The 57671-nt window shown below is 56.4% G+C and carries 50 protein-coding genes and 1 riboswitch (2 of these 51 only partly in view); of the genes, 21 read left to right on the top strand and 29 right to left on the bottom strand.

The features are described from left to right. Window positions 1–585, bottom strand: the 5' portion of a protein-coding gene (locus tag EDC52_RS06635; protein ID WP_131864531.1) for a GMP reductase. Its footprint begins 459 nt before the window's first position; only the first 585 of its 1044 coding nucleotides appear in the window; the start codon lies at window positions 583–585; its stop codon lies off the left edge, out of view. 298 nt (window positions 586–883) lie between these two features. On the opposite strand from EDC52_RS06635, the gene coaE reads away from it, so the two are divergent. The 3 genes from coaE to yacG are packed head-to-tail and all read left to right on the top strand — an operon-like array spanning window position 884 to window position 2473. Continuing rightward, on the top strand, window positions 884–1498 hold the full coding sequence (coaE, locus tag EDC52_RS06630; RefSeq protein WP_131864530.1) for a dephospho-CoA kinase: 615 nt from the start codon (window positions 884–886) through the stop codon (window positions 1496–1498). Window positions 1499–1502: 4 nt separating this feature from the next. Then, complete coding sequence (gene zapD / locus EDC52_RS06625) at window positions 1503–2264, top strand: cell division protein ZapD (RefSeq protein ID WP_131864529.1); 762 nt, start codon at window positions 1503–1505, stop codon at window positions 2262–2264. Between the two features lie 11 nt (window positions 2265–2275). Then, the gene (gene yacG, locus EDC52_RS06620; protein ID WP_131864528.1) at window positions 2276–2473 is read left to right on the top strand and encodes a DNA gyrase inhibitor YacG; all 198 of its coding nucleotides are present in this window, start codon (window positions 2276–2278) and stop codon (window positions 2471–2473) included. A 170-nt stretch (window positions 2474–2643) separates the two neighbouring features. Here the strand turns inward: yacG and mutT are convergent, their stop codons facing one another. The 3 genes from mutT to secM form a co-directional block, all read right to left on the bottom strand. Then, window positions 2644–3036: an 8-oxo-dGTP diphosphatase MutT gene (gene mutT, locus EDC52_RS06615; protein ID WP_131864527.1), complete on the bottom strand. Its 393-nt coding sequence runs from the start codon at window positions 3034–3036 to the stop codon at window positions 2644–2646. 149 nt (window positions 3037–3185) lie between these two features. Beyond that, window positions 3186–5894, bottom strand: coding sequence for a preprotein translocase subunit SecA (secA, locus tag EDC52_RS06610; protein ID WP_131864526.1), 2709 nt, complete (start codon window positions 5892–5894; stop codon window positions 3186–3188). A 78-nt stretch (window positions 5895–5972) separates the two neighbouring features. Continuing rightward, on the bottom strand, window positions 5973–6506 hold the full coding sequence (secM, locus tag EDC52_RS06605; protein ID WP_230467967.1) for a secA translation cis-regulator SecM: 534 nt from the start codon (window positions 6504–6506) through the stop codon (window positions 5973–5975). A 28-nt stretch (window positions 6507–6534) separates the two neighbouring features. On the opposite strand from secM, the gene EDC52_RS06600 reads away from it, so the two are divergent. Further along, window positions 6535–7056, top strand: coding sequence for a DUF721 domain-containing protein (locus EDC52_RS06600; RefSeq protein ID WP_131864524.1), 522 nt, complete (start codon window positions 6535–6537; stop codon window positions 7054–7056). A 37-nt stretch (window positions 7057–7093) separates the two neighbouring features. Here the strand turns inward: EDC52_RS06600 and lpxC are convergent, their stop codons facing one another. From lpxC to mraZ, 16 genes are all read right to left on the bottom strand, one after another. After that, on the bottom strand, window positions 7094–8011 hold the full coding sequence (gene lpxC / locus EDC52_RS06595; protein ID WP_131864691.1) for a UDP-3-O-acyl-N-acetylglucosamine deacetylase: 918 nt from the start codon (window positions 8009–8011) through the stop codon (window positions 7094–7096). Between the two features lie 102 nt (window positions 8012–8113). After that, entirely contained in the window at window positions 8114–9274 is a 1161-nt protein-coding gene (gene ftsZ / locus EDC52_RS06590; protein ID WP_131864523.1) for a cell division protein FtsZ, read from the bottom strand. A 71-nt stretch (window positions 9275–9345) separates the two neighbouring features. Beyond that, window positions 9346–10602 carry a cell division protein FtsA gene (ftsA, locus tag EDC52_RS06585; RefSeq protein ID WP_131864522.1) on the bottom strand — a complete coding sequence of 419 codons (1257 nt, stop codon included), beginning with the start codon at window positions 10600–10602 and terminating at the stop codon, window positions 9346–9348. Continuing rightward, complete coding sequence (gene ftsQ, locus EDC52_RS06580; protein WP_131864521.1) at window positions 10599–11435, bottom strand: cell division protein FtsQ; 837 nt, start codon at window positions 11433–11435, stop codon at window positions 10599–10601. The genes ftsA and ftsQ overlap by 4 nt, the downstream gene beginning before the upstream one ends. 1 nt (window position 11436) lies before the next feature. Further along, window positions 11437–12354, bottom strand: coding sequence for a D-alanine--D-alanine ligase (locus tag EDC52_RS06575; RefSeq protein ID WP_131864520.1), 918 nt, complete (start codon window positions 12352–12354; stop codon window positions 11437–11439). After that, window positions 12347–13822 (bottom strand): UDP-N-acetylmuramate--L-alanine ligase, encoded by a 1476-nt coding sequence (murC, locus tag EDC52_RS06570; RefSeq protein WP_131864519.1) that lies wholly within the window; start codon window positions 13820–13822, stop codon window positions 12347–12349. Before murC ends, EDC52_RS06575 begins: the two co-directional genes overlap by 8 nt. 85 nt (window positions 13823–13907) lie before the next feature. After that, window positions 13908–14978, bottom strand: a complete 1071-nt coding sequence (gene murG / locus EDC52_RS06565; RefSeq protein WP_131864518.1) for an undecaprenyldiphospho-muramoylpentapeptide beta-N-acetylglucosaminyltransferase — start codon at window positions 14976–14978, stop codon at window positions 13908–13910. After that, complete coding sequence (ftsW, locus tag EDC52_RS06560; protein WP_131864517.1) at window positions 14975–16183, bottom strand: cell division protein FtsW; 1209 nt, start codon at window positions 16181–16183, stop codon at window positions 14975–14977. Before ftsW ends, murG begins: the two co-directional genes overlap by 4 nt. Before the next feature lies 1 nt (window position 16184). Continuing rightward, on the bottom strand, window positions 16185–17501 hold the full coding sequence (gene murD / locus EDC52_RS06555) for a UDP-N-acetylmuramoyl-L-alanine--D-glutamate ligase (RefSeq protein ID WP_131864516.1): 1317 nt from the start codon (window positions 17499–17501) through the stop codon (window positions 16185–16187). A gap of 2 nt (window positions 17502–17503) precedes the next feature. Continuing rightward, window positions 17504–18586, bottom strand: coding sequence for a phospho-N-acetylmuramoyl-pentapeptide-transferase (gene mraY, locus EDC52_RS06550; protein ID WP_131864515.1), 1083 nt, complete (start codon window positions 18584–18586; stop codon window positions 17504–17506). Further along, window positions 18580–19944, bottom strand: a complete 1365-nt coding sequence (gene murF / locus EDC52_RS06545) for a UDP-N-acetylmuramoyl-tripeptide--D-alanyl-D-alanine ligase (RefSeq protein WP_131864514.1) — start codon at window positions 19942–19944, stop codon at window positions 18580–18582. Before murF ends, mraY begins: the two co-directional genes overlap by 7 nt. Further along, window positions 19941–21428, bottom strand: coding sequence for a UDP-N-acetylmuramoyl-L-alanyl-D-glutamate--2,6-diaminopimelate ligase (gene murE / locus EDC52_RS06540; protein ID WP_131864513.1), 1488 nt, complete (start codon window positions 21426–21428; stop codon window positions 19941–19943). Before murE ends, murF begins: the two co-directional genes overlap by 4 nt. Beyond that, entirely contained in the window at window positions 21415–23178 is a 1764-nt protein-coding gene (locus EDC52_RS06535) for a peptidoglycan glycosyltransferase FtsI (RefSeq protein WP_131864512.1), read from the bottom strand. The genes murE and EDC52_RS06535 overlap by 14 nt, the downstream gene beginning before the upstream one ends. Before the next feature lie 25 nt (window positions 23179–23203). Continuing rightward, window positions 23204–23524, bottom strand: a complete 321-nt coding sequence (gene ftsL / locus EDC52_RS06530) for a cell division protein FtsL (protein ID WP_131864511.1) — start codon at window positions 23522–23524, stop codon at window positions 23204–23206. Then, window positions 23521–24465, bottom strand: coding sequence for a 16S rRNA (cytosine(1402)-N(4))-methyltransferase RsmH (gene rsmH, locus EDC52_RS06525; protein WP_131864510.1), 945 nt, complete (start codon window positions 24463–24465; stop codon window positions 23521–23523). The genes ftsL and rsmH overlap by 4 nt, the downstream gene beginning before the upstream one ends. A gap of 2 nt (window positions 24466–24467) precedes the next feature. Beyond that, window positions 24468–24926 (bottom strand): division/cell wall cluster transcriptional repressor MraZ, encoded by a 459-nt coding sequence (mraZ, locus tag EDC52_RS06520; protein WP_131864509.1) that lies wholly within the window; start codon window positions 24924–24926, stop codon window positions 24468–24470. Between the two features lie 842 nt (window positions 24927–25768). Between mraZ and EDC52_RS06515 the strand changes: the two genes are divergently transcribed. After that, a complete protein-coding gene (locus EDC52_RS06515; protein WP_131864508.1) occupies window positions 25769–26215 on the top strand; it encodes an L-alanine exporter AlaE in 447 nt (148 codons plus the stop codon). Between the two features lie 90 nt (window positions 26216–26305). Here EDC52_RS06515 and cra read toward each other — a convergent pair whose 3' ends face one another. The 3 genes from cra to ilvI all read right to left on the bottom strand — a co-directional run bounded on the left by cra (window position 26306) and on the right by ilvI (window position 29705). After that, window positions 26306–27310, bottom strand: a complete 1005-nt coding sequence (gene cra, locus EDC52_RS06510) for a catabolite repressor/activator (RefSeq protein ID WP_131864507.1) — start codon at window positions 27308–27310, stop codon at window positions 26306–26308. Between the two features lie 176 nt (window positions 27311–27486). Then, window positions 27487–27984 (bottom strand): acetolactate synthase small subunit, encoded by a 498-nt coding sequence (ilvN, locus tag EDC52_RS06505; RefSeq protein ID WP_131864506.1) that lies wholly within the window; start codon window positions 27982–27984, stop codon window positions 27487–27489. Between the two features lie 2 nt (window positions 27985–27986). Further along, complete coding sequence (ilvI, locus tag EDC52_RS06500; RefSeq protein ID WP_131864505.1) at window positions 27987–29705, bottom strand: acetolactate synthase 3 large subunit; 1719 nt, start codon at window positions 29703–29705, stop codon at window positions 27987–27989. Window positions 29706–30277: 572 nt separating this feature from the next. Here ilvI and leuA point away from each other — a divergent pair. The 7 genes from leuA to thiQ all read left to right on the top strand — a co-directional run bounded on the left by leuA (window position 30278) and on the right by thiQ (window position 38662). Beyond that, window positions 30278–31852, top strand: a complete 1575-nt coding sequence (leuA, locus tag EDC52_RS06495; RefSeq protein WP_131864504.1) for a 2-isopropylmalate synthase — start codon at window positions 30278–30280, stop codon at window positions 31850–31852. Between the two features lie 2 nt (window positions 31853–31854). Continuing rightward, window positions 31855–32946, top strand: coding sequence for a 3-isopropylmalate dehydrogenase (gene leuB / locus EDC52_RS06490; RefSeq protein WP_131864503.1), 1092 nt, complete (start codon window positions 31855–31857; stop codon window positions 32944–32946). Between the two features lie 5 nt (window positions 32947–32951). Next, a complete protein-coding gene (leuC, locus tag EDC52_RS06485; protein WP_131864502.1) occupies window positions 32952–34352 on the top strand; it encodes a 3-isopropylmalate dehydratase large subunit in 1401 nt (466 codons plus the stop codon). Window positions 34353–34361: 9 nt separating this feature from the next. Next, entirely contained in the window at window positions 34362–34967 is a 606-nt protein-coding gene (gene leuD, locus EDC52_RS06480; RefSeq protein WP_131864501.1) for a 3-isopropylmalate dehydratase small subunit, read from the top strand. A gap of 277 nt (window positions 34968–35244) precedes the next feature. Continuing rightward, a riboswitch (TPP riboswitch) is annotated at window positions 35245–35363 on the top strand. 41 nt (window positions 35364–35404) lie between these two features. Continuing rightward, on the top strand, window positions 35405–36385 hold the full coding sequence (thiB, locus tag EDC52_RS06475) for a thiamine ABC transporter substrate binding subunit (protein WP_131864500.1): 981 nt from the start codon (window positions 35405–35407) through the stop codon (window positions 36383–36385). Further along, complete coding sequence (gene thiP / locus EDC52_RS06470) at window positions 36361–37971, top strand: thiamine/thiamine pyrophosphate ABC transporter permease ThiP (protein WP_131864499.1); 1611 nt, start codon at window positions 36361–36363, stop codon at window positions 37969–37971. The genes thiB and thiP overlap by 25 nt, the downstream gene beginning before the upstream one ends. After that, the gene (thiQ, locus tag EDC52_RS06465; protein ID WP_131864498.1) at window positions 37955–38662 is read left to right on the top strand and encodes a thiamine ABC transporter ATP-binding protein ThiQ; all 708 of its coding nucleotides are present in this window, start codon (window positions 37955–37957) and stop codon (window positions 38660–38662) included. Before thiP ends, thiQ begins: the two co-directional genes overlap by 17 nt. Here thiQ and EDC52_RS06460 read toward each other — a convergent pair. Then, window positions 38643–39413, bottom strand: a complete 771-nt coding sequence (locus tag EDC52_RS06460) for a DedA family protein (protein ID WP_131864497.1) — start codon at window positions 39411–39413, stop codon at window positions 38643–38645. The genes thiQ and EDC52_RS06460 overlap by 20 nt on opposite strands. Before the next feature lie 242 nt (window positions 39414–39655). Between EDC52_RS06460 and EDC52_RS06455 the strand changes: the two genes are divergently transcribed. The 3 genes from EDC52_RS06455 to rluA all read left to right on the top strand — a co-directional run bounded on the left by EDC52_RS06455 (window position 39656) and on the right by rluA (window position 45842). Further along, entirely contained in the window at window positions 39656–42052 is a 2397-nt protein-coding gene (locus tag EDC52_RS06455; RefSeq protein ID WP_131864496.1) for a DNA polymerase II, read from the top strand. Between the two features lie 181 nt (window positions 42053–42233). After that, the gene (rapA, locus tag EDC52_RS06450; protein WP_131864495.1) at window positions 42234–45140 is read left to right on the top strand and encodes an RNA polymerase-associated protein RapA; all 2907 of its coding nucleotides are present in this window, start codon (window positions 42234–42236) and stop codon (window positions 45138–45140) included. A gap of 48 nt (window positions 45141–45188) precedes the next feature. Further along, window positions 45189–45842, top strand: a complete 654-nt coding sequence (rluA, locus tag EDC52_RS06445) for a bifunctional tRNA pseudouridine(32) synthase/23S rRNA pseudouridine(746) synthase RluA (protein WP_131864494.1) — start codon at window positions 45189–45191, stop codon at window positions 45840–45842. An 89-nt stretch (window positions 45843–45931) separates the two neighbouring features. Here the strand turns inward: rluA and djlA are convergent, their stop codons facing one another. Then, window positions 45932–46777 carry a co-chaperone DjlA gene (gene djlA / locus EDC52_RS06440; protein ID WP_131864493.1) on the bottom strand — a complete coding sequence of 282 codons (846 nt, stop codon included), beginning with the start codon at window positions 46775–46777 and terminating at the stop codon, window positions 45932–45934. Window positions 46778–46960: 183 nt separating this feature from the next. On the opposite strand from djlA, the gene lptD reads away from it, so the two are divergent. The 6 genes from lptD to apaH all read left to right on the top strand — a co-directional run bounded on the left by lptD (window position 46961) and on the right by apaH (window position 53733). After that, window positions 46961–49306 (top strand): LPS assembly protein LptD, encoded by a 2346-nt coding sequence (gene lptD, locus EDC52_RS06435; RefSeq protein ID WP_131864690.1) that lies wholly within the window; start codon window positions 46961–46963, stop codon window positions 49304–49306. Window positions 49307–49371: 65 nt separating this feature from the next. After that, window positions 49372–50667, top strand: coding sequence for a peptidylprolyl isomerase SurA (gene surA, locus EDC52_RS06430; RefSeq protein WP_131864492.1), 1296 nt, complete (start codon window positions 49372–49374; stop codon window positions 50665–50667). Beyond that, complete coding sequence (pdxA, locus tag EDC52_RS06425; RefSeq protein ID WP_131864491.1) at window positions 50657–51649, top strand: 4-hydroxythreonine-4-phosphate dehydrogenase PdxA; 993 nt, start codon at window positions 50657–50659, stop codon at window positions 51647–51649. The genes surA and pdxA overlap by 11 nt, the downstream gene beginning before the upstream one ends. Then, entirely contained in the window at window positions 51642–52460 is an 819-nt protein-coding gene (rsmA, locus tag EDC52_RS06420) for a 16S rRNA (adenine(1518)-N(6)/adenine(1519)-N(6))-dimethyltransferase RsmA (RefSeq protein WP_131864490.1), read from the top strand. Before pdxA ends, rsmA begins: the two co-directional genes overlap by 8 nt. 14 nt (window positions 52461–52474) lie before the next feature. After that, window positions 52475–52852 carry a Co2+/Mg2+ efflux protein ApaG gene (apaG, locus tag EDC52_RS06415; protein ID WP_131864489.1) on the top strand — a complete coding sequence of 126 codons (378 nt, stop codon included), beginning with the start codon at window positions 52475–52477 and terminating at the stop codon, window positions 52850–52852. A gap of 2 nt (window positions 52853–52854) precedes the next feature. Next, window positions 52855–53733 (top strand): bis(5'-nucleosyl)-tetraphosphatase (symmetrical) ApaH, encoded by an 879-nt coding sequence (gene apaH / locus EDC52_RS06410; RefSeq protein ID WP_131864488.1) that lies wholly within the window; start codon window positions 52855–52857, stop codon window positions 53731–53733. Window positions 53734–53909: 176 nt separating this feature from the next. On the opposite strand, the gene EDC52_RS06405 is transcribed toward apaH, so the two are convergent. The 4 genes from EDC52_RS06405 to EDC52_RS06390 form a co-directional block, all read right to left on the bottom strand. Next, the gene (locus EDC52_RS06405) at window positions 53910–55808 is read right to left on the bottom strand and encodes a PhoX family protein (RefSeq protein ID WP_131864487.1); all 1899 of its coding nucleotides are present in this window, start codon (window positions 55806–55808) and stop codon (window positions 53910–53912) included. A gap of 152 nt (window positions 55809–55960) precedes the next feature. Continuing rightward, entirely contained in the window at window positions 55961–56443 is a 483-nt protein-coding gene (gene folA / locus EDC52_RS06400; RefSeq protein WP_131864486.1) for a type 3 dihydrofolate reductase, read from the bottom strand. Between the two features lie 114 nt (window positions 56444–56557). Then, window positions 56558–57028: a threonine/serine exporter gene (locus EDC52_RS06395; RefSeq protein WP_131864485.1), complete on the bottom strand. Its 471-nt coding sequence runs from the start codon at window positions 57026–57028 to the stop codon at window positions 56558–56560. Then, window positions 57019–57671: the 3' portion of a threonine/serine exporter family protein gene (locus EDC52_RS06390; protein WP_407924196.1), read on the bottom strand. Its footprint extends 130 nt past the window's final position; the window shows 653 of its 783 coding nt (coding positions 131–783); its start codon lies beyond the right edge, outside the window; its stop codon occupies window positions 57019–57021. Before EDC52_RS06390 ends, EDC52_RS06395 begins: the two co-directional genes overlap by 10 nt.

Here is a 57671-nt window from a genome sequence, read left to right as displayed (position 1 = left end):
ACCAACGCCGGTTTTAACCCGAGTGGTACAGACCGAGCCCGGGCCGATGCCGACCTTGACGATGTCCGCACCAGAAAGAATAAGCTCTTCCACCATCTCACCGGTAACGACGTTACCCGCACAGATGACGTTATTAGGGAAGGCTTCACGGGCCTTCTGCACAAACGTCACGAAATGTTCGGAATAGCCGTTGGCCACGTCGATACAGATGAATTTAAGCTTAGAAGATAACGCCAGGATAAGCTTGAGCTTGTCGAAATCGGCATCCGAGGTGCCGCTGGAGACCATGACATGGCGAAGTACCGATTCTGGACTCTCGGCAATAAAGCTGCGCCACTGCTCGACAGTATAATGTTTGTGAACCGCGGTAAGAACCTCAAAGGAGGCCAGCACCCGGGCCATCTGAAAAGTGCCTACGGTATCCATATTGGCGGCGATGATCGGCACGCCAGACCATGAGCAACCTGAGTGATGGAAAGTATAATCGCGCTGGAGTTCAACATCAGAGCGGCTCTTGAGGGTAGAGCGCTTGGGGCGAATCAGTACATCTTTGAAGCCTAATTTGAGATCTTCTTCAATACGCATCTGCAGTATTCCTGGTGTATGGCGATAAATCGCATGTAGGGGGCTAAGGTAAATAATTGCCAATTCCAGTGACGGTATCATACACCGGATTATTCTTATCGCAAGACTGCGAAAGCCGACTGTTTTACGCTACAATCGTACAAATTTACCGACGAACTTCCGGTGCACCGCAGTCCCGTGAGCTGCCGCAGGCATCATCGCCCGTAAGGCCTGTGCCAGGCCCGACAATAGCAAGCCGGAACCGACAGTGAATATCACGCCTGGAAATGTCGCTGTATCAGGGTGGAGTGTGGACCATATGCATTTTATTGTTGCATTGACCGGCGGTATCGGCAGCGGCAAGAGCACCGTTGCCGATGCTTTCGCCCGGTTAGGCGTCACCATAGTGGATGCCGATGTCATTGCCCGTCGGGTAGTCGAGCCGGGCACCCCGGCGCTGAAGGCTATTATTGCGCGCTTTGGCGCAGAGGTACGACAGGCGGATGGCGCACTTGATCGCAGAGCGCTGCGCCAGCGTATATTCAGCTCCGAAGACGATAAAATCTGGCTTAACGGGCTGCTCCATCCCCTGATTCAGCAACATACTGCGCAACAATTTGCTGAAGCCACCGGCGACTATGTGCTCTGGGTGGTGCCGCTGCTGGTGGAAAATCAGCTGCAGCATCGAGCCAACCGTGTATTGGTGGTTGATGTGGACGTGGAAACCCAGATAAATCGCACCCTCAAGCGTGATGGCGTAGACCGCCGGCAAATTACCCGCATTCTTGCCGCCCAGGCGACCCGAGAACAGCGATTAGCCATTGCAGACGATATTATTGATAATAATGGAAACCCGGACGATATCGTCGAGCGCGTGGCTGCCCTGCATCGTTGTTATCAGGCATGTGCGGCATCAGCAACCCGACAGGATTGATAAAATGAGTAACGTCGACGCTACCCCGACCACGGTGCTTTTCGAGCATCCCCTTAATGAAAAAATGCGGACCTGGCTCCGTTTGGAATTTCTATTACAACACATATTCGACAGCCCGCCGCTGGCGACTATTTCAAATACGCTGCCTTTCTTTCGCACCCTTTCTGATCTGCTGGATGTGCTTGAGCGCGGGGAAATCCGCACTGATATGCTCAAAGAACTGGAGCGACAACAGCAAAAAATGCGCCAATGGGAAGGCGTGCCCGGCGTGGATACCGAACGCGTCCTGACAGTCAGGGACGAGCTCAAGCAATGCGCCAGCATACTGATGTCGGCTCCACGTCTTGGGCAGGCGCTGCGGGAAGACCGGCTGATTGCGGCAGTACGCCAGCGGCTTTCGATACCCGGAGGATGCTGCAGCTTTGACTTGCCCTCATTGCATATCTGGTTGCATCTGCCCCAATCTTCTCGGGACAGTCAGAAAAACGAGTGGCTGGTGACTTTGCTGCCGCTGCACAACACCCTTATTTTATTGCTGGGCATGGTGCGTAACTCTGGCCAGTTCAAGCAGCAAATCAGTCTGAATGGCTTTTTCCAGGACAATGCCGACGAGGGCGAACTGCTGCGGATGCGCATCCCGCTGGAGCATCAGCTTTATCCCCAGGTTTCAGGACATAAAACCCGTTATGCCATTCGTTTCCTGTCTCTGGACAGTGAAAAAGGCGTTCCACCGAATCGCCTGTCATTCGAACTGGCCTGCTGTTAGGAAATGAAAATATGAATGATGAAGTAATTGAAGTTGAATGCCCTACCTGTGGCAACACCGTCGTCTGGGGACAGCAGAGCCCCTATCGGCCGTTCTGCAGCAAACGCTGCCAGCTGATTGATCTGGGTGAATGGGCCGACGAGGAAAAACGCATTCCCAGCGATAAACAGGTGACCGACAGTGACGATTGGAGTGAAATCCAGCATTGAGTACTACGGCGGCATTGCCATGAAAGCCAGCACCGGCAATGCACGCTGGCATTTAACCGGGAAGCCAGGCCGTAAAAAAGGCCTGGCTTGGCTGTCTCCACTGTGAACCTTCTCAGGTTTAACCCAATTCCGTTACGTTGCATCATGCTAACGGATAACAGTAGCGGCCTTTAGGTCGAGGCTTTCAACTGACGAATAATGGCGGCATTCACCGGCGGGAAATCTTCAGGATCCAGCTCCTGCTGCGGGCACCAGCGTACCGGCTGTCCTTCATTGCCACAGGGTTCGCCTTTCCACTGCTCGACCAGATAAAAATAGAATGCCATCTGGCGATCGCCAAAGTTGTGCTGGCCGGTAGATAAAAGCGTGGCCTGCCCGACGTCAATGCCCGCCTCTTCATGCAGCTCACGGGTTAGCGCCTGTAGTGGCGTTTCACCGTCTTCCACTTTACCGCCGGGAAACTCCCAGAAGCCGCCCATATGCGCCTTTTCAGGACGCTGTGCGATGAAGATTTCATGCTGGGGGTTACGTATGATCCCTACCGCAACGGTACGTGATGTCATTGCCTCCCCCTCTCCCTGTCAGGTTATCGTGTTGGTAAATACTGGCGTCTGCCGATCAGGATGATCGGCAAACCGGACCGTGCTGCAGCTGGCCGTGGCTTAATGCCGCAGCTAGTGCTCAGCTTGCCAATGCTGCAGCTGGCCGCGTTTTAGTGTTGCAGCTTGCCGTGACACTGTTTGTATTTCTTGCCGGATCCGCACGGGCAGGGATCGTTACGTCCTACCTTGCGGCCTTCCGGGGCCAGTTGCTGCGGTGCGGCTGGTTCGGCAGGCAGTTCCTGATGGCTGAGCTGCTGTTGTTGCGCCAAGCGCTCTGCCTCTTCACGACGTTCGCGTTCCATGGCCTCCACTTCTTCCGGCATGCGCACCTGTACTTTACTCAGGGTGCTTATCACTTCGTATTTCAGTGATTCCAGCATAGCGGCGAACATGGCGAATGACTCACGCTTGTACTCCTGCTTCGGATCTTTCTGCGCGTAACCGCGCAGATGGATACCCTGACGCAGATAATCCATTGCCGCCAGATGCTCTTTCCACAAAGAATCCAGCGTTTGCAGCATGACGCCTTTTTCGAAATTGCGCATCATGTCGCTGCCGACCACTTCCTCCTTGCGCTGATACTCCTCCAGGGCGACGGTCAGTACGCGCTCGCGCAGCGTTTCTTCATGCAGTCCAGGCTCTTGGTCCAACCATTCGGCTATCGGCATCGTCAGGTCGAAATCGTCCTTCAAGCGCTGCTCCAGCCCGGGGACGTCCCACATTTCTTCCAGCGACTGCGGCGGAATATGGTTGTCCAGGATGGTTTTTAGCACGTCTTCACGGATACTTTTGACGGTGTCACTGATGTCAGCCACATCGAGTAATTCATTACGCTGAGTATATATGGCGCGGCGCTGATCGTTGGCGACATCATCATATTCCAGCAATTGCTTACGGATATCGAAGTTGCGGCTTTCCACTTTGCGCTGGGCATTGGCAATAGCCTTGGTCACCCATGGGTGCTCAATGGCTTCGCCTGGTTTCATACCCAATTTACGCATCATGCCGGATACCCGATCAGAGGCGAAAATACGCATCAGCGCATCTTCCATCGACAGATAGAAACGCGATGAACCGGCATCGCCCTGGCGACCAGAACGGCCACGCAACTGATTATCGATACGGCGTGATTCATGTCGCTCGGTGCCGATGATATGCAGGCCGCCGGAGGCCAGCACCGCATCGTGGCGAATCTGCCAGGCGGCTTTCAGATCGGCTATCTGTTGTTCGGTCGGCTCTTCCAGGGCAGCAATCTCCGCCTGCCAACTGCCGCCCAGTACGATATCGGTACCGCGACCCGCCATGTTGGTGGCAATGGTAACGGCTTTAGGCTGGCCAGCCTGGGAGACAATATCTGCTTCCATGGCATGGAACTTGGCGTTCAGCACTTTATGGTCGATACCGGCTTTTTGCAGCTCATTGGACACCACTTCTGATTTCTCGATCGAGATAGTCCCGACCAGTACCGGCTGTCCCCGCTCGGTGCACGCCTTGATGTCCTCGATGATCGCATCGATCTTCTCTTTTTCAGTCATATAGACCAGATCCGGCATATCTTTACGGATCATCGGACGGTTGGTCGGCACAACGATGGTATCGAGCTTGTAAATGCTGCTGAACTCAAAGGCTTCGGTATCGGCGGTCCCGGTCATCCCGGCCAGCTTGTCATACAGACGGAAATAGTTCTGGAAGGTAATCGATGCCAGAGTCTGGTTTTCATTCTGGATAGCGACATTTTCCTTGGCTTCGACCGCCTGATGCAGGCCATCAGACCAGCGACGACCCGGCATGGTGCGGCCGGTATGTTCGTCGACAATAATCACTTCGCCGTCTTTAACGATGTAATCTACGTCGCGGGCAAACAGCACATGGGCGCGCAGGGCGGCTGTCACGTGGTGCATCAGCATGATGTTGGCCGGCGAATAGAGCGACTCGCCCTCATCCATGATCTCCGCCTGGACCAGCAGCTCTTCGATCAGCACCAGACCGCGTTCGGTCAGGTTGACCTGACGTGATTTTTCATCCACCGAGAAGTGACCTTCTCCCTGGAAGGAGTCGGAATCCTCTTTGTCCTGACGGATAAGATGGGGAATAAGTTTATCAACCCGCATATACATTTCGGAGCTGTCTTCCGCCGGGCCGGAAATAATCAGCGGTGTACGGGCTTCATCGATAAGGATGGAGTCAACCTCATCCACTAAGGCGTAATGGAGTTTCCGCTGCACGCGTTCTTCAGGGCTGAAGGCCATGTTGTCGCGCAGGTAATCGAAGCCGTATTCATTGTTGGTGCCATAGGTAATATCGGCGGCATAGGCGGCGCGCTTGGCCGGAGCCGGCAGACCGGGCAGGTTGATACCGACCGACAGTCCGAGGAATTCAAACAGCGGGCGGTTGTTTTCGGCATCGCGCTGGGCCAGATAATCATTGACGGTTACCACATGCACGCCTTTGCCGCTCAGGGCGTTCAGGTAAGCAGGCAGGGTGGCGGTCAGGGTTTTACCTTCACCGGTACGCATTTCTGCGATACAGCGATCGTTCAGCACCATGCCGCCCAGCAGCTGCACGTCAAAGTGACGCATATTGAATACGCGCTTACTGGCTTCGCGTACCACGGCAAAAGCCTCTGGCAGCAGGCTGTCTACCGTCTCGCCTTTCTCCAGGCGGTCACGAAACTCGACGGTTTTGGCGCGCAGCTGGTCATCAGACAGCTTTTGCACCTCAGGCTCCATCCGATTGATGGCATCAACGTGTTTACTCATGCGTCGCAGCGTTCTGTCGTTACGACTACCGAAAATCTTGGTCAGAATTGAAGATATCATGTCAGTTATAATCTCATCACGGCCGCGCACGGGCGCAGTCGGCAAATATATAAAATAATAAAATAAGGGGCTACTGCGTTACGATAGGCTTATGTGGCGAGGTCCGGCACGGATTTCATGTACCTGGGCAAGGCGAATTACGCTACGATGATCGATAAGGGCGGCAGGTCTGGCGACAGGTGTGCGATAAGGTCTCGCCAGCGGCACGGCATCATGGGTCAACAGGGCGTTAAGCGTGCTGATTAATACCTGATGCTGGGCGTTGAGTGGTTCGGCGCTTTCGGCAAGCGTGGTATGAAATGTGGAACCACCGGGCGCCGGTACCCAGGTTACGGTGAGATGGCGTATAACGGTACGGATGGCGTGCTGATGCCAGTAATCAACGCCATAGCCGGTGCGGCGGGGCGTTTCCCTCAGCCGCGACAGGTCACCAAAGCTGGCGGCAATGACATTATGCCGGCTGAGGTTGGCGAAAGTGTTCGACTGCGGGGTCGGTTCCTGAGCGCCGCTGGGTAAATAAGGCACGCCAAAACTCGCCGCAACCATCCCCAACAGGAGATGTGGCCAGAAATAACGTCTGCTAAATTGTCGCCAACGATTTAGAATACCCATTATACCTTAATCATTCCGCCGGAGTTTTATGCGCGACAGTCGTCCACACGCCATTGAAAGTTTGTTTGACCAAGCCGCGAAACCCGGACACGCTTCCCTGCAGCTGATTCAACAACGCGCGTTGGCGCTGCTCAAACTCAATAACGCTTTGGCAGGTCTATTACCGGCACCGATGAAACCCTGGTGCCGCGTGGCTAATTTCCGCCAGGGCGTATTGGTTATTGAAACCGCCAACGCCAGTTGGATGATGCGGTTACGCTATGAGCAATCAGGGTTATTATCCGCATTACGTGCCCAGATTCTACCATCATTGTCATCAATCGACATCAGGATTAACCCGGCCTTGGCGACAAAAGGCCATTCAAGCGGACAAAATAGCGGCGGTTCTCACCAGACGGTCAAGGTGGAGAAGATTGAAGGTCGTAAATTAGGGGTCCAGAGCGCGGTAGCGATTCGTCAGTTGGCGGCAAGAAGCCCGGAAAAACTGAGAAAAATACTGGAACGACTGGCGGAGCAGGCCGGAGAGAGTGCCGACCCCACCCGTCGTTAAGAGTTAAAGCAGTTCTTTGTGCAGATTTCCGCGCCTGTCAGGCCAGAACCAGCGAAGGCGCCTTGAAGGCCAGCGGCATTTCTGCCTCGTCTTCGAAGGTCACCAGCTCCCAGGCTTCCTGACGTGCCAGCACTGCCTGTAACAATTTATTGTTCAGAGCATGGCCGGATTTATACGCCGTAAATGCGCCAATGACGTTATGGCCACACATAAACAAGTCGCCGATGGCGTCCAGCAGTTTATGGCGAACAAATTCATCTTCGAAACGCAGACCGTCTTCATTCAGTACCCGGTAATCATCGACAACGATGGCGCAATCGAAACTGCCGCCCAGGCACAGGCCGCGAGATTGAAGATACTCAATATCGCGCATGAAGCCAAAGGTTCGGGCACGGCTGATTTGCCTAACGAACGATTCGGCGGAAAAATTCAGGAAATAACGTTGCGAGCTTCCATCAATCGCAGGATGTTTGAAGTCAATGGTAAAATCGAGCGTAAAACCGTTATAAGGTTTGAACTCGGCCCATTTGTCGCCATCCTCTACCCGGACCGTTTCCTTAAGGCGCAGAAATTTCTTGGCGCTATTAAGTTCTTCGATACCGGCATCCATCAGCAGATAGATAAAGGGGCTGGCGCTGCCGTCCATAATAGGAATTTCAGGCGCATTGACTTCAACGACGATGTTATCGATGCCCAAACCCGCCAGAGCAGCGTTGAGATGCTCAACGGTAGAGATACGGACATCATGCTCATTGACCAGGCAGGTCGCCAGCATGGTGTCCCGTACCGATTTGGCGTCCGCCGGAAAATCCACCGGGGGAGTCAAATCCGTACGGCGATAGATGACCCCGGTGTTTGCCGGTGCAGGGCGCAGTGTCAGTGTGACCTTTTTGCCGGTGTGTAAACCCACGCCGGTGGCCTGCACAATACGTTTTAATGTCCGCTGTTTGATCATCAGTTTATCTCGCAATGTTATCCATACCGCCTACCCAGCATTATACAGCAGGGCTAGCGGCATAGTTTAGCACAAAGAGCGGCGATACTAAATAACCAGGCATCAGTCAGCCTGTTTACGCAGAAACGCCGGGATATCCAGGTAATCAGGTTCTTTGCCTGGCTGTCCATTCTGCTCATTTACCGCTTTGGCAGCCGTTTTCTGCTCTTGAGCAGAAAGAGGCGACATGCCGTGGGCGTGCTGCTGGTAGCGATTGTCGATCGGCTGGCTGGTCTGTTTGTTGGTCACCAGCGTTATCTCAGGACGCTTGTCCATACCGATACCGGTCGCCACCACGGTCACGCGCAGCTCGTCGTTCATTTCCGGATCAAGTGAAGTCCCGATCACCACAGTGGCGTTATCGGATGCAAACGCGCGGATGGTATTACCCACGGTTTCGAATTCATCCAGACGCAGGTCGAAGCCAGCGGTAATGTTGACCAGCACGCCGCGAGCGCCGGACAGGTCGATGTCTTCCAGCAACGGGCTGGAAATCGCCATTTCAGCCGCTTCTTCCGCACGATCTTCGCCACAGGCAACGCCGGAACCCATCATGGCATAGCCCATTTCGGACATCACGGTGCGTACGTCGGCAAAGTCGACGTTCATCAGGCCGGGACGGGTAATCAGTTCGGCAATACCCTGGACTGCGCCTTTCAGCACATCGTTAGCCGCACCGAAGGCATCCAGCAGCGAGATTCCGCGGCCGAGCACTTTAAGCAACTTGTCGTTGGGAATGGTAATAAGCGAGTCGACATGCTTGGACAGTTCAGCGATGCCCTGCTCGGCAAAGGCCATACGCTTCTTGCCTTCGAAATTGAAGGGCTTGGTCACCACGGCAACCGTCAAAATGCCCAGCTCCTTCGCCACTTCAGCCACTACGGGTGCCGCACCCGTACCGGTGCCGCCACCCATACCGGCGGCGATGAACACCATATCGGCGCCTTCCAGCGCGGCACGCAGCGCTTCACGGTCTTCTTCGGCGGAGTTACGGCCTACTTCAGGGTTGGCACCGGCTCCCAGCCCCTTGGTGATGCCGCCGCCAATCTGGATAGTCTGGCCGACCGCTGTTTTGCGCAATGCTTGGGCATCGGTGTTGACGGCGAAAAAGTCTACGCCTTCAATGCGTTCGCGCACCATGTGCTCGACGGCATTACCACCGCCGCCGCCGACGCCGATGACTTTGATCACCGCGTCGTTGGTTAATTCCATAGGTTCAAACATAGTTTCTCTCCGTTTTGTGCCTGTCGCTACAGACTCGGCCGCCTGCACAGCATGAGTCCGTCAGTAAACAATTAAAACTCTTTCCTCAACCAACTGCTGATCCGCTTAAACCAGGTTCCGACTGAGGTACGTTTTTCTACTTCTATCTCACCACTCAGGTGAGACTCTTTTCCGTAATGCAGTAGCCCGACGGCGGTTGAATAATATGGAGCCTGCGCATAATCGGTCAGGCCGGTAATATTCAGCGGCTCGCCGATACGTACCTGAGTATGGAAAACTCGCTGGGCACAGGCCGCCAGGCCGTCAATTTGCGCCGCGCCACCGGTTAAGACGATGCCTGCGGCCAAATGGTGTTTCGCTCCCTGCTGGCGAAGCTGTTCCTGCAATTGCAGAATTTCATCGTTCACCAGGTTCAGCAATTCGGTATAACGTGGTTCTATCACCTCAGCCAGCGTCTGGCGCTGAAGGCTGCGTGGCGGACGACCGCCGACACTTGGCACTTCAACGCTCTCGTCTTTGCTGACCACCGAGCCCAGTGCGCAGCCGTGACGGACTTTAATCGCTTCAGCATCGGTCGGTGGCGTGCCGAACGCATAAGCGATATCGCTAGTGACGACATTGCCGGCATAAGGAATGACTTTGGTATGCCGTAGCGCGCCAGCGGTATACACCGCCATATCCATAGTACCACCGCCGATATCCACTACGCAGACGCCCAACTCACGTTCATCTTCAGTCAGCACCGCATAACTTGACGCCAGACCGGCAAAGATAAGTTGGTCCACTTTCAGACCACAACGTTCCACGGCTTTTACAATATTCTTTGCCATATCATTATGGCAGGTAATCAGATGAACCTTGGCCTGCATTCGCACACCTGACAATCCGACCGGGTTTTTGATCCCTTCCTGATAATCAATGGCGTAATCCTGTGGGATCACATGCAAAATCCGGTGTTCATCGCGCACTCGCACCGATTTCGCGGTGTGAACCACATTTTCTACATCTTCCTGTGTAACTTCTTCTTCTGAAATAGGAACCATCCCTATTTCGTTCTGGCAGCTGATATGCTTACCGGATAACGCCAGATAGACCGAAGATATCTGGCAGTCCGCCATCAGTTCCGCCTGATCGATGGCGCGCTGTACGCATTTCACCACTGACTCCAGGTCGTTGACGCCGCCTTTATCCATGCCCCGGGACGGGCAACTGCCCACACCAATGATATTTACCATGCCATCGGGCAGAACTTCCCCTACCAGCGCGGCGACCTTCGCCGTACCGATCTCCAGTCCAACTACCAGTTTTCTGTCCGTCGACTTAATCATTGTTGTTTAGCCTGTGCCTGATTCTGTTGCTGATTACTATTCTGCTCGTCGATAAACGCCGGAGCCCAGCCGACTGCAAGGCCGGTTTCATAACGCAGATCCACATAACTTAACCGCTTATTATCGGTCCGGGCCTGCTGGAGTAGAACCGGATAAATCCCGATAAACCGCTGAATACGCCGTGTTCTGTCATCCCGGCCCAGTTCAAGCCGGATATCGTCCTGCAGCGTCACCTGCCAGGAGTGACGAGCGCTCATACTGACCGTCTTCAGCGTAAATTTGTTTTCTGCCATCAGCGGGTTCATGGCGCGGTAACCGGCCAAAACATCCTGTTCACTGCCCTCAGGACCATAGAGCATTGGCATGGACTGTTTCCCCACCCGCTCGGCAGGAACGCTGAAGGATTTACCGGTCGCATCAAGCATGTGCAAATCGTTCCAGCGCGCCACCGGGACATATTCGACCAGATGGATTTTCAGTTCATTGGGCCATTGTTTACGCACACTGGCCTGCTTTATCCACGGCAGCCGTTCAATCTGCTGCTGAATAACATTCACATCCTGGGTCATAAAGGTGCCTGGCGCGCCAAGCGCCAATATCGCCTGGCGAATATCATCATTGGTGGTGAAATGACGCTCACCGGTCAGCACCAGCCTTGACAGCGGCAGACGATGCGCGTCCTTCATCCAACCCACCACCATCCAGCCGCCCCAGACCATGGTTCCCAACACCGCCAGCAGGAACAGCAATCCCAGCAGTTGACCGCCGTTGCTGCGCCCGGTGGTGGTATTTTCCGCCTCGCGGTTGCGTACATTGATGGCTGCCTGGGACATATTAATTCGCCAATGCCAGAATACGGGTAACCAGACCGGCGAAGTCTATGCCGCTCTGTCGTGCCGCCATCGGCACCAGACTGTGGTTGGTCATGCCCGGAGAGGTGTTGGCCTCCAGGATATAAAGCCCGCCGTCGCTGTCCATCATGATATCCACCCGGCCCCAGCCGCTGCACCCCAGCGCCTGCCAGGCATCCATAGCCAGGCGGGCCAGTTGCTGTTCCTGATGTTCATCCTCGCCGCCCGGGCAAAAATAGGCGGTCTGGTCAGAAAGGTATTTGGCCTGGTAATCATAAAATATCGCGCTCGGCTTGATGCGCACCGAGGGCAGCGTCTCCGAACCGAGGATCGACACGGTAAATTCAGGTCCGCTCAGCCATTTTTCCACCAGCACTTCGTCGTCATAGCGGAAGGCATCTTCCAGGGCAATCGCTAACTCCGTCCGGCTTTCAGCCCGGCTCATGCCAACGCTGGAGCCTTCCCGGCTTGGTTTTACGATAACCGGCAGGCCCAAAGCCGCCAGCGCCGCATCATACTGCTCGCTGCCTGCCGCGTAATCAGCACGATTAAGCGCCACATAGGGCGGTACCGGCAATTTTTTGCCTTCCAGCAGCCATTTGGTGCGGGTTTTGTCCATGCACAGCGAGCTGGCCATCACACCGCTGCCGGTATAGGGCAATCCGAGGAAATCCAACACCCCCTGCAGGGTGCCGTCTTCACCTCCGCGCCCGTGCAGAGCGATAAACACCTTGTCGAAACCCAGCGCCTTGAGTTCCAGCGGCGATACATCACGGGTATCGATACCCGTGGCATCGATACCGGCTTCAATCAGGCCGGCCAGTACCGCCGCGCCCGACTGGAGGGAAACCTCGCGCTCGCTGGAATCGCCGCCCAACAGCACCGCTATTTTTTCAGCCATGGGCACCCCCGGTTAGCGCAGCGGGCTGGAGCTGGGTATCGGCCAGCCGGCGGGCTATCTTGCCGACGGTTCCCGCACCCTGCATCAGCACCAGATCGTTATCGGCCAGCGCCAGCGCCAGCGCCTCAGGCAGCGCATCCATATCCGATACCAGGATAGGATCCACTTTACCGCGCCCGCGAATGGTCCGGCACAGCGATCGGCTGTCGGCCCCGGGGATCGGCGTTTCACCGGCCGGATACACATCCAGCATCAGCAGAACGTCGACCCCGGAAAGCACATTGGCAAAATCATCAAATAAATCCCGCGTACGGGTGTAACGGTGCGGCTGGAATACCATCACCAGCCGTTTATCCGGCCAGCCGGCGCGCGCCGCTTTAATCGTGGCGTCCACCTCTGTCGGATGATGGCCGTAGTCATCGACCAGCATGACGTCACCTGACTTGCCGTTTACCTTGTCCAGCGGGTAGCTACCGAGGAAATCAAAACGGCGGCCGGTTCCCTGGAACTGCATCAGGGCCCGCAGGATATTGTCATCTTCAATGCCTTCTTCCGTAGCGACGGCAATGGCTGCAGCAGCATTCAGCGCGTTGTGCCGGCCGGGTGCGTTCAATACCACCTCGACAACCGGTTTATCCTGGCGTTGAACGGTGAAGAAGCCCTGAGCGCCCTCCTGGCGGTAAGACAGGATGCGTACATCGGCATCTTCACTGAAACCATAGGTGGTGATATGGCGGCCGACCCGCGGCAGCAATTCCCGGATCACCGGATCGTCAATACACATTACCGCACGGCCGTAGAACGGCAGGTTATGCAGGAAAGTGATAAACGTCTGCTTCAATACTTCAAAGTCGCCCTGGTAAGTATCCATATGGTCGGCTTCGATGTTGGTGATAATCGCTACCATCGGCTGCAGATGCAGGAAAGAAGCATCGCTTTCATCAGCCTCGGCGATCAGGTAGCGACTGCAGCCCAACCGGGCATGGACGCCAGCGGCCTTGACCAGCCCTCCGTTAACAAAGGTCGGGTCCAATCCGCCTTCGGCGTAAATACTGGCCACCATGGCGGTGGTGGTGGTTTTGCCATGGGTGCCGGCGATCGCGATACCGTTACGAAAACGCATCAGTTCAGCCAGCATTTCAGCACGCTGAATGACCGGAATGCGGGCCTCTTTAGCGGCGACGATTTCCGGGTTATCCGCAGAAATCGCGCTGGAGACCACCACAACACTTGCCTGACTGATATTTTCCGGGCGGTGGTTGAAAAACACCTGAGCGCCCAGCGCAATCAGTTGCTGGGTGACTGCGTTCGGCGCCAGATCGGAGCCGCTGATTTGATAACCTTCATTGGCCAGCACTTCGGCAATACCGCCCATGCCGGCACCGCCGATGCCGACAAAGTGGATCTGCCGCACGCGCCGCATTTCAGGTACCAGTGTTCGCAGTTTCGCCAGTTGTTGTGTATTCACGTAGTTATCACTTATTTGTCTGTTTTCTTATCGGGCAGGACCATCAAGTCCGCCCGGCAACATATCGTCGTTTGAACCATTGGGGTCAGCCTTTATTGGCCGCCGCGATCACTTCTCGCGCTACCCGTTCAGTGGCATCGGGTATGGCGGCATGACGTGCACGCTGGGCCATATCGAGCAGCGCAGGACGATCCCAGCTCATCAGCAGTTCGCTGACGTTGTGGACCGTGAATTGCGGCTGCTCGAGGATCCGCGCTGCGCCAGCTTCTTCCAGCGGGCGCGCATTCCAGTACTGCTGGCGGTCTTTATGCTGGAACGGCACAAAGATCGCCGGCAGTCCGGCGGCAGCGATTTCACTCACCGTCAACGCCCCGGATCGGCAGACCACCACGTCAGCCCAGCCATAGGCCGCCGCCATATCATCAATGAATTCGGTCACGCGATGACCGCCCTGCCCTGCTTCGGCGTAATCCTGATTGACCTTGTCGAGCGCTCCCTGGCCCACCTGGTGCCACAGGGTGATGCGGTCGCCGAGCGTTGCCGCGACGCGGGGCATGGTCTGGTTCAGTATCCTGGCGCCCTGACTGCCGCCGATCACCAGCACTCTTACCGGCCCTTGCCGGTGTAGCAGCCGTTCAGCCGGCAGCGGCAGCGCCAATACATCGGTTCGCACCGGATTGCCGACCACCGCCGCCTTGGGAAATGCGCCGGGAAACGCCTGCAACACCGTGCGAGCAAGCTTCGCCAGCCAGCGGTTAGTCAGTCCGGCAATGCCATTCTGCTCATGGAGCACTACCGGGATACCGAGCATCCAGGCCGCCAGGCCGCCCGGACCGGAGACATAGCCGCCCATACCCAATACCACATCCGGTTTCCAGGCCGTCATGATAGCCCGCGCCTGCCTGACAGCGCGCCAGATACGCATCGGCGCCGCCAGTTGGGCCTTTAGCCCTTTGCCGCGCAGCCCGGAAATGCGGATAAAATCAATGTCGATGCCGTTTTTCGGCACCAGTATGGCTTCCATTCGATCGGCGGTTCCCAGCCAGCGAACCTCCCAGCCCTGCGCCATCAGGTGATGGGCAACCGCCAGTCCCGGGAACACATGTCCTCCGGTACCGCCGGCCATCACCATTAAACGCCTGGTATTCCCTTTCATCGGGCACTCCTTACAAACGCCTGGGCTTTAGTCAGGCGCGTTTCATAATCGATACGCAGCAACAGCACGATAGCGGTGGACATAATCAGCAGACTGGAACCACCGTAGCTTATCAGCGGCAGCGTCAGGCCTTTGGTCGGCAGCATGCCGGCGGCGGCACCGACATTGACCAGCGCCTGGAAGCTGAACCAGATGCCGATGGCGCAGGCCAGGAAACCGGAAAAACGCTGATCGATCTCTAACGCCTTACGACCAATCGACATAGCGCGAAAAGCGACGAAGAATACCATTAACAGCGCTAAAACAACGCCGAAATATCCAAGTTCTTCGCCCAGAATGGCAAAAATAAAGTCGGTGTGGGCTTCCGGCAGATATTCAAGTTTTTGTACCGAATTGCCCAGACCCTGTCCCCAAAATTCCCCGCGGCCAAAGGCCATCAGCGACTGGGTCAGCTGATAGCCGCTGCCGAACGGATCCTCCCAGGGATTCCAGAACGAGGTCACCCGTCGCATACGGTAGGGTTCTGCGATAATCAGCAGCACCACCGCGAAAATCCCCGAACCGATAATCGACAGGAACTGCCACAGTTTAGCCCCTGCCAGAAACAGCATTGCCAGGGTAGTGACGAACAGCACCACTACCGTACCCAGATCGGGCTGCGCCAGCAGCAATACAGCCAGCACCACCATCACGCCCATGGGTTTGCAGAAGCCCCAGAAATTGCTGCGCACTTCCTCGACCTTGCGCACCAGATAGCTGGCCAGATAGCAGAACAGCGCCAGCTTGGACAATTCCGCCGGCTGGATACGCAGCGGCCCCAGGGCTATCCAGCGGGAAGCCCCGTTGACCGAGCTGCCGACCACCAGCACCACCAGCAGCAGGACAATGGTCATCAGCAGCATGATGGAACTGTAGCGCTGCCAGATTTCCATCGGCACCCGCAGGGTAATCAGCGACAGGCCGAACGCCAGCACCAGATAAAAACCATCCCGCTTGGCGAAGAAAAACGGATCATCCGACAAACGCTGTCCAATCGGCATTGATGCCGACGTCACCATGATAAAACCGATGCAGGCCAGGCCAAACGTCAGCCACAGCAGCGTGCGATCATACAGCAGCTGAGTCGGCGCCTCGGCTTCACGCACGCCCATGATCCAGTCTTTCATCCCCTGTGAACTGAACATTACCGGCATTTTTATCCGCATATCAGCCAAGCTCCTTTGCCAGTCGGACAAAATCATCGCCGCGTTGTTCAAAGCTCTTGAACTGATCCAGACTGGCGCAGGCGGGAGACAACAGCACCATGTCGCCTTTGCCGGTTCGTGCGGCAATCAGGCGCATCGCCTGTTCCATGGTTTCAGTCAGTTCGGACACCTCGGGACGTAACGACGCCAGCGCTGCACCGTCACGGCCAAAACAGTAAAGCCGGATGCCTTCACCCTGCAGATGCGGCAGCAGCGGCGTAAAGTCGGCCGATTTGCCATCGCCGCCCAGCAGCAGATGCAGCGTTCCAGCAACATGTAAGCCGTTCAGCGCCGCTTCGGTGCTGCCGACATTGGTGGCCTTGGAATCATTTATCCAGCGCACGCCGCGGTTTTCCCATGCCAGCTGAAAACGGTGCGTCAGCCCGGTGAAGGTTTTCAACGCCGCCAGGGAGGCCACGCGCGGGATGCCGGCGGCATCAGCCAGCGCCAACGCCGCCAGGGCATTGGTATAGTTGTGGCGACCGGTAAGCTTCATTTCCGTTACCGCCAGCAGCCGTTCACCTTTGACCTCAAGCCACTGATCGTCTGCCGGGCCGGTTAACCGATAGTCGCCTGAGGCTGCGCCGAAACTCAGACACTGCAGGTTGCCGGCCCGCACAGGACGGGTCAGCGGGTCTTCTGCATTTATCACACCGGTTGCGGCCTGGTCATAAATCCGTAATTTAGCCGCGCGATACTGCTGCATACCCAGTGGGTAGCGGTTCATATGATCTTCAGTCACATTGAGTATGGTCGCCGCCGCCGCCCGAAGGCTGGAGGTGGTCTCCAGCTGGAAGCTCGACAGCTCCAGCACATACAACCGGGCCGGCTGGTCAAGCAGCATCAGCGCCGGCAGGCCGATATTGCCGCCCACACCAACCTGCCAGCCGGCCTGGCGGGCCATTTCGCCCACCAGTACCGTCACGGTGCTTTTACCGTTGGAGCCGGTAATAGCAATAATCGGCGCCCTGACTTCGCGGCAGAACAGTTCGATATCACCGACGATGTCCACTCCGGCATCGGCAGCGGCGCTGAGTTCTGGCGTGAACAGCGCCACACCCGGACTGGCCACGATGAGGTCGGCCTCAAGCAGCCAGTTTTCGTTGAGGCTGCCCAGATGGCGCTCGATGTCGGCGTCGAGCTTATCCAGCCCAGGCGGACTGAAGCGGGTATCCATCACCCGCGGCGTTACGCCACGGGCGACAAAGAAATCAACACAGGAGAGCCCGGTCAGGCCCAGCCCGATAATGACCACTTTTTTACCCTGATAGTCCGCCATGGTTAACGCACCTTGAGCGTAGCCAGTCCAATCAGGACCAGCATCAGTGAAATAATCCAAAAACGCACGATGACCCGAGGTTCCGGCCAGCCTTTCAATTCGTAATGATGATGAATCGGCGCCATGCGGAAAATCCGCTGACCGCGCAGTTTGAACGAACCGACCTGCAGGATGACCGACAGGGTCTCGACCACAAACACGCCGCCCATGATCACCAGCAGGAATTCCTGACGCAGCAGCACGGCAATAGTGCCAAGCGCGCCGCCCAGCGCCAGCGAGCCGACATCGCCCATAAACACCTGGGCCGGGTAGGTGTTAAACCACAGGAAACCCAGCCCGGCGCCGACGATGGCGGTACAAACGATAACCAGCTCCCCGGCGAAACGGATATAGGGAATATGCAGGTAACCGGCAAAATTCATGTTGCCGGTGGCCCATGCCACCAGCGCCAGCCCGGCGGCGACAAATACCGTCGGCATAATGGCCAGCCCATCGAGTCCGTCGGTCAGGTTGACGGCGTTACTGGTACCGACAATCACGAAATACGCCAGCACCATGTACCACAGGCCTAGCTGAGGCATGATGTCCTTGAAGAACGGCACGACCAGCTGGGTAGCCGGCGTGTCTTTGCCGATAGTGAACATCACAAAAGCCACCACAATGGCAATCACCGACTGCCAGAAATACTTCCAGCGAGCAATCAGCCCCTTGGTATCCTTGCGCACCACCTTGCGGTAGTCATCGATAAAGCCCACTACGCCGAAACCCAGCAGTACAAACAGCACGCACCAGACATAAGGATTGGAGGGATAAGCCCACATCATCACTGAAACGGTGATCGATGCCAGGATCATCAGCCCGCCCATGGTCGGCGTTCCGCGTTTGCTGAAATGGGACTCAGGACCGTCGTTACGCACTACCTGGCCAATCTGCAGTTTCTGCAGCCAGGCGATCATGCGCGGGCCCAGCCACAATGAGATAAACAACGCCGTCAGCAAGCTGACGATGGCGCGGAACGTCAAATATGAAAAGACGTTGAAGCCGGAATAAAACGGGACCAGATGCTCGGCCAGCCAGACTAACATGATGCTTTCTCCTGTAACGCACGTACTACCTGCTCCATTGCGGCACTCCGTGAACCCTTGACTAACACGGTAATGACCGCATGCTCAGACAGTAACTGCGTCAGACGGGAAGTCAGCGACGCTTTATCGGGAAAATGTTCGCCGCAGCCGCTGGCCTCGCTGAGCAAATGGCTCAACGCGCCGACGCTCAGCACTTTATCAATACCGGCAATCTGCAGGGCCTCGCCGACCTGGCGATGGCACTCCTGCTGTTCGTCGCCCAACTCAGCCATATCGCCGGTGACCATCACCCGGTAGCCCGGCATCTCAGCCAGCACTTGGCCGGCGGCGGTCATCGAGCCGACATTGGCGTTATAGCTGTCATCCAGCAGCAATTTTCCTGGCCCCAGTGCAATCGGGAACAGGCGGCCGGGCACAGCCTCTAATTCGCTCAGCCCGGTCTTGACGGCACTGAGCGGAGCTCCAACCGACAGCGCCAGGGCGGCGGCAGCCAGTGCATTGGCCACATTGTGTCGACCGGGCAGCGGCAGATTGACGACCACACTCCCCGCAGGAGAGTGCAGGGTAAAGCTGACGCCCGGATTGCCGGACTGAATATCGGTGGCGTAAAAATCGACATCATCCTGATGATCCTGGGCAGAAAAGCGCCACACCTGTTTGCGATGCAACGTTTCCTGCCAGTGCGGCCAGTCGTGGCTGTCGGCATTGATGATAGCGATGCCATCGGCCGGCAGGCTGCCGAAAATTTCACCTTTGGCCTGGGCCACGCCGGTCAGAGAACCGAAGCCGGCCAGATGAGCGGCCGACAGGTTATTGACCAGCGCACTCTGCGGGCGGACCAGATCGGTGGTATAAGCAATTTCACCCTTGTGATTGGCGCCCAGCTCGATGACGGCAAAATCATCTTCAGCCGTCAGACGCAACAGCGTCAGCGGCACGCCGATGTCATTATTGAAGTTTCCGGCGGTATACCGCACCTGCCCGCACTGACGCAGGATCGCTGCGGTCATTTCTTTCACCGACGTTTTCCCGGAAGAACCGGTCAGGGCGACCACTTTGGCGGGGACCTGCTGGCGAACCCAGGCGCCCAATTGACCCAGCGCCAGCCGCGTATCGGTTACCAGCAGTTGCGAAACATCAATTGGTAAGCGTTTACTGACCAGCAACGCTTTAGCACCGGCGGCTATCGCCTGTTCGGCAAAATCATGGGCATCAAAATTATCGCCTTTCAGGGCCACAAACAGGCCATCGGCGTCAATTTTACGCGAATCGGTGGTGACGCTGGCTACGTTGGCATCGGCGCCGATAAGTTCAGCAGCAAGTATCGAGGCCAGGGCTTTCAAGGTGACGTTAATCATGCAATCACCCCGAGTAACCGTGACACCGTAGTGCGGTCAGAGTAGTCCAGGCGCCGCTGGCCGATAATCTGGTAATCTTCATGGCCTTTACCGGCCACCAACACCAGATCCTGCTCGCCGGCCTGCATGATGGCGCTGGTCACGGCTTCGGCTCTGCCGGGAATGGTAATGGCTTTAGCCGCATCCAGCAGGCCAGACAGAATATCCTGGATAATAGCTTCCGGGGCTTCACTGCGCGGATTATCATCGGTAATTACCACGCGATCCGCATACTGCTCGGCAATACCGCCCATAAGTGGGCGCTTACCTTTATCACGATCACCGCCACAGCCGAACACACACCAAAGCTTGCCATTACAGTGCAGCCTTGCCGCCGCCAGGGCTTTTTCCAATGCATCCGGTGTGTGGGCATAATCGACCACCACCGTCGGCTTGCCGGCAGAGTGGAATACCTCCATACGGCCGCAGACCGACTGCAGCCGGGCGGCGCTCGATTGCAATTCATCAAGGGGGTAGCCCAGTGAAAGCAGCGTACCCAGCGCCAGCAACAGATTACTGACATTAAACTCGCCAATCAGGCGGCTGTGGATAACGCCGTTGCCCCAACTGGATTTGAAGCTTATCTCGGCGCCGGCATAATGGTAGCGGATGGTTTCTGCCGCCAGCCATTGCCCGGTCCAGCTTTCAGGTAGGCGATTATTCACTGACACAGCGACCGCCTCAGGCAGTGATGACAACCAGCGTCGGCCTACTTCATCATCGGCATTAATAATGCGACCGCCGACCTTCAAGCGGGAAAACAGCTGCCATTTGGCCGCTTCATAGGCGGCCATATCGCCATGGTAATCCAGATGGTCGCGGCTCAGGTTGGTAAATACCGCCGCCGCAAAGTGCAGATCCTCAACCCGATGCTGCACCAGCCCATGAGAAGAGACTTCCATGGCGGTGAAGGTTGCGCCCTGACTCGCGAGCTGACTTAGGGAATGCTGGATATCGACTGCCGAACCGGTGGTGTTCTCTGCCGGGGTAATCTGACCAAACAGGCCATTGCCGACCGTGCCCATGACTGCGCTGGTTTCGCCCAGCAATTTCGCCCACTGCGCCAGTAAATGGGCGGTGGTGGTTTTTCCGTTGGTGCCGGTCACGCCGACCAGCTGTAATGCGGCTGACGGTTGGTGATAAAAGCGCCCTGCCAGTTCAGACAGACGCTGGTTCAGGCCATTCAGATAAATCACCGGCACGCCATGTATCTCACGCATCTCGCCATCGGCTGCCTCTTGGTCCGCTTCAGCGATAACGGCGGCAACCCCTTGCGCAATAGCCTGGGAAATAAAGCGGCGACCATCCAGGCTGTGGCCGGCGACAGCCACGAACAGGTCCCCGCACGCCGCGGTGCGGCTGTCCAGTGCCATTTCTCTTAACTGCCGCTCGGGTGCCTCAGGCACCCAGGGAGCAAGCAGTTCGCGCAAATTACGATCGACCACCTGATGCCTCTTCTCGATTAGTTAGCATGTCATTTTTTTCCCCGGTGTTCAGCGCATCGGGTTCAATATTCATGGTACGCAATACACCGCCCATGATGGCGCCGAACACCGGTGCGGATACCGCACCACCATAGTATTTGCCGGCCTGCGGGTCATTTATCACCACTACCAGGGCAAAGCGGGGATTGCTGGCAGGCGCAACGCCTGCAGTGTAGGCGATGTATTTATTGATGTATTTCCCATCCGGGCCGACTTTTTTCGCCGTACCGGTTTTAATCGCGATACGGTAGCCCTTGATGGCCGCCTTGGTCCCGCCGCCGCCAGGCAGGGCGACGCTTTCCATCATGTGAACCACGGTGCGTACCAGGGACTCAGGGAAAATACGCTCGCCGGCAACCGGCGGGTCGACTTTAGTTATCGACAATGGACGCAGAACGCCCAGGCTGCCGATGGAGGCATAGACTCGCGCTAACTGTAACGGCGTTACCATCAGCCCGTAGCCAAAAGAGAAGGTGGCCCTCTCTATGTCAGACCACCGTTGTTTATGGGGATATAAGCCACTGCTTTCTCCGACCAGCCCCAAATTGGTCGCCTTACCCAATCCGAAACGCGAGTAAGTTTCTACCAGCGCTGCGGAAGGCATCGCTAACGCCAGCTTGGAAACGCCGACGTTACTCGATTTCTGTAATACCCCGGTCAGGGTCAATTCACTGTAGCGCGCCACATCTTTGATTTCATGGCCGTTAACATAATAGGGCAAGGTGTTGAGCACGCTGTTTTCACGAATAACCCCGCGCTGCAGAGCGGTCATCACCACCATCGGCTTCACGGTGGAGCCGGGTTCGAAAATATCGGTGATGGCGCGGTTGCGCATGACATCTTTGGGCGTGCCGGTCAGGTTGTTGGGATTGTAGGAAGGACTGTTGGCCATCGCCAGCACTTCGCCGGTATTAACGTCAACCAGCACTGCGGTACCGGACTCGGCTTTATTGAAGGCCACCGCATTATTCAACTCACGGTAGACCAGCGCTTGCAACCGTTCGTCGATGCTCAGCGCCAGATTGTGTGCCGCCTGGCTGTCTACCGAAGAAATGTCTTCAATCACTCGGCCGAAGCGGTCCTTGCGCACGGTGCGCTCGCCCGGCTGGCCGGTCAGCCAGCGATCGAAGCTTTTTTCAACCCCTTCAATACCCTGGCTATCGATATTGGTAAAACCAATCAGATGGGCGGTCACCTGCCCTGCCGGATAGTAGCGCCGTGATTCCTGCCGCAGGAAGATGCCCGGCAGCTTGAGCTTGTGGATATAGTCGCCGATGGCCGGATTAACCTGCCGGGCCAGATAAACAAAGCGGCCTTTAGGATTGGCATTGATGCGTGACGACAGCTGATCAAGGGGTACGCCCAGTGCATCAGACAGTGCTTTCCAGCGACTGTCTGCCGTCACGCCGCCACGCTCGTTAACGTCTTTAGGATCGGCCCAGATGGCATTCACCGGTACGCTGACCGCCAGCGGACGGCCGGCCCGGTCACTTATCATGCCGCGCGCAGTAGGGATTTCCTGCACCCGTAGCGAGCGCATGTCGCCCTCGCGCACCAGTTTATCCGGATTGATAATCTGCAGATAGCCGACGCGGGACATCAGGCCAACCAGCGCAAGCAGAATACAACCGCACAGCAATGCAAAACGCCAGCTGACAAAGCTGGCCTGATCTTCCTGGCGTTTAAGTTTAATCGCTCGCGCGGCTTTCATTTATATTTCAGCTATCCATCTCTGTTCATGGTTGAACCACAATGTTTTCTTGTGAGGGATCCACGTGCTGCATCAGCATTTTTTCTGTGGCGATTCGTTCCACCCGGCTGTGATCGCCCAAGGCATTTTCTTCCAGTATCAGGTTGCGCCATTCAATATCCAGCGCATCGCGCTCAAGCACCAATTGCTCACGCTGAGCCGTTAACCGGCGGGTTTCATGGGCGGTCGTCACCACCAGAATCGCCGAAATAACCACCGCGACCAGCAAAATAACCGGCAGCTTGCCATGGCGTAATAAATCGCCGCCAATGATCCCGACCAGACCATGTCGCTCGTTGCCAATCATGACGCCAATTTCTCGGCAAAGCGCAGCACTGAACTGCGCGCACGCGGATTATTGGCCACTTCCTGCTCCGACGGCTGCATTTTACCTACCGCTTTTAACTGGCGGGCACCGCCGTATTCGGCAATCTGCTGTTCAGTCAGCGGCATGCCGGCAGGCACCTGAGGCGCACGGCTGTGATGGCGGATAAAACGCTTCACCAGGCGATCTTCCAGCGAGTGGAAACTGATAACCGATAGCCTGCCGCCGTTCGCCAGGATCTCAAGCGTACCGTCGAGCGCCTTTTCAATCTCTTCAAGTTCGCTGTTGATGTAAATCCGTATCGCCTGGAAGCTGCGGGTCGCCGGATGCTTATGCTTGTCGCGAAACGGGCTGGCATCGGCAATAAGCTCGGCCAGTTCGCGGGTGGTGGTCATCGGCATCTGCAGATTTCTCTCCACGATGGCGCGGGCGATACGTTTGGCAAAGCGTTCTTCGCCGAAGGTTTTCAACACCCAGGCGATATCGTCGGCATCTGCCTTGACCAGCCACTCGGCCGCAGACAGACCGCGGGTCGTATCCATGCGCATGTCCAGCGGGCCATTGCGCATGAATGAAAAGCCGCGTTCCGGGGAATCAAGCTGCGGAGAAGACACGCCCAGATCCAGCAGGATGCCGTCTACTTGACCGCAAAGGCCCCGCTCTGACATATAGCGGGCCATTTCGGAAAAGGGACCGTGAATAATGGTGAAACGAGGATCGTTGATTTCACCGGCAGCCTTGATCGCTTCAGGATCCCTGTCGATAGCCAGCAACCGGCCTTCTGGTCCCAGTTGAGACAGAATAAGCCGGGTATGCCCTCCGCGACCAAAAGTACCGTCTATATAAATCCCGTCCGGACGTATGTTGAGGCCGTTGACTGCTTCATCAAGCAAAACAGTGGTATGAGTATAATTTTCTGACATGGCTATAATGATAAGTCTTGCAGTCGGTCAGAGAGTGGTTCCTGAGCGGACTGTTCAGCGTCTATATCTTCCTTGACTTGTTGATACCAGGTCTGTTCATCCCACAATTCAAATTTGTTGAATTGTCCAACCAGCATCACTTCTTTGGTCAGTCCGGCATGCAGTCTTAGCGTTTGCGCGATAAGTATGCGGCCGGCATTGTCCATCTGGCACTCGCTTGCATGCCCAAGCAATAAGCGTTGAACGCGACGTTCCAGTGGGTTCATGCTCGATAAACGCGACAGTTTCTGCTCGATAATCTCCCATTCGGGTAAAGGGTAAAGCAACAGGCATGGCTGATGGAGATCGATGGTGCAGACCATCAATCCATCCGACTCCTCGTGCAGCTTTTCTCGGTATCGCGTTGGCACGCCAAGCCGGCCTTTGCTGTCGAGGTTAACCAAGGTTGCTCCACGAAACATACCCAGTTCTACCCCTTTAAACCCAGAGACACCACTTTACCCCACAAATCCCCACGCAAAAGAGTGTACGAATGGTAATAAAACATTGTCAAGTAACTAAGGAGTCTACGAGGGATTATTTATGTAAGGAGTAACAACCATTGGGAGGAATTAGAAAAATGACGATCAAAAAGCGTAAAAATAACATCATGATATTCATAATTACCGAGAATGCGTTTAAAAAAATGTAAAAGACTCAAATACAGCGAATTGGAATCTGTGCGGGGCGTGTACTTTCCAAGTCAGCTTCCGTTCAGCCCTGGCTCCCCCCTGCGTCGTGCAGTAAAACGCGTGGTTACACGTCAGGTTAAGCAAAAGTCTGTTTAATGCTTGTGGAATTATTTTAAACCAATTAAACAGCAGCAATGAACGCCAGTGGCTTAATTAAATAACAACTTTACTTTTATTTACTTGCTGGGTGGCGTTTTTGCAACCATTTTAATTCCACAATTCTTGCATTAATTGCGTCGCACGGATTAATCCTAAAACGGCCGGGGGGATAATACGCCTGAAGCCGATTTGCCGCAAAAGAATATTTAGCTACCAGGTAGCCGCTTTTTTATCAATTCTTTGAATTCATTTAGTTTTCTTAAGTTAACGGTGTGATATAGCCTGCTAAGGCACCCAAAATGATAAAGCCAGTCATTAAGTCTGCTAATTGGCTAAAAATAAATATTTTCGCCTAGTTATAAATATCAATGCAGTGATGTACTCTAAGCATCAAAATCATACCGCTACAATTGACTGTGACACTTCTTATAGCGGATCCTCAGCAGGCCTTTTTGAGTAGTGGAGCGAGCAGCATGTTCTGGCGATCTTCCCGTTTGCGTAGTGCAGCGGCAGACACCTTTGCCCTGGTGGTATATTGTTTTGTCGCCGGCATGGCGATTGAAATCCTGCTGTCAGGCATGAGCGTCGAACAATCTTTATCTTCCCGGCTGCTGTCGATCCCGGTCAACATTGTCATCGCCTGGCCCTATGGACAATATCGCGATGCAGCCATGCGACTGGCCAGACGCTATGCGCCCAATCGCCTGTGGATACGCAATCTGACCGATCTGCTGGCCTATGTCAGCTTTCAGTCGCCGGTGTATGTGCTGATTTTGTGGGCAGTAGGTGCGGATATGCAGCAGATCATGACAGCGGTAACCGGCAATGCTATCGGTTCCATGCTGCTGGGCGTGCTTTATGGTTATTTTCTCGAGTATTGCCGGCGGCTGTTCAGGGTTTCCGGCTATGTCAATCTGTGACATGACGGCGGTAAGGTACTGCGCAACACTGCGGCATATTTACCGCTGAATACGGCAGCAGACTGAATACTGCCGTAGAAATCCCACCTGCTAACCTCGATTTAACCGGCCACGCTTGAACAGGTTCCGACGTATGCGCGTCAGGCCCGGCTTAGGCCGATGAGGTTCGTCCAGGCTGGCCAGCACCAGCTCAAGCACCCTCTCAGCGACATCGCGATGCCGTTGCGCCACCGCCAACACCGGACAGTCCAGGAAATCCAGCAGTTCGTGATCGCCGAAGGTGGCGATGGCCAGGTTGGACGGCAGCCGGCCCTGCTGCTTGAGCGTCACGTCCATTACCCCCTGCAGCAGGGAAAACGAGGTGGTAAATAGCGCCTCGGGCATCGGTCTGGTCTCCAGGTAGCGACTGAACAGCGCCGCGGCGGCCGAGCGCTCATAACTGTTGGCATAGAGGAAATCCGGCTGACGCGGATCGTCGCCCCATCCCTGGCGGAATCCCTGCTCTCGCAAAAAACTGACCGACAGTTCGGGCAGCGCGCCCAGATAGACAATCGACTCGCCCGGCAGCTTGCGCAGTTCACTGGCCAGCATCTCGGCATCTTCCTGATCCGCCCCGACGACGCTGATAAAGTGCTCGCGATCCAGCGCCCGATCCAACGCGATAATGGGAAAGCGATCGTTGGCCCAGCGTTGATAAAAGGGGTGTTCCGGCGGAAGGGCGGTAGAGACGATAATCGCATCGACTTGCCGTTGCAGCAGATGCTCGACGCAACGCATTTCGTTGTCAGGCTGATCTTCAGAACAGGCTATCAATAACTGGTAACCCCGCTGACGCGCCTGTCGTTCCAGATAGTTGGCGATACGGGTGTAGCTGGTGTTTTCCAGATCGGGGATCACCAGGCCGATGGAGCGGGTTCTGCCGGCCCTGAGACCGGCGGCAACCGCATTTGGATGGTAATTATATTCTCTGACTACCGCCATGACTTTTTCGACGGTTTTATCGCTTACGCGGTACTGTTTCGCTTTGCCGTTGATGACATAACTGGCAGTTGTGCGCGAAACACCAGCCAGACGCGCGATTTCATCCAGTTTCACATTCGCCCCTTTACGCGTGAGTTAATTCCTTGTCCGTGATGTCCATAGTCTCATCAGGGAATTCAACTATGCTACAACTAACGCTTGAAATCACTAAGCAGAAATTAACCACCGGAGGGATTGACCCCCCTCCGGTAATAGTGCATATCGGCAAATATGAACCGGCTTACCGGCGGCTAGCGCATGATTTTATCGCCGCGCGCCAGCCCGACGATACCCGAGCGGGCAACTTCGACAATTTCGCCAACATCGCGGATGGCGGCCAGAAAGGCATCCAGTTTGTCACTGGTGCCGACCAGCTGGACGGTATAAAGCGCCGGCGTCACATCGACTATCTGGCCGCGGAAAATCTCGGTGCAGCGCTTGACCTCTTCGCGGCCGAAACCGCTGGCCTGAACCTTGACCAGCATAATTTCACGCTCGACATGGCTGCCCTGCCCCTGGCCCAGTTCACTGACCCGCAGCACGTCCACCAGTTTATGCAGCTGTTTTTCGATCTGCTCCAGAACCTTGGCATCTCCCACGGTCTGGATGGTCATGCGCGACAGCGTCGGATCATCAGTCGGCGCCACCGTCAGGCTTTCAATGTTGTAGCCCCGCTGGGAAAACAAACCAATTACTCGCGACAGCGCGCCGGATTCGTTCTCCAGTAACACAGATAAAATACGGCGCATGATCAGGTCCTCTCCGTTTTACTTAACCACATTTCATCCATGCCGCCGCCGCGGATATGCATGGGATATACATGCTCAGTGCCATCCACCAGCACATCCACGAACACCAGACGGTTTTTCACCGCCAGCGCACTGGCGAGGCCGCTCTCCAGCTGGTCCGGTGAACTGATGGAGATACCGACGTGGCCGTAGGCTTCTGCCAGTTTGACAAAATCAGGCAGTGACTGCATATAGGACTGGGAGTGACGACCGGAATAGATCATGTCCTGCCACTGTTTCACCATGCCCAGATAGCGGTTATTGAGGCTGACGATGACGATCGGCAGATCATACTGTAGCGCGGTGGAAAGCTCCTGGATATTCATCTGGATGCTGCCATCGCCAGTAATACAGATCACCGTTTCATTGGGCAATGCCAGCTTGACGCCCAGTGCCGCCGGCAGGCCGAATCCCATGGTGCCCAGACCACCGGAATTGATCCAGCGGCGCGGTTTATCAAACGGGTAATAGAGCGCAGCAAACATCTGGTGCTGACCGACATCCGAGGTCACATAAGCATCCCCGTTGGTGAGTCGATGCAGAGTTTCAATGACCGCCTGAGGTTTGATTTTATCGCTTTGGGTATCGTACCTGAGACACTGGCGCTCACGCCAAAGCTCAATCAGCCGCCACCAGTCACGCAAGCCATCGAACGACTGAACCACGTCGGCCTGAGGCAACTGTTCCAGCATCTGCTGCAGTACCTGGCGGGCATCGCCGACAATAGGAATATCGGCATTGACCGTCTTGGAAATCGACGCCGGATCGATATCAATATGCAGAATAGTGGCGTCAGGACAGTATTTGGCCAGATTGTTGGTGGTGCGGTCATCAAAGCGCACGCCGACAGCGAAAATCACATCGGCGTTATGCATCGCCATATTGGCTTCATAGGTACCATGCATGCCAAGCATACCCAGGCTTTGGCGGTGGGTACCGGGGAAACTGCCCAGACCCATCAGTGAACTCACCACCGGCAGATTCAACTGCTCAGCCAACTGTCGCAGTTCCTGATGGCAGTCGGCGGTTATCGCACCGCCGCCGGTATAGATAACCGGCTTCTCGGCCGCCAGCAGGGTTTGCAGCGCTCGGCGGATCTGCCCTTTATGTCCCTGAACCGTCGGGTTATAGGAACGCATCGATACCGTTTCTGGATAGATGTAGGGAAGCTTGGCTGCCGGATTGAGGATATCCTTCGGCAGGTCAATCACCACCGGCCCCGGACGCCCGGTAGAGGCCAGGTAAAAAGCCTTTTTCAGGGTGGAAGGAATATCTTCGGTCTTTTTGACCAGGAAACTGTGCTTTACCACTGGGCGCGAAATGCCCACCATGTCGCATTCCTGGAAGGCGTCGTAGCCAATCAGCGAGCTGGCGACCTGCCCGGAAATGACCACCAGCGGAATCGAGTCCATATAGGCGGTGGCAATACCGGTGACAGCATTGGTCGCTCCCGGACCCGAGGTGACCAGCACCACGCCCACCTCACCGGTGGCGCGGGCATAGCCATCAGCCATGTGTACCGCGCCCTGCTCGTGGCGAACCAGCACATGGTCAATCCCACCTACCGTATGCAGCGCATCATAAATATCCAGCACCGCACCGCCGGGATAACCGAATATTTGCTTTACGCCCTGATCGATTAACGACCGGACCACCATCTCGGCTCCTGACAACATCTCCATGGGTTTGCCTCCGGGCTTACTAATAGGTTCGTCGACAACGGATTGCTTTCCTGCTGTCGCGGGGTACAGGGACATTAAACGGCCTCTTAATCACTTATTGTTATTTGAATTGTTAGCCAGTTACGATAACCCCTGTTAATCATGCAGGCAATTGGCAAAAAACCTTCTTAATTATGTGCCATTAGACATTGCTCTGCTGTATGCAGGCTTTGCATGATAAAACGCTGGAAAAAACCCTATAAACGCTGCTTATATCATGCCCAATGGATAAATTACAGCAGGGTAAGCGTAGGTAGTTGATCTCAGTCCGTTAAGCGTGCCCGGTGAAGGGTTGACAGCCCGGCAGACATGCTGTACCAATAATAGTACTTCAACAGAATTACACGGGACGCTATCAGTTTATGTTTGCTTCTTCTTTCCGTCTACTAGGCCTACTACTACTCGCATCTTCTTTGCGCGGTACGCTGGTACACGGAGTTTAGAACTGACTTCACCGTCCCAGATAAAAACCCGCGCACTGCGCGGGTTTTTTTATGTCTGCAGTGCGCACGAAAACCGGATAAGGGTAAAGCATGAGCCAACAAGTCATTATTTTCGATACCACGCTGCGTGATGGTGAACAGGCATTGCAGGCCAGTCTGAGTGTCAAAGAGAAGCTGCAAATCGCCCTGGCGCTGGAGAGAATGGGGGTTGATGTTATGGAAGTCGGTTTTCCGGTATCCTCTCCCGGCGATTTTGAATCGGTACAGACCATTGCCCGCCAAATCAAAAACAGTCGGGTGTGCGGTCTGGCGCGCTGCGTTGAGAAAGACATCGACGTCGCGGCCGAGGCGCTGCGCATTGCCGAGGCCTTCCGTATCCACGTCTTCCTGGCCACCTCTACCTTGCACATTGAATCAAAGCTGAAGCGCAGCTTCGACCAGGTCATGGAGATGGCGGTCCAATCCGTCAAACGGGCCCGTCGCTACACCGATGATGTGGAATTTTCCTGCGAAGATGCCGGACGTACCCCGATTGACAACCTGTGTCGGGTAGTTGAGGCGGCCATCAATGCCGGCGCGACCACCATCAATATCCCCGATACCGTTGGTTACACTACTCCCACCCAGTTCAGCGGCATTATCACTTCTCTGTACCATCGCGTTCCCAATATCGATAAAGCCATTATCTCGGTGCACTGCCACGACGACCTGGGCATGGCGGTAGGTAACTCCATCGCCGCCGTTCAGGCCGGCGCGCGGCAGGTTGAAGGGACGCTGAACGGCATCGGCGAACGCGCCGGCAATACCGCGCTTGAAGAAGTGATCATGGCGATTAAAGTGCGGGAAGACATCATGGGTGTCCATACCGGCATCAATCATCAGGAAATTTACCGCACCAGCCAGATTGTCAGTCAACTGTGCAACATGCCTATACCAGCCAATAAAGCGATTGTCGGGTCCAATGCCTTTGCCCACTCTTCGGGTATCCATCAGGATGGCGTACTGAAAAATCGTCAAAATTACGAAATCATGACGCCGGAAACTATCGGTTTGAAAGAAGTGCAGTTGAACCTGACTTCCCGTTCAGGACGCGCGGCGGTTAAGCACCGCATGCAGGAAATGGGCTACCAGGAAAGCGACTACAGCATGGATGAGCTGTACAGCGCGTTCCTGAAGCTGGCGGACAAAAAAGGCCAGGTATTTGATTATGATCTTGAAGCGCTGGCGTTTATCAATAAACAGCAGGAAGAGCCAGAGCATTTCCGGCTGGATTATTTCAGCGTGCAGTCAGGATCGCAAGCTATCGCCACTGCATCGGTGAAACTGGCCTGCGGCGATGACATCAAGGCCGAGGCCGCTACCGGTAACGGCCCGGTAGATGCGGTCTATCAGGCATTGAACCGGATCACCGATTATCCCATCACCCTGCAAAAATATCAGTTAACCGCCAAAGGGCACGGCCGCGATGCCCTGGGCCAAGTGGATATCGTGGTCGACTTCAATAATCGACGCTTCCACGGTGTCGGTCTGGCGACTGATATCATCGAGTCTTCCGCCAAGGCGATGGTGCATGTAATGAACAATATCTGGCGTGCGCAACAGGTTGAAAAAGAGCTGCAGCGCTTACAACACAATAACAAACAGGATTTCCAGGAAACGGTGTAATCATGACCCGCACATACCACATTGCAGTTTTACCCGGAGACGGTATCGGACCAGAAGTCATGGCCCAGGCATATAAGGTGCTGGACGCCGTCCGCCGCCGTTTTCAGGTACGCATTACCACCAGCGAGTATGACGTCGGCGGCGCGGCGATCGATCGTCACGGCAGTCCATTACCGCCGGCAACCGTCAGCGGCTGCGAGCAGGCCGATGCTATTCTGTTCGGCTCGGTCGGCGGACCTCAATGGGAGCATTTGCCGCCGGACGGACAGCCCGAGCGCGGCGCGCTGCTGCCATTACGCAAACACTTTAAATTGTTCAGCAACCTGCGTCCGGCCAGGTTGTACCAGGGCCTGGAAGAATTCTGCCCGCTGCGGGCCGATATCGCCGCACGCGGCTTCGATATTCTGTGCGTACGTGAACTGACCGGCGGCATTTACTTTGGTACGCCCAAGGGGCGCGAAGGCACCGGCATGCATGAACGGGCCTTTGATACTGAAGTTTATTACCGCTTCGAGATTGAACGCATTGCCCGCATTGCCTTTGAATCTGCGCGTAAACGCCGCAGCAAAGTCACCTCAATCGATAAAGCGAACGTGTTGCAAAGCTCGATTATGTGGCGCGAAGTGGTCAATGCAATCGCCAGCGATTATCCCGATGTCGAACTGGCTCATTTGTATATCGACAATGCCACGATGCAGCTTATCAAAGACCCGTCGCAGTTTGACGTGCTGCTGTGCTCTAACCTGTTCGGCGATATTCTGTCCGATGAATGCGCCATGATTACCGGGTCAATGGGCATGCTGCCTTCGGCCAGCCTCAACGAGCAGGGTTTTGGCCTGTACGAACCGGCCGGCGGCTCCGCGCCGGATATCGCCGGTAAGAATCTGGCCAATCCGATCGCACAGATCCTTTCCACTGCTCTGCTGCTGCGTTACAGCCTGGGGCTGGATGAGGCCGCCGATGCGATTGAACAGGCAGTAAACAAGACGCTGGAAGCCGGATATCGGACGGCGGATCTGGCGGGTGAGGGCCAGGCCATCGGCACCGATGAAATCGGCACCGTCATCGCCGACTTTATGACTCAAGAGGCATAATTATTATGGGCAGGTCGTTATACCAAAAATTATATGATGCGCATGTGGTTCATGAAGCGCCCGATGAAACACCGTTGCTGTACATTGACCGTCACCTGGTACATGAAGTGACGTCTCCCCAGGCATTTGATGGCCTGCGCGCCATGGGCCGCCCGGTGCGCCAGCCCGGCAAAACCTTTGCCACCATGGATCACAATGTCTCGACCCAGACCAAAGACATTAACGCCAGCGGCGAAATGGCGCGCATCCAGATGCAGGAGCTGATAAAAAACTGTGCCGAATTCGGCGTACAGTTGTATGACCTGAATCACCCGTTCCAGGGCATCGTTCACGTTATTGGCCCGGAACAGGGTATGACGCTGCCCGGCATGACCATCGTTTGCGGTGACTCCCATACCGCTACCCATGGCGCGTTCGGTTCACTGGCATTTGGTATCGGCACCTCGGAGGTCGAACATGTGCTGGCCACCCAGACCTTGAAGCAAGGCCGTGCCCGCACCATGAAAGTGGAAGTGACCGGCACCGCAGCGCCGGGCATTACCGCCAAGGACATCGTGTTAGCGGTGATAGGCAAGATCGGATCCGCCGGCGGCACCGGCCATGTAGTGGAATTCTGCGGCGAGGCTATCCGCTCGCTGAGCATGGAAGGCCGCATGACGCTGTGCAATATGGCGATCGAAATGGGTGCCAAGGCGGGTCTGGTCGCCCCTGACGATATTACCTATGCCTATCTGCAGGGCCGCCAGTTCGCGCCGAAAAGCGATGACTGGCTGCAGGCCGTGGCATACTGGCGCACCCTGAAATCTGATGATGACGCGGTATTCGATAGAGAGGTCCAGCTGGATGCCAGCGATATCGCACCGCAGGTCACCTGGGGCACCAACCCTGGCCAGGTTATCGCCATCAACCAGATTATTCCCTCGCCGGACTCTTTCAGCGATCCGGTTGAACGCAGTTCGGCGGCCAAGGCCCTGGCCTATATGGACCTGCAGCCAGGTATCCGTCTGACCGAGGTGGCTATCGATAAAGTGTTTATCGGTTCCTGTACCAATTCCCGTATTGAAGATCTGCGTGCGGCGGCGGCGATTGCCAAAGGGCGTAAAGTCGCCCATGGCGTACAGGCCATCGTGGTTCCCGGGTCCGGGCCGGTCAAAGCCCAGGCCGAAGCCGAAGGGCTGGATCAGATTTTCATTTCCGCCGGTTTTGAATGGCGCCTGCCCGGCTGCTCTATGTGCCTGGCGATGAACAACGACCGGTTGAACCCCGGCGAACGCTGCGCCTCCACCAGCAACCGTAATTTTGAAGGCCGTCAGGGCAGAGGCGGACGCACGCATCTGGTCAGCCCGGCAATGGCGGCGGCGGCGGCGGTCACCGGCCATTTCGCCGATATCCGCGAACTGAATTAAGAGAGATTGATGATGGCAAAATTTACCCAACATACCGGGCTGGTGGTGCCGCTGGATGCCGCTAACGTGGATACCGATGCGATTATCCCTAAGCAGTTTCTGCAGAAAGTGACCCGTACCGGCTTTGGACAGCATTTATTCAATGACTGGCGCTATCTGGACGACGCCGGCCAGCAGCCTAATCCGGAATTCGTGCTTAACCTGCCGCGCTATAAAGGCGCCAGTATCCTGTTGGCGCGGGAGAATTTCGGCTGTGGATCGTCGCGCGAGCATGCGCCCTGGGCGCTGACTGATTATGGCTTTCACGCGGTTATCGCCCCAAGCTTTGCCGATATTTTCTATGGCAACAGTTTCAACAACCAGTTGCTGCCGATAACCTTGCCTGACGTGCAGATAAATGCACTGTTTGCGCTGGTGGCAAGCCAGGAAGGGATGACCTTTACCGTTGATCTGCAAAACCAGCTGGTGATAGCCGGCGATAATCGTTATCCGTTTGAAATCGACGGTTTTCGTCGTCACTGCATGATAAACGGTCTGGACAGCATCGGCCTGACCCTGCAGCACGATACAGCGATCAGCGCCTATGAAGCCAAGCAGCCGGCGTTTCTGCACTGAAATCCGTCAACCTTCTCTGGCCTGCCTGCAGGTCAGAGTCCATTATCCCGCCCTTATGACCTAAAAAAAACCGCGGCCAGTTGCCCACGGCAGGTGAATTCACCCTCACTCAGCATATACGTTTGTCATCGGCATAAGCTGCAGGGGAAAGCACAGGGGACTACATGCGCGGCATTCGCATGAATGCCCTCGGCTGGTTTGATTTTAAATCCGCCTGGTTTACGCCGCCCGACGCCACAGCACTGTTAAGCCCGCGCTGAACCGATTATACTGAAGTTCGTTCTCAACGGGGTGCGGCGCTTAACTGGAAATGACATCCGGTTAAGCCAGCTGAGAGTATACCCGTCGAACCTGATCCGGTTAATACCGGCGAAGGGATTTGAGAGTGCTTCCGGCGTGCTCAAAACCTTTGCCATCTTCATTCTCAGGAGCGCAAAGTGTTGAAAAAATGGTTATCCTGCCTATTACTGATGGTCGCCGCCCCGGCGCTGGCCAAGCCTGTACTCACCGTTTATACCTATGACTCCTTTGCTTCCGAGTGGGGGCCAGGACCGGCAATCAAAAAATCATTCGAAGCCGATTGCGCCTGCGAATTGAAATATGTCGCCCTGGAAGACGGGGTTTCGCTGCTGAACCGTTTACGTATGGAAGGCAAAAACAGCAAGGCTGATGTGGTGCTCGGATTGGACAACAATCTGTTGAAGGCCGCCCATGACAGCGGGCTTTTCGCCGAACACCAGGTCGATACCGCTGCCCTTGCCCTGCCGGACGGCTGGAACGACAAGACGTTCCTGCCGTTTGATTTCGGCTATTTTGCCTTTGTCTACGATAAGAACAAAATCGCCAATCCGCCAAAAAGCCTGCATGAACTGGTGGAAAGCACTGCGCCTTTGAAAATCATTTATGAGGATCCGCGCACCAGCACCCCCGGTCTGGGTCTGCTGCTGTGGATGCAGAAAGTCTACGGCGACCAAGCGCCTGACGCCTGGCAGAAGCTGGCCAGGAAAACCGTTACCGTGACCAAGGGCTGGAGTGAAGCCTATGGCTTGTTCCTGAAAGGCGAAGCGGATTTGGTGCTGAGCTACACCACCTCTCCGGCCTACCATGTCGTTGCAGAGCATAAAGATAACTACGCCGCGGCGCCGTTCAGTGAAGGCCATTATCTTCAGGTCGAAGTGGCAGGTCGACTGGCTGCCAGCAAGCATCCCGCGCTTGCCCAGCGCTTTATGAATTTTGTGCTTGAACCGGGCTTCCAGCAGGCGATTCCCAAAGGTAACTGGATGTATCCGGTGATGAAAACCGACTTGCCCGCCGGCTTCGGCCCAGTACCGCAAAAGACCTTGACGTTCACTCCGGATGAACTCGAAGCCGGACGCAGCGGCTGGGTCCGAGCCTGGCAACAAGCCGTCAGCCAGTGACGAAACGCTGGCTTTGGCCTGGGCTGACCGCAGCCCTGCTACTGGTCGCCGTCGCCCTGACGGCGTTCGGCGCACTGTGGTTACACGCGCCGATGCCGGACTGGCAGAGTTTTTTATCCGACAGCTATCTGTGGCACGTAGTGCGGTTCACCTTCTGGCAAGCATTTCTGTCGGCATGGCTTTCGGTCATACCGGCGATTTTCCTGTCACGGGCGCTATTCAGGCGACGCTTTCCCGGCCGTTTGCTGCTGCTGCGCTTTTGCGGCATGACGCTGGTGCTGCCGGTGCTGGTGGCGGTGTTCGGCCTACTGAGCGTGTATGGCCGTCAGGGCTGGCTGGCCCAGCTCTGCGGCTGGCTGGAACTGCCCTATCATTTCTCTCCTTATGGCCTGCAGGGCATTTTGCTGGCACATGTATTTTTCAACCTGCCGCTGGCAACGCGTCTGTTGCTGCAAGCCCTTGACGGCATTCCGACTGAACAGCGCCAGATAGCCGCCCAGCTCAATATGCGCGGCTGGCACCTGTTCCGGTTTGTCGAATGGCCTTTTATGCGGCGTCAGTTGCTGCCGGCGGCCGGCCTGATATTTATGCTTTGCTTCGCCAGTTTCGCCACCGTACTATCGCTCGGCGGCGGTCCGAAGGCGACCACCATCGAATTGGCCATTTATCAGGCACTGAGCTACGACTACGATCCTGGCCGCGCAGCGATGCTGGCCCTGCTGCAAATGCTTTGCTGCCTGGGGCTGGTGCTGATGAGCCAGCGCCTGACCCAGGCCTTTCCGGTCGGGGAAACCCGCGAGGCGCCCTGGCGCAATCCTGAGGACAGCCGCCGCCGTCGGCTGACCGACGGGTTTACCATTGCCGCCGCCCTGCTGCTGCTGCTGCCGCCGCTGCTGGCGGTGGTCACCGGCGGCCTCAACCAGGCCTGGCTAAGCGTGCTGAAACAGCAGGCGCTGTGGTCCGCCCTGCTGACCTCCACGGTGATTGCCCTGTCAGCTGGGCTGGTTTCGGTGGTGCTGACGATGATGCTGCTGTGGAGCAGCCGGGAGCTTCGCCTGCGACAGCAACCATGGCCGGCCCAGTGGCTGGAGCTGAGCGGCATGCTGATCCTGGCCATGCCGGGTATTGTGCTGGCGACCGGTTTTTTCCTGTTGACCAACGACACCATCGGCATGCCTGAATCCCCCTATGCCCCGGTTATTTTGACTAATGCCCTGATGGCGATCCCCTATGCGTTGAAGGTGCTGGACAATCCGATGCTTGATCTGGCCGAGCGCTATAACCGGCTGTGCCTGTCGCTGAATATTACCGGTTTCAATCGACTGCGGCTCATGGAGTGGCGGGCACTGCGCCAGCCGGTTGGCCGGGCGATGGCTTTCGCTTCAGTGCTATCGGTCGGCGATTTCGGCATTATGGCGCTGTTCGGCAATGAACAGTTCCGCACCTTGCCGCTTTACCTATACCAGCAGATCGGCGCCTACCGCAGCCAGGATGGTGCAGTAACCGCTTTGATGCTGCTGATACTCTGTTTTTTGTTATTCACCGTGATTGAGAAACTGTCGGGGCCCAATGATAAATCTGGCTAAAGTGACCTGGATCTGGCAGCACCTGCCCATCCGGTTCGATCTTCAGATCAACGCCGGCGAAAAAGTGGCGGTGCTGGGGCCGAGCGGCGCCGGCAAGAGCACGTTGCTGAATCTGATTGCCGGTTTTTTGCCGGCCAGCAGCGGCACCATCACCCTGGATGGCCGTGATCACCGCCACACGGCCCCCGCCGCCAGACCGGTATCGATGCTGTTTCAGGAGAATAATTTGTTTTCCCACCTGACCGTATCGGAGAATATCGGCCTGGGGCTGGATCCGGGGTTGAAACTGACGCCATCCCAGCAGGAATTGCGCCGGCAGGTTGCACAGCGGGTAGGCCTGGGGGAGTTGCTGGACCGACTGCCGGGGCAGTTATCCGGTGGTCAGCGACAACGCGCCGCGCTGGCGCGCTGTCTGGTTCGGCGCCAGCCGATCCTGCTGCTGGATGAGCCTTTCTCTGCCCTGGATCCGGCACTGCGCAGCGAGATGCTCAAACACCTCAGCGAGGTGTGCGATGAGCATGGACTGACCCTTTTAATGGTATCCCACAACCTGGACGATGCGGTCCGTATCGCCCCACGCACCCTGCTGGTGGTCGATGGCCGGATTTATTACGACGGCCCGACGGCACCGTTGGTCAGCGGAGAGGCACCCGAAGCGGCGATACTGGGCATCACCACGGTAAGGCCATAACCTGACCCACCCGATGGGCATAGGCCGGCATCAACGGATGCTGACTTACCACCAGCACTGCGACCACCGCCGCCGCCATACACAGCGGGGCCAGCCAGCGCAGCCGTGAGAGCGGCAGCCAGCTGGCCAGACGATCGCTGCCCCGCCGGCCATGACGCAGCCAACGCCAGGCCAGCCAGCACGCCAGCCACAGCAGTACTGCGCTTGACAATAGCAGCCAGCGAAACAGGGAACTGCCGCCGCCGGGGATGGTAATCGCCACACCCGCCAGAATGCCGGGCATAAAATAAAGCGGCGGCCAACTGAGACAACCAATGATATTGGGCGGGGCAAATCTGGCCGGCGGTAAATCCAGCATACCCGCCACCAGCGGCACCAGCGGACGTGTCGGGCCGACGAAGCGTCCTACCAGGATCGTGACCAGGCTATGGCGGTGCAGGGCGTGCTCGGTACGCTCGAGCATCGATCGATGCTTCTTGAGAAATGACCATTTCTTCAGCGGCTTTTTAAAACGATGGCCGATATACCAGGATATCCAGTCGCCCATAAAGCAGCCGACCGTGCCGGCCGCCCAGGCGCTGTAAAAATCAATCCGGCCGCTGCCGATAAGCGCGCCGAACGACGCCATCATGATGGTGCCCGGCAGCAGCAAGCCCACCAGCGCCAGCGATTCCAGAAACGCCACCAAGACAACGGCAATAAGCGAGAAAGCCAGGGATTGAGTGACCAGTTGTTCTAAATAGGCTTCCATAACTTTCTCTTGTCGACATAGGCCGGCGGATTGTCGCGGCTGATAGCCGGGTGAGTCAACCCGCTATGTATATAATTATATGTCACGGGTTGTCGGTCTGGCCGGCAACGCATTAATACTGTATAAATAATCATGATCATTATTCAATTCAAACTAATTTAAATGAAATTGCGCCCAGCCGCCACCAAGGCAACCACCATCATACGGTTGTTGATGCTGCGCCTGCAGGCAGGTGGTTTACCATGACCCAAAAACCTCCCACAGCAGCGACTGCCCGCAGCGCCCGCCAGGGATTTATCCTTACCCGACACTGGCGCGATACCGCGGACGGCATTGTCATCGATTTATGGCTGGCAACCGATGATGGGCCGTGCAAAATCAGTCTGCCGCCCCAGTCCGCCGTGGCGTTTGTCCCGCAGGAACAGGCCTCTCGGGTTAGGCAACTGCTGGCCGACGGCGAAGACTACAGCCTGCGTGAACTGAAACTGCGGGATTTCAATCGACGCCCGGTGGCCGGTCTGTACTGCCGGCAGCAACGTATATTGTCCAAGGCGGAGAAACGGCTTAAAGAAGCCGGCATCCCGCTTTATGAAGCCGATATCCGCCCGCCTGAGCGCTACCTGATGGAGCGCTTTATCACCGCTCCGGTGCGGTTTGAAGGGCAGCCTGGGCCGAATGGCGCCATAAAGGTCGCCGGACTGCAGCCGGATGAACACTACCGCCCCACCCTCAGACTGGTATCGCTGGATATAGAAACCACCCGCTATGGTGAACTTTATTGCATCGGCCTGCACGGCTGTGGGCAGCACCAAGTGTACATGCTGGGGGAGGATTCCGGCGCCGATCCGGGCCGCAGGGAGATGAAGCTGGAGTATGTGGCCAGCCGAGGCTTACTGCTTGAACGTCTCAATCAATGGTTTGAACGCCATGATCCTGATGCCATCATCGGCTGGAATCTGGTGCAGTTTGATCTGCGGATATTGCAAAAGCATGCCGACCGCTACCGCGTTCCGTTGCGGCTGGGACGTCAGGGTAAAGCGCTGGAGTGGCGTGAACATGGCTTCAGGGAGGGACAGTTCATCGCCGGCGCTACCGGCCGGCTTATCATCGACGGCATCGAGGCGCTGAAGTCCGCCTTCTGGCAATTTCCTTCCTTCAGCCTGGAAAACGTTGCCCGACAACTGCTGGGAGAGGGCAAGGATATCTCAACCCCTTACCAGCGGATGGATGAGATCGATCGTCTATACCAGGAAGACCAACCCGCCCTGGCCCGTTACAACCTGAAAGACTGTGAACTGGTTACCGCCATCTTCGACAAAACCCGGCTGATGGCTTTTCTGCTTGAGCGGGCAACCGTCACCGGGCTGGCGGCTGATCGCAGCGGCGGGTCGGTGGCCGCCTTCAGCTGGCTCTACTTGCCCAGAATGCACCGGGCGGGCTACGTCGCGCCCAATCTGGGGGATGTAGCCGCAAAAGCCAGTCCCGGCGGTTATGTCATGGACTCTCAGCCCGGCCTTTACGATTCGGTGCTGGTATTGGATTACAAAAGCCTGTATCCGTCGATCATCCGCACCTTTCTTATCGACCCCATCGGCTTGATTGAAGGTCTGGCCGATGCAGACAACGCCAACACCATCGAGGGTTTTGTCGGCGCCCGCTTTTCCCGCCGTCATCATTGCCTGCCGGAGATTGTCGAAAAACTCTGGCAGGGCCGGGAAAGCGCCAAACGCGATCAGAATCAGCCATTATCCCAGGCGCTGAAAATCATCATGAATGCCTTTTATGGCGTTCTGGGCGCACCGGGCTGCCGGTTTTTCGACTCGCGCCTGGCCTCCTCGATCACCCTGCGCGGCCATGCCATCATGCATCAGACCCGGGAGCTTATTGAAGCCCAGGGATTTTCAGTCATTTATGGCGATACCGACTCCACCTTTGTCTGGCTGGGCCATGCCCACGCCAGAGACGACGCCGATGCGATAGGTCAGCAGCTAGTCAAAGATATCAACCGCTGGTGGCGACAGCATTTGCAGCAGCAGATGGGGCTGGAAAGCGCCCTGGAGCTGGAATATGAGACCCATTTCAGCCGCTTTTTAATGCCGACCATCCGCGGGGCGGAGCTTGGCAGCAAAAAACGCTATGCCGGTCTGGTAGAGGACTGCGACCAGGGAAGAATGGTGTTCAAGGGGCTGGAAACGGTGCGCAGCGACTGGACGCCGCTGGCACAGCAATTTCAGCAGCAATTGTATGAACGCATCTTCCGCCGTCAGCCTTATCAGCAGTTTATCCGCGATTATGTGGCCAGGACGCTAACCGGCCAAATGGACCACCTGCTGGTGTACCGTAAGCGACTGCGGCGTAAATTGAGCGAATATGAGCGCAACGTGCCGCCTCAAGCCCGGGCGGCACGTATAGCGGACGATTACAATCAGCTGCACGGACGACCGCAGCAATACCAGAACGGCGGCTGGATAAGCTATATGATAACCACAGCCGGTCCACAGCCGCTGGAGAGCCGGCATGCCGATCCCGACTATGACCACTATCTGAATAAACAGCTTCAACCGGTGGCCGATGCTATCCTGCCGTTTTTACAGGACGATTTTACCACCTTAATATCAGGTCAACTGGGTTTGTTTTAATACGAAAGGCGTCATTGGCAGGTGACGAACAAGGATTCATCCATTAACATAGCGCCCTTCCGGATGTTAATGCCAAACCCTTACCGAGTTTTGCCGCCGTGCAATAAAGGCCTTGCGCCCGCCACGGCAAGCCGCGCTATTGCCGGAAATTTTGCCTAACACAACACCGAGCCGAGAAAATATGCCTTTTACCCTGGGTCAACGCTGGATAAGCGATACGGAAAGCGAATTAGGATTAGGGACTGTGGTTGCAGTTGATGCACGCATGATTACCCTGATGTTCCCCGCAACCGGTGAAAACCGTCTATACGCCCGCAGCGACGCCCCTATAACCCGGGTGATGTTCAATCCCGGCGACACGGTGACCAGCCATGAAGGCTGGCAACTGGCGGTTGAGTCAGTCCAGGAACAGGAAGGACTGCTGACCTATTTCGGCACTCGCCTGGATACCGGACAGACTGATGCCACCCTCAATGAAGTCCGCCTAGACAGCAAGCTGACCTTCAGCAAGCCGCAGGATCGCCTGTTCGCCGGCCAGATTGACCGGATGGATCGCTTTGCCCTGCGCTACCGGGCGCGCAAATTTCACAGTGAGCAATTTCGCCAGGACTGGAATGGCCTGCGCGGTATTCGCGCTAGCCTTATTCCCCATCAGTTGCATATCGCTTCCCAGATTGGACGACGCCATGCTCCGAGAGTGTTGCTGGCGGACGAAGTCGGGCTGGGGAAAACCATTGAAGCAGGCATGATCATTCATCAGCAACTGCTGACCGGTCGGGCTGAACGCATTCTCATCGTGGTACCGGAATCCTTGCTGCACCAGTGGCTGGTGGAAATGCTGCGCCGATTCAACCTGCATTTTTCGCTGTTTGACGACGAGCGCTATGCCGAAGCGATGCTGGACAGCGATAACCCGTTTGAGACCGAACAGCTGGTACTCTGTTCGCTGGACTTTGTGCGACGCAATAAAGATCGCCTGGAAAAGCTGACCGAGGCAGAATGGGATATGATGGTGGTCGATGAAGCCCATCACCTCTCGTGGAGCCATAACGCCCCCAGCCGTGAGTATCAGGTGATTGAGCAACTGGCGGCGGCCATCCCGTCGGTGCTGCTGCTGACCGCCACCCCTGAACAACTGGGGCTGGAAAGCCACTTCGCCCGATTGCGTCTGCTGGACCCTGACCGTTTCCATGACTACGAAAGCTTTGTCGCAGAACAGCAGCGCTACCGTCCGGTGGCGGATGCCGTTTCCCTGCTGCTGAATGGTGAGCCTCTTGGCGACGAAAGCCGTACCCTGCTCGGTCACATGCTGAGCCTGAAGGACAGCGAAGCACTGATGACCGAGGCTGATGGTCCCGAACCTCGCGCCAGCGCCGCCCGCCGTCAGCTTATCTCCCTGCTGATGGACCGTCACGGCACCAGCCGGGTACTGTTCAGGAACACCCGCCAGGGCGTCAAGGGTTTCCCTAACCGCACCCTGCACGGAATAAAGCTACCGTTGGCGGCTCAGTACCAGACTGCTATCAAGGTCGCTGGTATCATGGGCGGCAAGCAGCCGCTCGATGAACGGGCACGCAACATGCTTTATCCCGAGCAGATATACCAGCAGTTCGAAGGGCAGAACGCCACCTGGTGGAATTTCGATCCGCGCGTCGAATGGCTGTTGAATTTCCTGCTGGAAAACCGGCAGGAAAAAATCCTGGTGATTTGCGCCCATGCGGCGACGGCGTTACAGCTCGAGCAGGTACTGCGAGAGCGCGAAGCGGTACGCGCCGCGGTATTCCATGAAGGCCTGTCGCTGGTGGATCGCGATCGGGCCGCAGCCTACTTCGCCTCAGAAGACGACGGCGCCCAAGTGCTGCTGTGTTCGGAGATCGGTTCAGAAGGACGCAACTTCCAGTTTGCACACCATCTGGTGATGTTCGATCTGCCGTTCAATCCCGACTTGCTCGAGCAGCGCATCGGCCGTCTGGACCGTATCGGCCAGCAACAGGATATCAGCATCTATGTGCCTTACCTGGAAGATACCGCTCAGGCAGTGCTGCTGCGCTGGTATCATGAAGGGCTGGACGCGTTTGAACACACCTGCCCTACCGGCCGGGCGCTTTATGATCAGGGCTACAGCCAGCTCATCGGCTATCTGGCTGAGCCGACCGCCACCGAAGGACTTGATGACTTTATCAGCGACAGCCGGGAGCGGCACGATGCGCTGAAACTGCAAATGGAGCAGGGCCGGGATCGCTTGCTGGAGCAGCATTCCAACGGTGGCGAACAGGCGGTCGCATTGGCCGAGACTATTGCGGCCGAAGACAGCGACAGCCACTTGGTCAATTTCGCGCTGAACCTGTTCGATATCATCGGTATTAATCAGGACGACCGCAGCGACAGCCTGATCGTACTGACGCCGGGCGATCACATGATGGTCCCTGATTTTCCCGGCCTGCCGGAAGAGGGCTGTACCATCACCTTCAACCGCGAACAGGCGTTATCCCGAGAAGATACCCAGTTCATCAGTTGGGAACATCCGATCATCCGCAACGGTCTGGATCTGGTGCTTTCTGGCGATAGCGGTACCAGTGCGGTTTCGCTGCTGAAAAACAAAGCTTTGCCGGTAGGCACCCTGCTGGTGGAACTGATTTATGTCATTGAGTCCCAGGCGCCGAGAAAACTGCAGTTGAATCGCTTCCTGCCGGCAACGCCGGTACGCCTGCTGCTGGACAAAAACGGCACCGATCTGGCGGCCCAGGTTGAATTCGAACAATTCAACCGCCAGCTTAATGCGGTTAAACGCCACACTGCCAGCAAGCTGGTCGGGGCGGTACAGCAGGAAGTGCATGGCCTGTTGAAAAGCAGTGAAGCCCTGGTTGCTGTTCAAGCGGCACAGATCATCAAGGAGGCCAGAAAACAGGCCGATGACAATCTCAGTGCGGAGCTGAGTCGCCTTGAGGCGCTGAAAGCGGTTAATCCGGCCATTCGTACCGATGAACTGGACGCCGCCGCGACCAGCCGCAGCCAGATTCTGGCCCATCTTGATGAAGCCAACTGGCGCCTCGACGCTATTCGCCTTATCGTCGTTACTCATCAGTAAGTCCAAGGTCTCCCGGCGTGAATCAACGCCGGGAGCAACCGGAGCCCTATGGAACGCTATAATCCCCCACTGGAACCCTGGCTGCATATCCTCTATCAGGATGCGCATATCATGGTGGTCAATAAACCCAGCGGACTGCTGTCTGTGCCCGGCCGCGCGCCGGAACACCGGGACAGCATCATGTCGCGCATTCAAGCCCAGTATCCTCTGGCGCAATCGGTGCATCGGCTGGATATGGCCACCAGCGGCGTTATCGCCGTCGCGTTGACCAAAGCGGCAGAGCGCGAGCTCAAACGCCAGTTCAGGGAGCGGGAACCGAAAAAATCGTATATCGCCAGAATCTGGGGGCATCCTGCTAAGCATGAAGGGGTGGTGGATTTACCGCTGATTTGCGACTGGCCTAACCGGCCAAAACAGAAAGTGTGCTTTGAAACCGGTAAAGCGGCGCAAACCGAATACCAGGTATTGTCATTGGACGATGACGGTACCGCCCGGGTGCTGCTCAAGCCTATTACCGGCAGGTCTCATCAATTGCGGGTACATATGCTGGCGCTCGGCCATCCGATACTCGGCGATGGATTTTACGCACCCTTGGCGGTAGCGGCCCTGTCGGACCGGCTGTTGCTGCATGCTCAGGAACTGGCGATCACCCATCCGGCCTTTCATTCGCCGATTCATTTTCGCTGTCAAGCGGATTTCTGAGGGTAACCTTCGGCGAATAAAACCGGCTAGCACCCCCGCCTGCATGGCCGGTTATCCTGCTACCGACCATGGAGGGACGGGAGTGTGGATCAGCGAAAACCTTTCTCCTGTTTAATCAGGTCATAAGCCGCCTGGATAGACTGGGTTTTCTGTTTGGCCATCTCCATCATTTCCGGCGGCAGCCCCTTGGCAACAAGTTTGTCCGGATGATGTTCGCTCATCAGCTTGCGGTAGGCGCGCTTGATGACCGTGGCGTCATCGGTCGGACTGACCCCCAGAACCTTACAGGCATCGGCAAGCGTCGGACCGCTGCGGGCACCGGGCTGATAGCTACCGCCGGCATACCCCTGATTACCGCCACCGGTATGGCCGCCGAACTGCTGCCCGCCTTCCATCATGCTGAGGAACTGATCGAACTGCATCCGCGATATGCCCAGTTCTTCAGCTATCACATACAGCACCTGGCGCTCGTTGGGATGCAGCGATCCGTCAGCAAACGCCGCCTGCAGCTGGATTTCAAGAAACATACGGATAAGATCAAACCGACCAAAGCAGATCTGACGGAAGTCGCGCAGCGTTTGGCGCAGCGGAAATTGCGGTTCCTTACCCTGACGAAATGCCTCCTGAGCGGCGGTTCGTATCGTTCCGTGCAACTGCATCCGTTCCATCAGCAGGCTGGCCGTCTGAATATCAGCCTCGGTGACCCGGCCTTTGGATTTGGTCAGATGCCCCATGACCTGAAAAGTCGTGCGGAAAAAGACATCTTGCCTGGTTTGCTTCTCACTGAAGAATCCGGCGCCGCCGTCAGTCCGGGTACGGGAACTGCGCGCCTTATCAACCATATGGCCGACGAGGAAGCCCAACACCACGCCCCAGAAGCCACCACCGGACATGTAACCTAATAATACGCCTAACAGCTTTCCCCAATACTGCATATACTCCTCAATTCATCATGCCGTCGGCTCAAATTTGCTTTATCATACCTGTCATTTGACGCGGTGCCTAACGGTGCACGGATAAACGACGGGATTTATCACTGGCGCGGTAACGGTGAGTGAGATAGTCTCAAACCGTTTATCGGCATGAAGCCCTGTATGACGGAACACCTGAAAACGCATATGAAAAAACGTTTCCCCACATTGCTGGCCAGCCTTATCTGGACAGCGCTCTACAGCCAGCAAGCGTCGGCCGATCTTGCTGACCAGTGTATGCTGGGCGTACCCGCCTATACCAAACCGCTGGTCAACGGCGCGCCGGGAGAGCTGCCGGTACGGATTCAGGCGGATAAAGCCGAGGCCAATTATCCCGATAATGCCCTTTTCTCAGGCAATGTCGATATCCAGCAGGGCAACAGCACTCTGACCGCCGAACAGGTCGAGCTTGAACAGAAGCAGGCCGGCCAGACTGACCCGGTCCGCACGGTCACCGCCACAGGCAATGTCAATTACGGCGACAACCAGATCAAGCTCAAGGGGCCTAAAGCATGGTCCAATCTCAATACCAAAGATACCGATGTGTATCAGGGAGATTACCAGATGGTGGGCCGCCAGGGACGCGGTGAGGCTGACACCATGAAAATGCGCGGTGAAAACCGCTATACCGTTTTGGAAAACGGGACATTTACCTCCTGTCTGCCTGGTGATGACAGCTGGAGCGTGGTAGGTTCCGAGGTCATTCATGATCGTGAAGAACAGGTCGCCGAAATCTGGAATGCACGCTTTAAAATCGGCAGCGTGCCGATTTTCTACAGCCCTTATATGCAATTACCGGTTGGCGACAAACGCCGCTCGGGATTTTTATTGCCTACAGCCAGTTATGGCAAAAGCAGCGGCTTTGAATTCAGCGCCCCTTATTACCTGAACCTGGCGCCGAATTACGATGCAACCATCACGCCGCACTACATGAGCAAGCGCGGCACCCAGCTGCAGACCGAATTCCGTTATCTCTCTACCCCAGGGGAAGGGCTGGTAGAATTTGACTGGCTGCCGGATGATAAGCAGTACGCACGTGATAACGCCGGCGATGACAACAGCGACCGCTGGATGTTCTACTGGAAACACAACGGCGTAATGGACCAGGTCTGGCGCTTCAACGTCGATTATACCCGCGTCAGCGATCCCAACTACTTTGACGATCTTGACTCCAAGTACGGTTCCACCACCGACGGCTATGCCGCGCAGAAGTTCAGTGCCGGCTATGCAGACGAGCACTGGGACGTTGCCCTGGCAAGCAAGCGATTCCAGATATTCTCCAACAGCGGCAACCAGAGCGCCTATCGGGCTGAACCGCTGCTGGATATCAACTATTACCAGAACGATGTCGGGCCGTTCGATACCCGCATTTACGCCCAGGCAGGCAAGTTCACCAGCGTGGATAACGATAATCCGAAAGCCACCCGCCTGCATATCGAGCCGACAGTCAATCTGCCGCTGGCTAACCGCTGGGGCAGCATCAATACCGAAGCCAAGCTGCTGGCGACCCATTATCAACAGGATAATCTCGATACCTTCAATGAAACCAACAGCAGCGGTCGCGTGCTGGACGGGTCGGTAAACCGGGTGATGCCCCAGTTCAAGACCGATGGCAAGATGGTCTTTGACCGGGAAATGGACAGCGCTGCCGGCTATACTCAGACGCTTGAGCCGCGCATGCAGTACCTGTACGTGCCCTATCGGAATCAGAGCAATATCGGTATTTATGACTCCACCCTGCTGCAGACCGATTACTCGGGTCTGTTCAGGGACCGGTCATACAGCGGGCTTGATCGCATCGCATCGGCCAATCAATTGGCCAGCGGCGTTACCACCCGTGTATATGACGATGAATTGGTTGAACGTTTCAACGCATCCGTAGGTCAGATATATTACTTCAGCCGCGCCCGCACCAGCGACAAGCCCAGCGGGTGGAATGAAGATGCTGATACCGGCAGCCTGGTGTGGGCCGGTGACAGCTACTGGAAAATCAGCAATCGCTGGGGCGTCAGAGGCGGACTGCAGTATGATACCCGCCTGGACAGTCTGGCACTGGGCGATGCGGTGCTTGAATACCGACGCGACCAGAACCGGATGGTGCAGTTGAACTACCGTTATGCCAGCCCGGAATATATCCAGGCGATGCTGCCGGACATCAATCATCCGGGCTATCAGCAAGGCATATCGCAAGTTGGCGCTATAGCCAGCTGGCCGATTGTCGATCGCTGGTCCCTGGTCGGTGGCTATTACTATGATACCAAGGCTAACCAGCCTGCCGATCAGCTTATCGGCCTGCAGTACAACACCTGCTGCTGGGCGGTGGGCGTGAGTTTTGAACGCAAGATCAATGGCTGGAACAATGCCGACAGCACCAGCCAATACGACAAGAGAGTGTCATTTAACATTGAACTGCGCGGTTTGAGCAGCAATTATGGCCTGGGTACGGAAAAAATGCTGGGTTCCGGCATACTGCCTTACCAACGGGCATTTTAATGCTGATAACACGAGCATACATTGAACCTCAATCCGCAGATGCGGCTGATAGAAATGGAAAAGTTATGAAAAACTGGAGAACGCTCATCCTTGGCCTGGCGATTTGCGCCAACACTGCGTTCGCAGCACCTCAAGTGGTGGATAAAGTCGCCGCTGTCGTCGATAACAGCGTCGTTCTCGAAAGCGATGTGGCCGGATTGATGAAGTCGGTAAAACAAAGCGCCAGCGAGGCCAAACAACAGTTGCCTGATGATGCCACTTTACGGCATCAGATACTGGATCGGCTGGTGATGGACAATATTATTTTGCAGCTTGCCCAGCGCGGCAATATGACCATCACCGATGAACAACTGGATCAGTCGATCGCCAATATCGCCGCCCAAAACCGCATGTCGGTAGATCAACTTCGCAGCCGGCTGGCTTATGACGGCATGGACTACAATACCTATCGCAACCAGATTCGCAAAGAGATGCTGATCGCCGAAGTGCGTAACAGCGAAGTGCGCCGCCGGGTCACCATTCTTCCGCAGGAAGTGGACTCGCTGGCCAAGCAGGTTGCCGCCCAGACCGGCAACGGCGCCGAGTTCAACCTGAGCCATATCCTGATTCCGCTGTCGGAGAATCCGAGCCAGCAGCAGGTCGATGATGCCGAACAGCTGGCCAACACACTGGTGGAACAATTGAAGGGCGGTGCGGACTTCGGCAAGCTCGCCATTACCTACTCCGCCGATGCCCAGGCGCTGAAAGGCGGCCAGATGGGTTGGGGCAAACCTGAAGAGCTGCCTTCGCTGTTTGCCGAACGCCTGCAGGGTGCGGGTAAAGGCGCAATCGTCGGTCCGATCCGTTCAGGGGTCGGCTTCCATATTCTGCGCGTTAATGATGTGCGCGGCGGCGATCAGAAAGTGTCGGTCACCGAAGTGCTTGCCCGCCATATCCTGCTGCGTCCCTCGGTGGTAATGACCGATCAGCAGGCTGACAGCAAACTGCGCGAAGTGGCGCAGGAAATCAAGAGCGGCCGCACCGATTTCGCCACCGCCGCCAAACAGCTTTCACAGGATCCGGGTTCTGCCAATCAGGGCGGCGATCTGGGCTGGGCATCAGCAGACATTTATGATCCGGCTTTTCGCGACGCGATCATGCGTCTGAAGAAAGGGGAATTGAGTGCGCCGGTGCATACCTCCTTCGGCTGGCATCTGATCCAACTGATGGACACCCGTCAGGTGGACCGCACTGATGCTGCGCAAAAGGAACGGGCGTATCGCTTGCTGTTCAACCGCAAGTTTGCCGAAGAAGCCCAGACCTGGATGCAGGAACAGCGCGCCACTGCTTATGTGAAAATCATGGACGGCAATGGTCAATAGTCACCGGATAGTGCTGACTCCCGGCGAACCTGCCGGGATCGGCCCTGATGTGACGGTGATGCTTGCCCAGCAGGCCTGGCCTGCAGAGCTGGTGGTCTGTGCCGACCCTGAAGTGTTAATGTTACGCGCCAGACAGCTCTCGCTGCCTCTGACGGTTGAAGAGTATCGTTCTGACCTCCCCGCCTCCCCTTCTCCGCCTGGCCACCTTCGCCTACTGGCGGTCAAAACGCCGTCACCGGTTAACGCCGGCCAACTTGATGTCGCCAACAGCGGCTATGTGCTCGAGACCCTGGCCCGGGCCTGCGACGGCTGCCTGCAGGGGCAATTCGACGCCCTGGTCACCGGCCCGGTGCATAAAGGCATCATCAATGATAGCGGCCTGCCCTTCAGCGGCCATACAGAATTTTTCGCCGAGCGCAGCCAGTGCGAGCGGGTGGTAATGATGCTGGCAACCGATTCGCTCAGAGTCGCCCTTGCTACCACCCATCTGCCGCTGCTGGCGGTGCCCGGCGCCATTACCCGGCAGAGCCTGACGGAAGTGATCCGCATTCTCGTCGGCGACCTGCGTCGCTATTTCGGCATCGGCCAGCCTCGCATCTACGTGTGCGGACTCAATCCCCATGCCGGTGAAGGCGGACATATGGGCCGGGAGGAAATAGATGTTATCATACCGGCGCTGGACGCCCTGCGTGCCGAAGGCATCATGCTCTCCGGCCCGCTGCCGGCCGATACCCTGTTTCAGCCCAAGTACCTGCAGCATGCAGACGCGGTACTGGCGATGTATCACGATCAGGGATTGCCGGTGCTGAAGTATCAGGGCTTCGGGCGGGCAGTGAATATTACCCTGGGACTCCCTTTTATTCGTACCTCTGTTGATCATGGCACCGCGCTGGAACTGGCGGGCAGCGGGCAAGCAGAGGCCGGCAGTATCAAAACGGCGTTAAACCTCGCCATAGAAATGATAAATAACCGCAATGAGTAATAATGTTCATCAAGGCCATCTGGCCCGTAAACGATTTGGCCAGAACTTTCTCCATGATAGCTATATCATCGACTCTATCGTCTCGGCGATCCATCCTCTGCCGGACCAGGCAGTGGTCGAAATCGGCCCTGGCCTGGGCGCGTTGACCGAACCGGTCGCCGAGCGCCTGGAGCATATGACGGTCATCGAGCTGGACCGCGACCTGGCCGCCCGGCTGGCGACCCACCCGTTTATGCAGCAGAAGCTGGAAATTATTCAGCAGGATGCCATGACCGTCGATTTCGCGGCGCTGGCTGCAAAGGCCGGCCAGCCGCTGCGGGTATTCGGCAACCTGCCCTACAATATTTCCACGCCGTTGATGTTTCATCTTTTCAGTTATACTGAAGCCATTCGCGATATGCATTTCATGTTGCAAAAAGAAGTGGTCAATCGCCTGGTGGCCGGTCCGAACAGCAAAGCCTATGGCCGACTGAGCGTGATGGCGCAGTACTACTGCCACATCATACCGGTGCTGGAAGTGCCGCCAGAATCGTTCCGCCCGGCGCCAAAAGTGGATTCCGCTGTGGTGCGTCTGGTACCGCATGCTACCCTGCCCTACCCGGTCAGGGATTTGCAGGTGCTGGCGCGCATTACCAGCCAGGCGTTTAACCAACGACGCAAGACCGTGCGCAATAGTCTTGCTAATCTGTTCACGCCAGAACAGCTGAAAGATCTGGGCGTTGATCCGGTGCTGCGCGCAGAAAATATTTCGGTAGAGCAGTACTGTCGGCTGGCCAACTGGCTGACGGAGAATCCGACGTCCCAGGCTTAAAGGAGTCGTTTGCCATGATCAATTCACCCCGCGTTTGTGTACAGGTACAGAGCATGTACGTCGAAACGCAGTCGCAGCCGCAAGAGCAGCGCTATGTATTTGCCTACACAATTACGGTACGTAATCTTGGCCGGCATAATGTCCAGTTGGTCGGCCGTTACTGGCTTATCACTAATGCTGATGGCAAGCCCAGCGAGGTCAAAGGCGAAGGCGTGGTCGGTGAGCAGCCGGTTATCCTGCCGGGCAGCGAATTTCAGTATACCAGCGGGGCGATTCTGGAAACGCCGCTGGGTACCATGGAGGGGCATTATGAAATGCTCGACCATCAGGGGCAATCATTTCGGGTTGCCATTCCGGTCTTCCGCCTAGCCATACCAACACTTATTAATTAATTATGTCGACCTATTTAATCGGGGATATCCACGGCTGTTTTGATGAGCTGAAGGCGCTGCTGACGCAGGTAGATTTTAATGAGCAGAAAGACCAGCTGTGGCTGACCGGTGATCTGGTGGCCCGCGGCCCCGGCTCACTGGAAGTACTGAGGCTGGTACGCTCGCTTGGCGACAGCGTACGTATGGTGCTGGGCAATCATGACCTGCACCTGCTGGCGGTTTTCGCCGGCATTAGCCGCAACAAGCCCAAGGATCGCATCACGCCGCTGCTCGAGGCGCCGGATGCCGATGAGCTTATCAATTGGCTGCGCCGCCAACCGGTGCTGCAGGTGGATGAACAGAAGAAACTGGTCATGGCCCATGCGGGGATTTCCCCCCAATGGGATCTGGACACCGCCCGCCAGTGTGCCCGCGAAGTCGAAGCGGTGCTTGGCAGCGACAGCTACCCGCTGTTCCTGGATGCGATGTATGGCGATATGCCGAATAACTGGTCGCCGGAACTGACCGGGCTGGCGCGGCTACGCTTCAGCACCAATGTGTTTACCCGTATGCGCTACTGTTTCCCTAACGGCCAGTTGGACATGTTCTGCAAGGATACGCCGGATAAGGCTCCAGCCCCGCTGAAGCCCTGGTTTTCCCTGCCCGGACCGGTCGCGGAAGACTACAGTATCGTGTTTGGGCACTGGGCTTCGCTTGAAGGTAAAGGCACCCCGGCGCACATATACGGGCTGGATACCGGCTGCTGCTGGGGAGGCGATCTTACCCTGCTTCATTGGGAAGAACAGCGTTATGTCACTCAGCCGTCCAATCGGCAGGATGAAAGCGCGGTGGAAACCGCCCCGCCGCTGGAAGGGACAATCAGCCCGGCTAGCGACGATTAAAGCGCCGGTTGATCCACAGCACAGCGGCCCGCTCCATGCGGGCCGCCTGCTTTCACTTCATTGAACCCGTCTCATCTTTTTTCTGCCGGTATGCTGACCGGCTACTGCGGGGTACGCTGCCCGTCTATTGCGGCATACGCTGTCCGGCTACCGCTAACCCCTTAGCGGTCAGCTGCTCAGGACGGTGCGCCGACCACGCCACCATCGGTACGAGTGATCATTACCACCGAAGAACGCGGCCGCGGGCTGTTGTTGGGAAAATGGGAGTCGCCCTCTTCCCCGGGATGCTGCACATTAACAAATAGCGTACGGTAATCCGGCGTAAAGGTGATACCGGTCAGTTCACAGGATTTGGGCCCCACCATAAAGCGGCGGATCTCACCGCTGGTCGGGCAGCCCACCAACATCTGATTATTGCCTTGGCCGGCATACTCGCCTTCATTGGTGTATTTTCCATCCGTCAGGATCCACAGCCGGCCGTCCCGATCAAAACCCAGGCCGTCCGGGCTGTTAAAGGTATTTTCGGCAGTGATGTTAGGGCTGCCGCGATAAACCCCTTCAGGATGGGCAATCGGATTGCCGCACAGCGCGTACATGTCCCAGCCGAAGGTGGTGGCGGCGGCATCGCCGCCTTCATCCCAGCGGATGATTTGTCCGTAGAGGTTTTTCGGCCGCGGGTTGGCCGCGTTAAGCGGCATCGCTTCATTGCCGCGCTTATTGTTGTTGGTCAGGGTGCAGTAAGCCCTGCCATCGTGTGGATTAACGGCAATCCATTCAGGACGATCCATCTTGGTAGCGCCGACTTGGGTGGCGGCCTTGCGGGTAAACAGGCAAATATCCGCCTGGCTGGCGAAGCCGTTTTCCTTGGTCAGCCCATTCTGCCCCCACACCAGCGGCAGCCACTGGCCGGTGCCCTTCAAGGGTACCCCGTCAGTATTGCTGTCAAAGCGCGCCACATACAGCGTGCCATTATCGAGCAGCTGACCATTTTTGGCCGGATTGCTCTCATCCACCCGTTCGGCTGAGACAAATTTATAAATGTACTCACCCACTTCGTCATCGCCCATATAGACCACTAAATGGCCATTTTTAGCGATAGTGACCGCAGCATTCTCATGCTTGAATCGACCCAGGGCAGTGCGTTTCACCGGAACTGACGCAGGGTTCAGCGGGTCGATTTCGACTATCCAGCCAAAGCGGTTAAACTCGTTAGGATTTTTGCTAAGATCAAACCGCGGGTCAAAATCGGCCCAGTTGCGCTCAGGCTCTTTCACATTAAGGCTGTACAGCGCCTGCTCCGGGGTAACTTTATAGCCGGCGTCACTGGCACCAAAATAGGTGTCGAAATTCTCTTCGCAGGTCAGATAAGTGCCCCAGGGCGTTTTGCCGTTGGCGCAGTTGCCAAAGGTGCCCAGCACCTTCAATCCCGCCGGATCGGCCGCGGTCTGCAGTTGAGCATGGCCGGCAGCCGGGCCGCTGAAACGCATTTCAGTCAGGGCAGTAATACGGCGATTATAACGGGCATCTTTGACAACCTGCCATGGCTTGCCTGCGGCGGTACGGCGTATCTCGAATACCGATACCCCATGGGCTGCCTGGGATTTGCGCACCTCCCCAAGGTTCAGTGCCCGACTACCGCCATGGGCAAACAAATATTTCTCGTTGACGTATTCGTTATTGATAGCCATTACGCCGCGATTTTCATCAATCGGAAAATAACTCATACCGTCATTGTTGTCGCCGAATTGCTTTAGCTGATCGTCGGCGCTGTTGTTTCCCTGTGGATCAAAAGCCGGTGCATCGGCAAACAGCGGATCGCCCCAGGAAATAAGAATATCCGCCTGATACCCTGGCGGTAAAGTGATGGTATCTTCGCCAGAGGCAGCGATGGGACTAAACCCCAGCAGTCCGCGGGTGTTGGCGGGCAACGTCGCCGCATCAGCGGTTGCCGACAGGTTCCAGATGCCACCGCCCAAAAATCCGGCCAGGCCGACAGCGCCAGCATTGCCCAGCAATTTCCGGCGGCCCGGGTCCCGTAAACGATCGGCATTCAAGGTGTCAGGTTTGCGAGTCATATATGAGTATCCTGTTATTTTTGTCCCAAGGTATTAGCGCATCCTCTAGGGGGATGGCGCCTCATCGGACCAAGAATAAGCAGGGTATGTTACAGCCGCGTTACAAAAATGCGGTTTACGCGGGCGGGCGCGGCTGGGGCGCCCGGGCAGGATTAACGGCGGTCGAGGATTTCAAAACAGAAGCTATGGGTATTCTTATCATCAGCATCATGGAATTCACTGAAAGTAGACTGCCATTGGTCGGGTTCATAATCAGGGAACCAGGTATCGCCATCCACTTCGGCATCAATGTGCGTCAGATAAAGTCTGCCGGCACGAGGCAGGAATTCATGGTAGATCTTGCCACCGCCAATCACCATAATTTCTTCGACATTACCGGCAGCGTCCAGCGCTTCCTGGGCTGAACTCACCCAGGTAACCCGGTCATCGGTCCCCGGATGACGGCTCATCACGATATTGAGGCGCCCGGGCAGCGGCTTACCGATAGATTCATAGGTCCTTCTCCCCATTATCACCGGCTTTTGCAGCGTGAGGCGCTTGAACCAGGCCAGATCGGCAGGCAGGTGCCAGGGCATGGCGTTTTCCATGCCGATCACGCGGTCAACAGCCAGAGCGGCAATCAGACTAATTATCATACGGAACCTTAAAGGCAATAAAATTGCTGACACTATACGGAAAGTGCCCGCAGCCGTCGATAGCGATACCTGGCCGACATCTCAAATTTCGGATAGCGCTTAATCGCCGCCGGCTTATACGCCTGGTCGTTTGCGGTAAAGCCACAGCCCAGGCAGGGACAGGCCTATGGAAAGAGCGCCAACGATAAACGCCGCCTTGAGAAAATGGGTAACCAGCGTATCAATCAACGGTTCGCTGTAGCCGAAATGGGACAGTTCAACCGCGGAAATCATCGCACTGTAGGCCGAAATACCGGGAAACATCGGGATCACCGCCGCCACCGTGAAGACCTTCGGGTGCGCCAGCAGCCAGCGTGACCAATGGATACCGATGATGCCGATAAGAATCGATGCCAGCAGGGAGGCCCATTCGATGGTCAGTCCGTAATGCATCATCAGCATCCGCGAGCCATGGCCGATCGCCCCCAGCAAGGCGCAATAGCGCAGCGCCCTGGCCGGCACGTTAAACACCATGGCAAAGCCTAGCGCCGGCACTGCCGCCAGCAGCATATCTTCGAGCAGCGCCCACAGCAGATTCATGACCATCTCCCGAATCCCCACAGGGACATCGCCATCACAATGCCGATACAGGTAGAGAGCGTCAGCAGACTGGCCATGGTCCAGCGCGCCAGGCCGGTATTCACATGGCCCTTGAACATATCCGCCACTGCGTTAATCAGCGGAAAGCCCGGCACCAGCAGCAACACACTGGCGGGCATCGCGACCGGCGAAGCGCTCGACAGCCCTGGCACCCGCATCAGCAGGCCGGCGGCTGAGGTTGCCACAAAGGCGGTGATGCAAAAGTTAATCAGCGGATTCATATGGCGGCCGGTAAGTACCTGTCGCACGTACATCGCCAGCCCGCTGGCCAGGCAGGTAATAACAAACGCCTGCCAGTCGCCGCCGTTAAGCCGGCTGAAGCAACCGCACGATAGACCGACCATGGTCACCATCAGCCAGCGCGGATAGCGCAGCGGTTTGATAGCGGCAAAACGTTTAGCCACATCGCCGGCATCAAGCAAACGATGTTCTGCCATAATGACAATATGCTGCACTTGCACCACCACGTGCATGTTAATGCCGCGATCGTTGTTTTTACGCGTTGATGTCATGCAATAGCCATCGGCGATGGTGGTCAATACCACCGCGTTGGCAGAGATCGAACTTTCCACGCGGCCAACGCCCAGGG

Origin of the sequence: Biostraticola tofi, from assembly GCF_004343195.1 — a bacterium.
Classification (GTDB): domain Bacteria; phylum Pseudomonadota; class Gammaproteobacteria; order Enterobacterales; family Enterobacteriaceae; genus Biostraticola; species Biostraticola tofi.
Note: the sequence above shows the minus strand (reverse complement) of the source record. Positions and strands in the feature narration are given on the sequence as shown.

Bases quoted from the DNA above. Each gene is read 5' to 3' on its own strand.
- coaE (WP_131864530.1), top strand. From the start codon at position 884: ATGCATTTTATTGTTGCATTGACCGGCGGTATCGGCAGCGGCAAGAGC.
- zapD (WP_131864529.1), top strand. From the start codon at position 1,503: ATGAGTAACGTCGACGCTACCCCGACCACGGTGCTTTTCGAGCATCCC.
- yacG (WP_131864528.1), top strand. From the start codon at position 2,276: ATGAATGATGAAGTAATTGAAGTTGAATGCCCTACCTGTGGCAACACC.
- mutT (WP_131864527.1), bottom strand. From the start codon at position 3,036: ATGACATCACGTACCGTTGCGGTAGGGATCATACGTAACCCCCAGCAT.
- secA (WP_131864526.1), bottom strand. From the start codon at position 5,894: ATGATATCTTCAATTCTGACCAAGATTTTCGGTAGTCGTAACGACAGA.
- secM (WP_230467967.1), bottom strand. From the start codon at position 6,506: ATGGGTATTCTAAATCGTTGGCGACAATTTAGCAGACGTTATTTCTGG.
- EDC52_RS06600 (WP_131864524.1), top strand. From the start codon at position 6,535: ATGCGCGACAGTCGTCCACACGCCATTGAAAGTTTGTTTGACCAAGCC.
- lpxC (WP_131864691.1), bottom strand. From the start codon at position 8,011: ATGATCAAACAGCGGACATTAAAACGTATTGTGCAGGCCACCGGCGTG.
- ftsZ (WP_131864523.1), bottom strand. From the start codon at position 9,274: ATGTTTGAACCTATGGAATTAACCAACGACGCGGTGATCAAAGTCATC.
- ftsA (WP_131864522.1), bottom strand. From the start codon at position 10,602: ATGATTAAGTCGACGGACAGAAAACTGGTAGTTGGACTGGAGATCGGT.
- ftsQ (WP_131864521.1), bottom strand. From the start codon at position 11,435: ATGTCCCAGGCAGCCATCAATGTACGCAACCGCGAGGCGGAAAATACC.
- EDC52_RS06575 (WP_131864520.1), bottom strand. From the start codon at position 12,354: ATGGCTGAAAAAATAGCGGTGCTGTTGGGCGGCGATTCCAGCGAGCGC.
- murG (WP_131864518.1), bottom strand. From the start codon at position 14,978: ATGAAAGGGAATACCAGGCGTTTAATGGTGATGGCCGGCGGTACCGGA.
- ftsW (WP_131864517.1), bottom strand. From the start codon at position 16,183: ATGCGGATAAAAATGCCGGTAATGTTCAGTTCACAGGGGATGAAAGAC.
- murD (WP_131864516.1), bottom strand. From the start codon at position 17,501: ATGGCGGACTATCAGGGTAAAAAAGTGGTCATTATCGGGCTGGGCCTG.
- mraY (WP_131864515.1), bottom strand. From the start codon at position 18,586: ATGTTAGTCTGGCTGGCCGAGCATCTGGTCCCGTTTTATTCCGGCTTC.
- murF (WP_131864514.1), bottom strand. From the start codon at position 19,944: ATGATTAACGTCACCTTGAAAGCCCTGGCCTCGATACTTGCTGCTGAA.
- EDC52_RS06535 (WP_131864512.1), bottom strand. From the start codon at position 23,178: ATGAAAGCCGCGCGAGCGATTAAACTTAAACGCCAGGAAGATCAGGCC.
- ftsL (WP_131864511.1), bottom strand. From the start codon at position 23,524: ATGATTGGCAACGAGCGACATGGTCTGGTCGGGATCATTGGCGGCGAT.
- rsmH (WP_131864510.1), bottom strand. From the start codon at position 24,465: ATGTCAGAAAATTATACTCATACCACTGTTTTGCTTGATGAAGCAGTC.
- mraZ (WP_131864509.1), bottom strand. From the start codon at position 24,926: ATGTTTCGTGGAGCAACCTTGGTTAACCTCGACAGCAAAGGCCGGCTT.
- EDC52_RS06515 (WP_131864508.1), top strand. From the start codon at position 25,769: ATGTTCTGGCGATCTTCCCGTTTGCGTAGTGCAGCGGCAGACACCTTT.
- ilvN (WP_131864506.1), bottom strand. From the start codon at position 27,984: ATGCGCCGTATTTTATCTGTGTTACTGGAGAACGAATCCGGCGCGCTG.
- ilvI (WP_131864505.1), bottom strand. From the start codon at position 29,705: ATGGAGATGTTGTCAGGAGCCGAGATGGTGGTCCGGTCGTTAATCGAT.
- leuA (WP_131864504.1), top strand. From the start codon at position 30,278: ATGAGCCAACAAGTCATTATTTTCGATACCACGCTGCGTGATGGTGAA.
- leuB (WP_131864503.1), top strand. From the start codon at position 31,855: ATGACCCGCACATACCACATTGCAGTTTTACCCGGAGACGGTATCGGA.
- leuC (WP_131864502.1), top strand. From the start codon at position 32,952: ATGGGCAGGTCGTTATACCAAAAATTATATGATGCGCATGTGGTTCAT.
- leuD (WP_131864501.1), top strand. From the start codon at position 34,362: ATGATGGCAAAATTTACCCAACATACCGGGCTGGTGGTGCCGCTGGAT.
- thiQ (WP_131864498.1), top strand. From the start codon at position 37,955: ATGATAAATCTGGCTAAAGTGACCTGGATCTGGCAGCACCTGCCCATC.
- EDC52_RS06460 (WP_131864497.1), bottom strand. From the start codon at position 39,413: ATGGAAGCCTATTTAGAACAACTGGTCACTCAATCCCTGGCTTTCTCG.
- EDC52_RS06455 (WP_131864496.1), top strand. From the start codon at position 39,656: ATGACCCAAAAACCTCCCACAGCAGCGACTGCCCGCAGCGCCCGCCAG.
- rapA (WP_131864495.1), top strand. From the start codon at position 42,234: ATGCCTTTTACCCTGGGTCAACGCTGGATAAGCGATACGGAAAGCGAA.
- rluA (WP_131864494.1), top strand. From the start codon at position 45,189: ATGGAACGCTATAATCCCCCACTGGAACCCTGGCTGCATATCCTCTAT.
- djlA (WP_131864493.1), bottom strand. From the start codon at position 46,777: ATGCAGTATTGGGGAAAGCTGTTAGGCGTATTATTAGGTTACATGTCC.
- lptD (WP_131864690.1), top strand. From the start codon at position 46,961: ATGAAAAAACGTTTCCCCACATTGCTGGCCAGCCTTATCTGGACAGCG.
- surA (WP_131864492.1), top strand. From the start codon at position 49,372: ATGAAAAACTGGAGAACGCTCATCCTTGGCCTGGCGATTTGCGCCAAC.
- pdxA (WP_131864491.1), top strand. From the start codon at position 50,657: ATGGTCAATAGTCACCGGATAGTGCTGACTCCCGGCGAACCTGCCGGG.
- rsmA (WP_131864490.1), top strand. From the start codon at position 51,642: ATGAGTAATAATGTTCATCAAGGCCATCTGGCCCGTAAACGATTTGGC.
- apaG (WP_131864489.1), top strand. From the start codon at position 52,475: ATGATCAATTCACCCCGCGTTTGTGTACAGGTACAGAGCATGTACGTC.
- apaH (WP_131864488.1), top strand. From the start codon at position 52,855: ATGTCGACCTATTTAATCGGGGATATCCACGGCTGTTTTGATGAGCTG.
- EDC52_RS06405 (WP_131864487.1), bottom strand. From the start codon at position 55,808: ATGACTCGCAAACCTGACACCTTGAATGCCGATCGTTTACGGGACCCG.
- folA (WP_131864486.1), bottom strand. From the start codon at position 56,443: ATGATAATTAGTCTGATTGCCGCTCTGGCTGTTGACCGCGTGATCGGC.
- EDC52_RS06395 (WP_131864485.1), bottom strand. From the start codon at position 57,028: ATGGTCATGAATCTGCTGTGGGCGCTGCTCGAAGATATGCTGCTGGCG.